Source organism: Nostocoides sp. HKS02, assembly GCF_009707485.1.
Classification (GTDB): Bacteria; Actinomycetota; Actinomycetes; order Actinomycetales; family Dermatophilaceae; genus Pedococcus.
The window spans coordinates 1,709,038-1,766,708 of record NZ_CP046121.1 but is presented as its reverse complement, the minus strand read 5'-3'; the positions used below and the strand labels follow the sequence as shown (position 1 = coordinate 1,766,708).

Annotated in this window: 48 protein-coding genes, 2 tRNA genes and 4 pseudogenes (1 of these 54 running past the window's edge); 41 read left to right on the top strand and 13 right to left on the bottom strand. The window is 70.9% G+C overall.

Going from position 1 to position 57,671, the window contains the following annotated elements; genetic code table 11:
* Window positions 1-793 carry the 3' portion of an Asp-tRNA(Asn)/Glu-tRNA(Gln) amidotransferase subunit GatB gene (gene gatB, locus GKE56_RS08375; protein WP_154685694.1) on the top strand. It extends 731 nt beyond the left edge of the window, so only the last 793 of its 1,524 coding nucleotides appear in the window; its start codon lies beyond the left edge, outside the window; the stop codon is at window positions 791-793.
* 13 nt (window positions 794-806) lie between these two features.
* Here gatB and GKE56_RS08370 read toward each other — a convergent pair whose 3' ends face one another.
* On the bottom strand, window positions 807-1,913 hold the full coding sequence (locus GKE56_RS08370) for a sorbosone dehydrogenase family protein (protein WP_230208838.1): 1,107 nt from the start codon (window positions 1,911-1,913) through the stop codon (window positions 807-809).
* Between the two features lie 127 nt (window positions 1,914-2,040).
* Here GKE56_RS08370 and GKE56_RS08365 point away from each other — a divergent pair, with 127 nt between their 5' ends.
* The 3 genes from GKE56_RS08365 (at window position 2,041) to GKE56_RS08355 (ending at window position 4,426) form a co-directional block, all read left to right on the top strand.
* Window positions 2,041-2,958 (top strand): 2-hydroxyacid dehydrogenase, encoded by a 918-nt coding sequence (locus GKE56_RS08365; RefSeq protein ID WP_154684153.1) that lies wholly within the window; start codon window positions 2,041-2,043, stop codon window positions 2,956-2,958.
* Between the two features lie 101 nt (window positions 2,959-3,059).
* The gene (locus GKE56_RS08360) at window positions 3,060-4,145 is read left to right on the top strand and encodes a sialidase family protein (protein ID WP_154684152.1); all 1,086 of its coding nucleotides are present in this window, start codon (window positions 3,060-3,062) and stop codon (window positions 4,143-4,145) included.
* Entirely contained in the window at window positions 4,142-4,426 is a 285-nt protein-coding gene (locus tag GKE56_RS08355; protein ID WP_154684151.1) for a MoaD/ThiS family protein, read from the top strand. Before GKE56_RS08360 ends, GKE56_RS08355 begins: the two co-directional genes overlap by 4 nt.
* A 9-nt stretch (window positions 4,427-4,435) precedes the next feature.
* Here the strand turns inward: GKE56_RS08355 and GKE56_RS08350 are convergent, their stop codons facing one another.
* Window positions 4,436-5,545 carry a PLP-dependent cysteine synthase family protein gene (locus GKE56_RS08350; protein WP_154684150.1) on the bottom strand — a complete coding sequence of 370 codons (1,110 nt, stop codon included), beginning with the start codon at window positions 5,543-5,545 and terminating at the stop codon, window positions 4,436-4,438.
* 80 nt (window positions 5,546-5,625) lie between these two features.
* Window positions 5,626-6,294, bottom strand: a complete 669-nt coding sequence (locus GKE56_RS08345; protein ID WP_154684149.1) for a TetR/AcrR family transcriptional regulator — start codon at window positions 6,292-6,294, stop codon at window positions 5,626-5,628.
* A gap of 501 nt (window positions 6,295-6,795) precedes the next feature.
* On the opposite strand from GKE56_RS08345, the gene GKE56_RS08340 reads away from it, so the two are divergent.
* The 17 genes from GKE56_RS08340 to cimA all read left to right on the top strand — a co-directional run bounded on the left by GKE56_RS08340 (window position 6,796) and on the right by cimA (window position 28,720).
* A complete protein-coding gene (locus tag GKE56_RS08340; RefSeq protein WP_154684148.1) occupies window positions 6,796-6,996 on the top strand; it encodes a hypothetical protein in 201 nt (66 codons plus the stop codon).
* Window positions 6,993-9,056: a YhgE/Pip domain-containing protein gene (locus GKE56_RS08335; RefSeq protein WP_154684147.1), complete on the top strand. Its 2,064-nt coding sequence runs from the start codon at window positions 6,993-6,995 to the stop codon at window positions 9,054-9,056. The genes GKE56_RS08340 and GKE56_RS08335 overlap by 4 nt, the downstream gene beginning before the upstream one ends.
* Window positions 9,057-9,123: 67 nt before the next feature.
* Complete coding sequence (locus GKE56_RS08330; protein WP_154684146.1) at window positions 9,124-9,648, top strand: histidine phosphatase family protein; 525 nt, start codon at window positions 9,124-9,126, stop codon at window positions 9,646-9,648.
* A gap of 127 nt (window positions 9,649-9,775) precedes the next feature.
* Window positions 9,776-11,491: a dihydroxy-acid dehydratase gene (gene ilvD / locus GKE56_RS08325; protein WP_154684145.1), complete on the top strand. Its 1,716-nt coding sequence runs from the start codon at window positions 9,776-9,778 to the stop codon at window positions 11,489-11,491.
* A 286-nt stretch (window positions 11,492-11,777) separates the two neighbouring features.
* Window positions 11,778-13,565 carry an acetolactate synthase large subunit gene (locus GKE56_RS08320; RefSeq protein ID WP_230208837.1) on the top strand — a complete coding sequence of 596 codons (1,788 nt, stop codon included), beginning with the start codon at window positions 11,778-11,780 and terminating at the stop codon, window positions 13,563-13,565.
* A gap of 123 nt (window positions 13,566-13,688) precedes the next feature.
* Window positions 13,689-14,201 carry an acetolactate synthase small subunit gene (gene ilvN, locus GKE56_RS08315; protein ID WP_154684143.1) on the top strand — a complete coding sequence of 171 codons (513 nt, stop codon included), beginning with the start codon at window positions 13,689-13,691 and terminating at the stop codon, window positions 14,199-14,201.
* Window positions 14,202-14,301: 100 nt separating this feature from the next.
* Window positions 14,302-15,330, top strand: coding sequence for a ketol-acid reductoisomerase (gene ilvC / locus GKE56_RS08310; RefSeq protein ID WP_154685693.1), 1,029 nt, complete (start codon window positions 14,302-14,304; stop codon window positions 15,328-15,330).
* 170 nt (window positions 15,331-15,500) lie between these two features.
* Entirely contained in the window at window positions 15,501-17,087 is a 1,587-nt protein-coding gene (gene serA / locus GKE56_RS08305; protein ID WP_154684142.1) for a phosphoglycerate dehydrogenase, read from the top strand.
* Window positions 17,088-17,647: 560 nt separating this feature from the next.
* Window positions 17,648-18,709 (top strand): 3-isopropylmalate dehydrogenase, encoded by a 1,062-nt coding sequence (locus tag GKE56_RS08300; protein ID WP_154684141.1) that lies wholly within the window; start codon window positions 17,648-17,650, stop codon window positions 18,707-18,709.
* Window positions 18,710-18,798: 89 nt separating this feature from the next.
* The gene (locus tag GKE56_RS08295; RefSeq protein ID WP_154684140.1) at window positions 18,799-19,911 is read left to right on the top strand and encodes a branched-chain amino acid aminotransferase; all 1,113 of its coding nucleotides are present in this window, start codon (window positions 18,799-18,801) and stop codon (window positions 19,909-19,911) included.
* A 123-nt stretch (window positions 19,912-20,034) separates the two neighbouring features.
* On the top strand, window positions 20,035-21,612 hold the full coding sequence (locus GKE56_RS08290) for an amino acid permease (RefSeq protein WP_154684139.1): 1,578 nt from the start codon (window positions 20,035-20,037) through the stop codon (window positions 21,610-21,612).
* 77 nt (window positions 21,613-21,689) lie between these two features.
* Entirely contained in the window at window positions 21,690-22,406 is a 717-nt protein-coding gene (locus GKE56_RS08285) for a FadR/GntR family transcriptional regulator (RefSeq protein ID WP_230208836.1), read from the top strand.
* A 16-nt stretch (window positions 22,407-22,422) separates the two neighbouring features.
* Window positions 22,423-23,790 (top strand): glutamine synthetase family protein, encoded by a 1,368-nt coding sequence (locus GKE56_RS08280; RefSeq protein ID WP_154684137.1) that lies wholly within the window; start codon window positions 22,423-22,425, stop codon window positions 23,788-23,790.
* 107 nt (window positions 23,791-23,897) lie between these two features.
* The gene (locus tag GKE56_RS08275; protein ID WP_154684136.1) at window positions 23,898-25,283 is read left to right on the top strand and encodes an aldehyde dehydrogenase; all 1,386 of its coding nucleotides are present in this window, start codon (window positions 23,898-23,900) and stop codon (window positions 25,281-25,283) included.
* A gap of 12 nt (window positions 25,284-25,295) precedes the next feature.
* Entirely contained in the window at window positions 25,296-26,072 is a 777-nt protein-coding gene (locus tag GKE56_RS08270; RefSeq protein ID WP_154684135.1) for a 3-oxoacyl-ACP reductase, read from the top strand.
* A gap of 27 nt (window positions 26,073-26,099) precedes the next feature.
* Window positions 26,100-26,831, top strand: a complete 732-nt coding sequence (locus tag GKE56_RS08265; RefSeq protein WP_154685692.1) for a gamma-glutamyl-gamma-aminobutyrate hydrolase family protein — start codon at window positions 26,100-26,102, stop codon at window positions 26,829-26,831.
* Between the two features lie 308 nt (window positions 26,832-27,139).
* Complete coding sequence (cimA, locus tag GKE56_RS08260; RefSeq protein ID WP_154685691.1) at window positions 27,140-28,720, top strand: citramalate synthase; 1,581 nt, start codon at window positions 27,140-27,142, stop codon at window positions 28,718-28,720.
* Window positions 28,721-28,757: 37 nt separating this feature from the next.
* Here cimA and argG read toward each other — a convergent pair whose 3' ends face one another.
* The 3 genes and pseudogenes from argG to GKE56_RS08245 all read right to left on the bottom strand — a co-directional run bounded on the left by argG (window position 28,758) and on the right by GKE56_RS08245 (window position 31,363).
* Window positions 28,758-30,182, bottom strand: a complete 1,425-nt coding sequence (argG, locus tag GKE56_RS08255) for an argininosuccinate synthase (protein WP_154684134.1) — start codon at window positions 30,180-30,182, stop codon at window positions 28,758-28,760.
* A 6-nt stretch (window positions 30,183-30,188) separates the two neighbouring features.
* Window positions 30,189-31,080: pseudogene (locus GKE56_RS08250) on the bottom strand (3-methyladenine DNA glycosylase).
* A gap of 103 nt (window positions 31,081-31,183) precedes the next feature.
* Window positions 31,184-31,363 carry a hypothetical protein gene (locus tag GKE56_RS08245; protein ID WP_154684133.1) on the bottom strand — a complete coding sequence of 60 codons (180 nt, stop codon included), beginning with the start codon at window positions 31,361-31,363 and terminating at the stop codon, window positions 31,184-31,186.
* 82 nt (window positions 31,364-31,445) lie between these two features.
* On the opposite strand from GKE56_RS08245, the gene GKE56_RS08240 reads away from it, so the two are divergent.
* The 5 genes and pseudogenes from GKE56_RS08240 to GKE56_RS08220 all read left to right on the top strand — a co-directional run bounded on the left by GKE56_RS08240 (window position 31,446) and on the right by GKE56_RS08220 (window position 35,232).
* Window positions 31,446-32,399, top strand: coding sequence for a GlxA family transcriptional regulator (locus GKE56_RS08240; protein ID WP_154684132.1), 954 nt, complete (start codon window positions 31,446-31,448; stop codon window positions 32,397-32,399).
* Window positions 32,400-32,567: 168 nt separating this feature from the next.
* Window positions 32,568-33,347 carry a fumarylacetoacetate hydrolase family protein gene (locus tag GKE56_RS08235; RefSeq protein ID WP_154684131.1) on the top strand — a complete coding sequence of 260 codons (780 nt, stop codon included), beginning with the start codon at window positions 32,568-32,570 and terminating at the stop codon, window positions 33,345-33,347.
* 12 nt (window positions 33,348-33,359) lie between these two features.
* Window positions 33,360-34,918 (top strand): annotated as a pseudogene (gltX, locus tag GKE56_RS08230) (glutamate--tRNA ligase).
* Between the two features lie 59 nt (window positions 34,919-34,977).
* Window positions 34,978-35,049, top strand: a tRNA-Gln gene (locus tag GKE56_RS08225).
* Window positions 35,050-35,156: 107 nt separating this feature from the next.
* A tRNA-Glu gene (locus tag GKE56_RS08220) sits at window positions 35,157-35,232 on the top strand.
* Between the two features lie 244 nt (window positions 35,233-35,476).
* Here the strand turns inward: GKE56_RS08220 and GKE56_RS08215 are convergent.
* The gene (locus GKE56_RS08215) at window positions 35,477-36,220 is read right to left on the bottom strand and encodes an IclR family transcriptional regulator (protein ID WP_154684130.1); all 744 of its coding nucleotides are present in this window, start codon (window positions 36,218-36,220) and stop codon (window positions 35,477-35,479) included.
* A 120-nt stretch (window positions 36,221-36,340) separates the two neighbouring features.
* Between GKE56_RS08215 and leuC the strand changes: the two genes are divergently transcribed.
* From leuC to murA, 4 genes are all read left to right on the top strand, one after another.
* On the top strand, window positions 36,341-37,753 hold the full coding sequence (gene leuC, locus GKE56_RS08210) for a 3-isopropylmalate dehydratase large subunit (protein ID WP_195908283.1): 1,413 nt from the start codon (window positions 36,341-36,343) through the stop codon (window positions 37,751-37,753).
* Window positions 37,753-38,346, top strand: a complete 594-nt coding sequence (leuD, locus tag GKE56_RS08205; RefSeq protein ID WP_154684128.1) for a 3-isopropylmalate dehydratase small subunit — start codon at window positions 37,753-37,755, stop codon at window positions 38,344-38,346. Before leuC ends, leuD begins: the two co-directional genes overlap by 1 nt.
* Before the next feature lie 393 nt (window positions 38,347-38,739).
* Window positions 38,740-39,492: an HU family DNA-binding protein gene (locus GKE56_RS08200; protein ID WP_154684127.1), complete on the top strand. Its 753-nt coding sequence runs from the start codon at window positions 38,740-38,742 to the stop codon at window positions 39,490-39,492.
* Between the two features lie 78 nt (window positions 39,493-39,570).
* On the top strand, window positions 39,571-40,887 hold the full coding sequence (murA, locus tag GKE56_RS08195) for a UDP-N-acetylglucosamine 1-carboxyvinyltransferase (RefSeq protein ID WP_154684126.1): 1,317 nt from the start codon (window positions 39,571-39,573) through the stop codon (window positions 40,885-40,887).
* Between the two features lie 12 nt (window positions 40,888-40,899).
* Here the strand turns inward: murA and cofC are convergent, their stop codons facing one another.
* A complete protein-coding gene (gene cofC / locus GKE56_RS08190; protein WP_154684125.1) occupies window positions 40,900-41,826 on the bottom strand; it encodes a 2-phospho-L-lactate guanylyltransferase in 927 nt (308 codons plus the stop codon).
* 164 nt (window positions 41,827-41,990) lie between these two features.
* Here cofC and GKE56_RS17400 point away from each other — a divergent pair.
* Window positions 41,991-42,332: pseudogene (locus tag GKE56_RS17400) on the top strand (lysophospholipid acyltransferase family protein); the annotation flags it as partial.
* Window positions 42,333-42,752: 420 nt separating this feature from the next.
* Window positions 42,753-43,751, top strand: coding sequence for an NAD(P)H-dependent glycerol-3-phosphate dehydrogenase (locus GKE56_RS17395; protein WP_230209305.1), 999 nt, complete (start codon window positions 42,753-42,755; stop codon window positions 43,749-43,751).
* A 14-nt stretch (window positions 43,752-43,765) separates the two neighbouring features.
* Here the strand turns inward: GKE56_RS17395 and GKE56_RS08180 are convergent, their stop codons facing one another.
* Complete coding sequence (locus GKE56_RS08180) at window positions 43,766-44,839, bottom strand: PLP-dependent aspartate aminotransferase family protein (protein WP_154684123.1); 1,074 nt, start codon at window positions 44,837-44,839, stop codon at window positions 43,766-43,768.
* Between the two features lie 59 nt (window positions 44,840-44,898).
* Here GKE56_RS08180 and GKE56_RS08175 point away from each other — a divergent pair, with 59 nt between their 5' ends.
* The gene (locus GKE56_RS08175) at window positions 44,899-46,047 is read left to right on the top strand and encodes a D-alanine--D-alanine ligase family protein (RefSeq protein WP_195908302.1); all 1,149 of its coding nucleotides are present in this window, start codon (window positions 44,899-44,901) and stop codon (window positions 46,045-46,047) included.
* A gap of 130 nt (window positions 46,048-46,177) precedes the next feature.
* Here GKE56_RS08175 and GKE56_RS08170 read toward each other — a convergent pair whose 3' ends face one another.
* Both GKE56_RS08170 and GKE56_RS08165 read right to left on the bottom strand, forming a co-directional pair.
* On the bottom strand, window positions 46,178-46,657 hold the full coding sequence (locus tag GKE56_RS08170) for a DUF3515 family protein (protein WP_230209274.1): 480 nt from the start codon (window positions 46,655-46,657) through the stop codon (window positions 46,178-46,180).
* A 32-nt stretch (window positions 46,658-46,689) separates the two neighbouring features.
* Window positions 46,690-46,923, bottom strand: a complete 234-nt coding sequence (locus GKE56_RS08165) for an Lrp/AsnC family transcriptional regulator (protein WP_056884115.1) — start codon at window positions 46,921-46,923, stop codon at window positions 46,690-46,692.
* 143 nt (window positions 46,924-47,066) lie between these two features.
* Between GKE56_RS08165 and thiL the strand changes: the two genes are divergently transcribed.
* Window positions 47,067-48,032, top strand: coding sequence for a thiamine-phosphate kinase (gene thiL, locus GKE56_RS08160; RefSeq protein ID WP_154684121.1), 966 nt, complete (start codon window positions 47,067-47,069; stop codon window positions 48,030-48,032).
* A gap of 115 nt (window positions 48,033-48,147) precedes the next feature.
* Here the strand turns inward: thiL and rpmB are convergent, their stop codons facing one another.
* Window positions 48,148-48,342 (bottom strand): 50S ribosomal protein L28, encoded by a 195-nt coding sequence (gene rpmB, locus GKE56_RS08155; RefSeq protein ID WP_056922510.1) that lies wholly within the window; start codon window positions 48,340-48,342, stop codon window positions 48,148-48,150.
* A 192-nt stretch (window positions 48,343-48,534) separates the two neighbouring features.
* Here rpmB and GKE56_RS08150 point away from each other — a divergent pair, with 192 nt between their 5' ends.
* Genes GKE56_RS08150 through rsmD form a run of 4 tightly spaced genes read left to right on the top strand, consistent with a single transcriptional unit; the run spans window position 48,535 to window position 53,926 of the window.
* On the top strand, window positions 48,535-50,238 hold the full coding sequence (locus tag GKE56_RS08150; RefSeq protein ID WP_154684120.1) for a DAK2 domain-containing protein: 1,704 nt from the start codon (window positions 48,535-48,537) through the stop codon (window positions 50,236-50,238).
* Window positions 50,239-50,240: 2 nt separating this feature from the next.
* On the top strand, window positions 50,241-52,514 hold the full coding sequence (locus GKE56_RS08145; protein WP_154684119.1) for an ATP-dependent DNA helicase RecG: 2,274 nt from the start codon (window positions 50,241-50,243) through the stop codon (window positions 52,512-52,514).
* A 13-nt stretch (window positions 52,515-52,527) separates the two neighbouring features.
* Window positions 52,528-53,304, top strand: a complete 777-nt coding sequence (locus tag GKE56_RS08140; RefSeq protein ID WP_154684118.1) for an alpha/beta fold hydrolase — start codon at window positions 52,528-52,530, stop codon at window positions 53,302-53,304.
* A 46-nt stretch (window positions 53,305-53,350) separates the two neighbouring features.
* The gene (gene rsmD, locus GKE56_RS08135) at window positions 53,351-53,926 is read left to right on the top strand and encodes a 16S rRNA (guanine(966)-N(2))-methyltransferase RsmD (RefSeq protein WP_154684117.1); all 576 of its coding nucleotides are present in this window, start codon (window positions 53,351-53,353) and stop codon (window positions 53,924-53,926) included.
* Between the two features lie 73 nt (window positions 53,927-53,999).
* On the opposite strand, the gene GKE56_RS08130 is transcribed toward rsmD, so the two are convergent.
* A complete protein-coding gene (locus GKE56_RS08130; protein ID WP_154684116.1) occupies window positions 54,000-54,296 on the bottom strand; it encodes a Fe-S cluster assembly protein HesB in 297 nt (98 codons plus the stop codon).
* A 144-nt stretch (window positions 54,297-54,440) separates the two neighbouring features.
* On the opposite strand from GKE56_RS08130, the gene GKE56_RS08125 reads away from it, so the two are divergent.
* The 3 genes and pseudogenes from GKE56_RS08125 (at window position 54,441) to GKE56_RS08115 (ending at window position 57,631) form a co-directional block, all read left to right on the top strand.
* Window positions 54,441-55,001 (top strand): hemerythrin domain-containing protein, encoded by a 561-nt coding sequence (locus tag GKE56_RS08125; RefSeq protein WP_154684115.1) that lies wholly within the window; start codon window positions 54,441-54,443, stop codon window positions 54,999-55,001.
* A 41-nt stretch (window positions 55,002-55,042) separates the two neighbouring features.
* Complete coding sequence (coaD, locus tag GKE56_RS08120) at window positions 55,043-55,537, top strand: pantetheine-phosphate adenylyltransferase (protein WP_230209273.1); 495 nt, start codon at window positions 55,043-55,045, stop codon at window positions 55,535-55,537.
* Window positions 55,538-55,598: 61 nt separating this feature from the next.
* Window positions 55,599-57,631, top strand: a pseudogene (locus GKE56_RS08115) (acyltransferase family protein).
* Window positions 57,632-57,671 lie beyond the last annotated feature (40 nt).

Here is a 57,671-nt window from a genome sequence, read left to right as displayed (position 1 = left end):
CGAGACCAAGAACGTCAACTCGCTGCGCAGCGTCGAGCGCGCCGTGCGCTACGAGATCACGCGCCACGCCGCGGTTCTCGACCGGGGCGAGCGCATCACCCAGGAGACCCGTCACTGGCACGAGGACACCGGCGTGACCACCAGTGGTCGCGAGAAGTCCGACGCCGAGGACTACCGCTACTTCCCCGAGCCCGACCTCGTCCCCGTCGCCCCGACGCGTGAGGTCGTCGACGCGCTCGGCCAGACCCTCCCGGAGCCTCCTGGACTGCGTCGCCGGCGGCTCCAGACTGGGTGGGGCTTCAGCGATCTCGAGATGCGCGACGTCGTCAACGCGGGTGCGGTCGGGCTCATCGAGGAGACCGTGGCCGCCGGTGCGACTCCGGCCGCCGCACGTAAGTGGTGGAGCGGTGAGCTCGCCCGTCGCGCCAACGCCGAGGGCAAGGGTGTCGACGAGTTCGGGGTGAGCCCGGCCGACATCGCCGAGCTCGACGGCCTGGTCCGGGCCGGGCGGCTCAACGACTCGATGGCGCGCCAGGTCCTCGACGGCGTGATCGCCGGTGAAGGCTCGCCGACTGCCGTCGCCGATGCACGGGGCCTCGAGCTCGTCCAGGACGACGGTGCTCTCGAGGTGGCCGTCGACAGGGTCATCGAGGCCAACCCCGAGGTGGCACAGAAGGTTCGCGACGGCAAGGTGCAGGCCGCCGGTGCACTGATCGGCCAGGTCATGAAGGAGATGCGGGGGCAGGCCGACGCCGGCAAGGCGCGCGAGATCATCCTCGCCCGCCTGACCTGACGCCGGCCGGTCCTCAGCGCAGGTCGGCGAGGTCGAGCGCGACCACCCGGTCGTCCTGCGGACCGGGCGTGCCGCGGAACGTGTTGCTCGTGAGGATCCACAGGCGTCCGTCGGGCGCCGCGACCGCATCGCGGAGCCTGCCGTACGTCCCTGCGAGCAAACGACGTGGCGTACCAATCCCGTTGGAGGTCAACGGGATTCGCCACAGGGACTCGCCCCGCAACGCCGTCATCCAGATGGCTCCCGCAGCGACCGCGATGCCGCTCGGTGAGGCCTGCGAGGTCGGCCACTGGGCGACCGGGTCGACGAACCCGGGCTGACCACCCCTGCCCTCGACGACCGGCCACCCGTAGTTCCGGCCCGGCTGGATGAGGTTGAGCTCGTCCCACGTGTCCTGGCCGAACTCACTGGCGTACATCCGACCGTCTGGTGTCCAGGCGATGCCCTGCACGTTGCGGTGTCCGTAGCTCCACACGGGCGAGGCGCCGAACGGGTTGCCCGGGGCGGGTCTGCCGTCCTGGGTGATCCGGAGGATCTTGCCGTTGAGGGAACCGCGCTGCTGGGCCAGCGGTCGGTCGGTGGCATCGCCGGTGGTGACGTAGAGGTCGCCGTCGGGTCCGAACGCCAGCCGCCCACCGTTGTGGTTGCCCGCCTTGCGTATGCCGGTGAGGACCGGCACCGGGTCGGTCAACCGACCGTGCGCGAGCACCAGGCGGACCACCCGGTTGTCGGCTGCCGCAGTGAAGTAGACGAAGACCCGGTGGTCGCGGGCGAAGGTCGGGGACACCGCGATGCCGAGCAGGCCACCCTCGCTTAAGGGGTGCACGCCCGCGATCGTGGCGAGGACCAGCGGAGCTGCTCCAGCGCGCAGCTGCAGCACCTGCGCCTTGTTGCGCAAGGTGACCAGGGCTGAACCGTCGGGCAGGAACGCCACCGCCCACGGGACGTCGAGGTGCGACGCGAGCACCTGGGTGGGCAGCCGCGGCGCACTGCTGTGGGACGTCGGTGGTGGCCGGGACGCCGAGGTCCCAGCCGTCCCAGCCGTCGCGGTCTCGCTCGATGGTGCGGTGGTGGTCGTCGGCGTAGTGGTGGTCGTAGTGGTGGGCGTGGTGGTGGGCACGGTGGGCGAGGCGGCGCTGCACGCGGCAGCAAGAACGCACCCGGCCGCGACCGCCACGAGAGCGGCGCGGTGGCGGCGAAGCGGGCCATCCGGCATACCCCATTGTGCGGCGGTCTAGCGTTGGCGCATGACGCTCGTGACGCTTCCTGGCCAGGAATGGATCGACGCGGTGGGGGCGGTGCCGGGTCTGGAGCTCGCCGTCTGGGAACTCGACGGGGTGCCCGAGCGCGCCGAGGAGGTCCGGGTCGTCGTGCCGCCCTACGTCGGCGGCGGTGCACGGATCCCGGCGCTGCGTCACACCCCCGGGGTGGACCTCGTCCAGCTGCTCACCGCCGGGTACGAGGACGTGCAGAGCGCCCTGCCCGAGGGCGTGCGGCTGGCCAATGCGGCGGGGGTGCACGACGCCTCCACGGCCGAGCTCGCGCTCGCGCTGACACTGGCCTCGCTGCGCGACTTCCCCGAGTTCTTCGCGGCCCAGCGGGAGGGCCGATGGCTCCCGACGACGATCCATCCGGCCCTGGCCGACCGGCGCGTCCTCGTCCTCGGGTACGGCTCGATCGGTCGCGCGATCGCCGCCAGGCTCCTGCCGTTCGAGGTGCAGGTCACGGCGGTCGCCAGCCGGGCGCGCACGGGTGACGCACTGGTGCCGTCAGTCCACGGGGTCGAGGAGCTGCCCGACCTCCTCCCGCGGCACGACGTGGTCATCGTCGTGGTCCCGCTCAGCGAGCGCACCGCGCAGCTCGTCGACGAGGACTTTCTCGCGGCGATGCCCGACGGCGGCCTGCTCGTCAACGTCGCCCGCGGCGGCGTCGTCGACACCGCTGCCCTCGTCAGGCACACCGCCTCGGGGCGCCTTCGGGCTGCCCTCGACGTCACCGACCCCGAGCCGCTACCCGAGGACCATCCCCTCTGGGGTGCCCCTGGCGTGCTCATCACGCCCCATGTCGGTGGGGCGTCCACGGCGTTCATGCCCCGCGCCGCGCGCCTGCTCCGCGAGCAGCTCGGGGCGTATGCCGCGGGCCGGCCCTTGCGCAACCTGGTCTGAGCGGGTCCGGGCTGACCCGGCGCCTTGGCTTCCTGCGGCGGTCTCCCTGCGGCGCTGCCGGGCCGTGGTCCCTGTCGGTCATCGGTGCCATGCTGGGCCCCATGAGCGAAACCGTGGTGGGCATCGGGACGCGCAAGGGGCTCTGGCTGGCGCGGAGCACGGATCGGGTCTCGTGGCAGCTCGAGGGGCCCCATTTCCTGATGAGCGAGGTGCTCTCGCTCCTGTTCGACACCCGTCGCGGGTCGCCGCGGCTGCTGGTCGGGTTCCGGTCCTCGCACTGGGGCCCGTCGCTGCAGCACTCCGACGACCTCGGCGCCACCTGGGCGGAGCGCCCCGAGGGCTCGATCGCCTTCCCGGCCGACACCGACACGGCCCTCAAGGCGACCTGGCAGCTGGTGGCCGACCCGCATGACGACCAGGTCGTCTGGGCCGGCACCGAGCCGCAGGGACTGTGGCGCAGTGCCGATGGCGGCGAGACGTTCGAGCTCAACCGCGGGCTGTGGGAGCACCCGCACCGGCCCGAGTGGGGCGAGGGTTTCGGCGGAGGGGCCATCCACACGGTGCTGCCCAACCCGACCGACCCCCAGTCCATGCTCGTGGCGATGAGCACCGGCGGGGTCTACAACACCCGTGACGGTGGCGCCTCCTGGAGCCCGGGCAACACCGGCATCCGGGCGTACTTCATGCCGCACGACGAGTGGCCCGAGTTCGGGCAGTGCGTCCACAAGGTTGCTCGCGACACCGCCAAGCCGACGCAGCTCTACGCCCAGAACCACCGCGGTGTCTACCGCTCCGACGACGACGGGGTCACGTGGACCTCCATCGAGGAGGGGCTCCCGACCAACTTCGGCATGACCGCGGTCGCCCATCCGACGCAGGGCGACTCCCTCTGGCTGGTGCCGATCGCCTCCGACGGTGAGCGCATCCCGCCGGGTGCCCAGCTCCAGGTGCAGCGCAGCGACGACGCCGGCGCGACCTGGCGCACCCAGGCGCAGGGGCTGCCCTCGCCGAGCTACACCAACGTCCTGCGCGACGCCGCGGGCACCGACACCGACGACGAGCCGGGCTTGTACTTCGGCACCCGCAACGGCGAGGTCTACGCCTCGACCGATGGCGGCGAGTCCTTCACCCGCATTGCCGAGCAGCTCCCGGACGTCCTGTGCGTGCGGGCGGTCACCCTGTCATGACGGTGCGCGTGGTGCTGCCCGGCATGTTGCGCGACCTGGTCGGGGGCGTTGCCGAGCTTCCGGTGGAGCTGGACGCCAATGCCCCCCTCGGCCAGGTCCTCGACGCGGCATTCGAGCCGTGGCCGATCCTGGGCACGAGGGTGCGCGACGAGCGGGGCGAGATCCGCCGTCACGTCAACGTCTTCGTCGACGGCGAGGATGCCAAGCGGGCCGCCGGAGTGGGCACGCCGGTGACGCCGAGCTCGACCGTCCACGTCATCAACGCCGTTTCAGGCGGCTGAGCCGCGTCCTCAGCCGGTCCAGACGCCGCTGTCCCAGGCCCGGGTGAGGACGTCGTCATACGGCTCGAGGTCCCATCCACGCTCGGCGAGCCACGCGTCGTTGCGGTACGTCCCGGCATACCGCTCGGCCCCGTCACACAAGAGCGAGACGATGCTGCCGCCCTCGCCGCGTTCGGCGAGCTCGCAGGCCAGCCGCAGCGCACCGTAGAGGTTGGTGCCCGTCGACGCGCCCGGTCGCAGGCCCGTGCGCGCAGCCAGGAAGCGCATGCCGGCGACCGAGGCGGCATCGGGGACGAGCATCATCCGGTCGACCACGGCCGGCACGAAGCTCGGCTCGACCCGGGGCCTCCCGATGCCCTCGATGCGTGACCCACACGCCGTGGCCACGCCGCGCTCGTCGCCCTGGAATGCAGGCAGGAAGGCGGACCGCTCGGGGTCGACGACGCAGACCTCGCTGGCCAGCCCGCGGTAGCGCACGTAGCGCCCGATGGTCGCGCTGGTGCCGCCCGTCCCGGCTCCGACGACGACCCAGCGGGGCACCGGATGCCGCTCGAGGAGCATCTGGTCGAAGATCGACTCGGCGATGTTGTTGTTGCCCCGCCAGTCGGTCGCCCGCTCGGCGAAGGTGAACTGGTCGAGGTAGTGGCCGCCGAGGTCCTCGGCCAGCCGCCGCGCCACCTCGTACACCTCGCCGGCGTCGGCCACGAGGTGGCAGCGGCCACCCTCGCGCTCGATGAGGGCGATCTTCTCCGGACTCGTGGATGCGACCATGACGGCGATGAACGGCAGCCCGAGCATCCGGGCGAAGTAGGCCTCGCTGACGGCCGTGGAGCCGCTCGACGCCTCGATGACCGTCGTGCCCTCGCGCAGCTGACCGTTGCAGAGGGCGTAGAGGAACAGCGACCGCGCGAGCCGGTGCTTGAGGCTCCCGGTGGGATGGGTCGACTCGTCCTTGAGGTAGAGGTCGACGTCCGGCAGCCCCGGGATCGGCAGGTGGACCAGGTGGGTGTCGGCGCTGCGGTTGGCGTCGGCCTGGATGCGGCGCACCGCCTCGTCGAGCCAGCTCCGGTCGACCGGCTCGGATGCGTGCACGTCCACCAGGTGGGGCGCCTGCGTCATGGGGGTTCTCACCTCGCTGTCAGGACGGGTGTGCCGTCGGCCGGGTCGCGGCCGACTCACGCCGTCGTGGTGCCACGAGGTTAGCGGGGTGCTGCGTGGCCCTTTGGTTGCGTGCTCACGGCTGCGACGAGCAGCGGGAGGAACTCGCGCTCCAGCGAGCCGGCCGGGACGGTCTGTGGGTCGAGCAGGTGCTGGCCGAGCCCGCCCTGGAAGACGGCCGTGACGATCCGCACGAAGTCCTCGGTGGGGATCGTGGCGGCCACGCCATGGGCGACAGCGATCTGGTCCACCAGGGTGGCGAGCTCGCGGCGCACCTGACCCTGGACGGCGATCCACGCCTGGCGGACGTCCTGGTCGCGCAAGGCGTGCAGGGCGAACTCACCGGTCAGCAGGTACCAGCGCCTGCGCGCCTCGGGCTCGCCGGTCCAGACCTCGAACACCGCCTCGAAGACCTCGGCGAGCGGCAGCCCGGGGCGCGCCGCCACCTCGGCGATGGCGGCCTGCAGCCGAGTGACGTGCTGCTGGAAGAGCTCGAGCACCAGCTCGTCCTTGCTGGCGAAGTTGGAGTAGAACGCTCCGCGGGTGAACTCGGCGCGCTCGCAGATGTCCTCGACACTCGCCCCGTGGAACCCGCGCTCGGCGAAGACGTCCTCGGCCGCGGCGAGGATCCGCAGCCGGGTCGCCTCCCGGCGGGCGGTGCGCCGACGGGGGGTGGTGGGAGTCACCTCGGGCTCGGTGGCGAAGGACATGCGCCGAGAATACACTCCTGTATTGAATACAGATGTGTATCGACAGGCGCGCACGATCGCGGCGCCGGACAGGGGTGGACATGGAGCTTGTCGCCGACCAGGTGGGCGTCGCGGGGACGCACGACCCACTGCTGCTGCCGACCAGCCTCGCCGCAGCGCCGGGACAGGTGACCGTCGTGGCGGGGGACCCGGGTTACGGCCACGTGGCCCTCGCCCTGGCCCTGGGTGGGCGACTCGCCCTCTCGGCTGGGTCGGTCACGCTCGACGGCAGCGAGGATCCCGAGATGCGACGGCGGCACGTGGCCCTGGTGGACCTTCCGGAGGTCACCTCGCCCGAGCCGGCCCTGAAGGTCCGGGCGGTGGTCGCCGAGCAGCTTGCCCTCGCGGGTCGTCCGGCCCGGCGTGCGGCCACCCGAGCATTCCTCGCCGGGCGGGGGCAGGGGGGGGCTGGCCAGCTCCCGCTTCGAGACCGTCCCCGCGCACGAACGCACCGTGCTGCTCATGGACATCGCGGCCTCACGGGCGCAGACCCGGGTGCTCGTCCTCGCCGCGCCCGACCGCCTTGGTGGCGACCCCGGTCACTGGTGGCAGACCGCGCAAAGCCTGGCCGCCAGCGGGCTCACCGTCGTCGTCCAGTGCACGCATGCCACCGCCCGGCACCTCGGCCAGCCGGTTCACTACGAGCTGGGAGTCAGCGCGTGACCGCCATCCGCCTCGCCCTCACCGAGCTGCGCCGCGTCACCGCGGGACGGCTGCCACGAGCAGCCCTGGTCGCGCTCGTCCTGGTCCCGACCCTCTACGGCGGCCTCTACCTCTATGCCAACAAGGACCCGTATGCCGGTCTTTCGCGGGTGCCTGCAGCCGTCGTCGTGCAGGACGCCGGCACGACGCTGGCAACGGGGGAGCGGCTGGCCGTCGGTAACCAGGTGGCCAACGAGCTCGTGCGGTCGCGCAGCTTCGGGTGGCACCGCGTCTCGCGCGAGGCTGCGCACCAAGGGGTCCAGGACGGCACCTACGACTTCGCCCTCATCGTGCCGGCGGGGTTCTCGGCCGACCTCGCCTCGAGCGCAGACTTCCGGCCGCGACAGGCGCAGCTCGAGGTGGAGACCAATGACGCCAACAACTACCTCTCCCGGACCATCGCCAACCAGCTGGTCGCCCAGGTGACCAAGTCCGTTGCGGCGCAGGTGAGCTCGACGGCAGCGAGTCAGCTGCTGCTGGGGTTCAGCACCATCCACGACAAGGTCGGCACTGCAGCCGCAGGTGCGGCCAAGGTCGTCGATGGCCTGGGTGCGGCGGACGCCGGGTCGCACCGACTCCAGACCGGTGCGGGTCGGCTCGTGGCAGGAGAGCGGCAGCTCGTGGCGGGTAGCGACGCCCTGTCCAGCGGTGCCGACCAGGCCGCCACCGGTGCCGATCGGCTCGCGTCAGGTGCGCATCGGCTCCACGCCGGTCTGCAGACGCTCGATGCGGGCACCCAGACCATGCCGGCTGACACGCGGCGCCTGGCAGATGGCGCGCACCGGGTGGCCGAGGGCAACGCCCGGCTCGCGGCGGCCGGCAACCGGGTCGCTGTCGCCTCCGAGACATTCATGTCCACCGTGGTCTCGGCGCAGGGCCAGCTGGCCGGCCGGCTCCGCGCGGCCGGCTTCACCCAGGCGCAGGTCCAGCAGGTCCTGGCCACCACCTCCGGCCTGACGGGGCAGCTCGCGAGCGCCAACACCCAGCTCCAGACCTCGGCCAACCAGCTCGGTCAGCTCTCCGACGGCGCGGCCCAGGTGGCGGCTGGCGCCGACCGGTTGGCCGCGGCAGCGGGGCCGTTGCACTCCGGGATCCACCAGGCCGATGCGGGCAGCGGCCAGCTGGCGACGGGTGCCGACGACCTCGCTGCGGGCAACCACAGGCTCGCGGTCGGGGCTGCCCAGCTCGCGACGGGGCAGCGTGCCGCACTGGGCGGAGCCACCGCGCTGCAGCACGGAGCCTCCGACCTGACCGCCGGCCTCGACCGGCTCGAGGCCGGCGCGACCCAGCTGCGCGACGGGCTCACACAGGGCCTTCGGTCCATCCCTGACCCGAGTGCCGCGGCCCGCAAGGCGGTGGCCCAGACCCTCGGGGATCCCGTTGGGGTCAAAGGACTTTCCTTGGCGTCGGCGGCGAGCTATGGCGCGGGCCTGGCCCCGTTCTTCCTGAGCCTCGCGCTCTGGATCGGCGCCTACGTGCTCTTCCTGCTCATCAAGCCGCTCTCGTCCCGAGCCCTGGCCGCGGGCCAGCCGAGCTGGCGCACGGCTCTCGGCGGGTGGCTCGCGCCTGCTGCCCTCGGGCTGGGTCAGGTGCTCTTCGTGTATGCCGTGGTGCTGCGCGGGGTGGGCCTCTCGGCGCAGCACCCCGTCCTGCTCCTGGGCTTCCTGGCCGCGGTGTCGCTCACCTTCGTGATGATCATGCATGCGCTGTCGGCGCGGTTCGGCTCGCCGGGCAAGTTCCTCGGTCTGGTGTTGATGGTCCTGCAGCTCGTGAGCGCCGGGGGCACGTTCCCGTGGCAGACCCTCCCTGAGCCGTTGCATCCCGTCCACCGGGCCCTCCCCATGAGCTATGCCGTCGACGGCATACGCCGGCTGATGTATGGCGGATCGCTGGCCAACCTCGCCACCGACCTCGCCGTCCTCGGGCTCTACCTCGCAGGCGCCTTTGCCCTGTCGACCGTGGCCGCACGCAAGGCGGGCACATGGACTGCGTTGCGGATCAAGCCCGAGCTCGCCCTGTGACGTGCGACCGCGCCGCCAACCCCTGTCAAGACTGTTGGTTGCGGCAGCGGGGGTCCATGCTGGGGGCATGACCCTCGCCAGCGATGACAAGGTGCTCATCCTCTTTCGCCATGCCAAGGCAGAGCAGGTCGCCGGCAAGCCGGACCACGAGCGTGAGCTGACCGGGCGCGGCATCCGCGACGCCGAGGTCGCCGGGCAGTGGCTCCACGAGCACGCCCTCGGGGCCGAGCTCGTCCTCTGCTCACCCTCGGCTCGCACCCGTCAGACGTGGTCGGCTGCGGAGAAGGGCGGCGCGTGTGGCGAGAACATCGAGTACCCGCCCGAGCTGTACTCCGGTGGTGAACGGGGCGTGCTCGACTGCGTCCGCGAGTCGGCGGGCGAGGCGCAGGTGGTCCTCGTCGTCGGTCACAACCCGACGATGGCGATGCTGGCGAGCGGGCTGACGGAGGGCGACGGTTCGAGCCAGGCGCACGAGTGTCTCGCCGCGGGGTTCCCCACCTCGTCGTTGGCTGTGCTGCGGTACTCGGGGCCGTGGCAGCGGCTCGACTACGGCATGGCGCGGCTGGAGCGCTGCCACATCTGTCGCGGTTGACCAGTCCCCGCCGCCCGCCACGCCCGCGGGACCCGGCATCAGCCGGCCGCACCCGGCATACGGATAGGTCCTCTTGCGTGGTGAGACCGCCGTCCCACCCTGTGGACCCTCGTCCTAGACTGCGCGCATGACGACCACCGAGCCCACCCACGACGGCGTCGACATCAAGCCGCGCAGTCGCGACGTCACCGACGGCCTCGAGAAGACGGCCGCGCGCGGCATGCTCCGCGCGGTCGGCATGGGGGACGACGACTGGGTGAAGCCGCAGATCGGCGTGGCCAGCTCGTGGAACGAGATCACCCCCTGCAACCTCTCGCTCGACCGGCTCGCCAAGGCCGTCAAGGACGGCGTGCACGCCGCAGGCGGCTACCCCCTCGAGTTCGGCACCATCTCGGTCTCCGACGGCATCTCGATGGGCCACGAGGGCATGCACTTCTCGCTGGTGAGCCGCGAGATCATCGCGGACTCCGTCGAGACGGTCATGAACGCCGAGCGGCTGGACGGGTCGGTGCTGCTCGCCGGGTGCGACAAGTCGCTGCCGGGCATGCTCATGGCCGCGGCGCGGCTCGACCTCTCGAGCGTCTTCCTGTATGCCGGGTCGATCCTGCCGGGCATCGCGAAGCTCTCCGACGGCTCGGAGAAGACGGTGACCATCATCGACGCCTTCGAGGCGGTGGGTGCGTGCGCCGCCGGGCTGATGTCCCGCGCGGACGTCGACGCGATCGAACGGGCGATCTGCCCCGGCGAAGGTGCGTGTGGCGGCATGTACACCGCCAACACGATGGCCTCGGTCGCCGAGGCCATCGGCATGTCGCTCCCCGGATCGGCCGCCCCGCCGGCCACGGACCGGCGCCGCGACGGCTTCGCGCGCAAGTCCGGTGAGGCCGTCGTGGGGCTGTTGCGCCGCGGCATCACGGCCCGCGACATCATGACCAAGGAGGCGTTCGAGAACGCCATCGCCGTCGTCATGGCGTTCGGTGGCTCCACCAACGCGGTGCTGCACCTGCTGGCCATCGCCCACGAGGCCGAGGTCGACCTCACCCTCGACGACTTCGTGCGCGTCGGCGCCAAGGTCCCGCACCTGGCCGACGTCAAGCCGTTCGGGCAGTACGTCATGACCGACATCGACCGGGTCGGGGGAGTGCCGGTCGTCATGCGCGCACTGCTCGATGCGGGCCTGCTCCACGGCGACTGCCTGACCGTGACCGGCAAGACGATGGCCGAGAACCTCGCCGACATCGCGCCGCCTGACGTCGACGGCAAGGTCGTGCGGGCCATGCAGAAGCCGATCCACAAGACCGGCGGCATCACGATCCTCAAGGGCACCCTGGCGCCGGAAGGCGCGGTGGTGAAGTCGGCCGGGTTCGACTCCGACATCTTCGAGGGCACGGCTCGGGTCTTCGACGGCGAGCGGGCGGCGATGGATGCGGTCGGCGACGGCTCGATCAGCCCGGGCGACGTCGTCGTCATCCGGTACGAGGGTCCCAAGGGCGGCCCGGGCATGCGCGAGATGCTCGCCGTCACCGGTGCGATCAAGGGCGCAGGCCTGGGCAAGGAGGTCCTGCTCCTCACCGATGGCCGGTTCTCCGGTGGCACCACCGGCCTGTGCGTCGGCCACGTCGCGCCGGAGGCCGTCGACGCCGGGCCGATCGCGTTCGTCCGGGACGGCGACCAGATCACCCTCGACGTGGCTCGCGGGGTCCTCGACCTCCACGTCGAGCCTGAGGAGCTCGCGCGGCGCGCAGAGGGCTTCGAGCCGCCGCCGTCCAAGTACCCCAAGGGCGTGCTCGGCAAGTACCGCAAGCTGGTTGGCAGCGCGAGCCGCGGCGCGGTCTGCGACTGAGGCCACGGGCGGCGTTCTGTGACTGAGACGACAGGTCCGGATCGTGGGACCGGCTGTCTCGCCCGTTGACACCGAAGGGCCGGGAAGGGAGAGTGCTCGTGTGGCACGAATTCTCGTACTTCCTTAGCGCGCAGGCTCTCTGCCAGAGAGCAAGCGCGCTGCCCTCCGTCGTCCCGTGCCGGGACTGGAGGGTTTTTTTGTGGCCAGACACCAGCGAGAACCGAAAGCGGTAGAGACAGTGAGCGACGCGAAACCGGCCTCCACACCGGCGCCCAGTCCATCCCAGATGGCCCAGCAGGCGCGAGCCAAGGTTCCGGCCGTCGTGACTGGCGCCCAGAGCCTCGTCCTCAGCCTCGAGGCGATGGAGGTCGACACTGTCTTCGGCATCCCCGGGGGCGCGATCCTGCCGGCATACGACCCGCTCCTGGACTCGGTGAAGGTGCGCCACATCCTCGTCCGGCACGAGCAGGGGGCCGGGCACGCGGCCGAGGGGTATGCCGCCGCCACCGGCAGGGTCGGGGTCTGCATGGCCACCTCCGGCCCGGGCGCGACGAACCTCGTCACCGCGATCGCCGACGCCTACATGGACTCGATCCCGATCGTGGCCATCACCGGCCAGGTCAGCTCGGCCTCCATCGGCACTGACGCCTTCCAGGAGGCCGACATCCGCGGCATCACGATGCCGATCACCAAGCACAACTACCTGGTCACCGACGCGGACCAGATCCCACGCGTCATCGCCGAGGCCTTCCACATCGCCTCGACCGGGCGGCCGGGGCCCGTGCTGGTCGACATCTCGAAGGACGCCCTCCAGGCGAAGACGACGTTCAACTGGCCGCCCAAGTTCGACCTCCCGGGGTACCGTCCGGTGGCGCGCCCCCACGGCAAGCAGATCCGCGAGGCGGCCCGCCTGATCGCCGCGGCGAAGCGCCCGGTGTTCTACGTCGGAGGTGGGGTGGTGCGGGGCCGGGCCAGCGACGAGCTGCGCCGTTTCGTCGAGCTGACCCAGATCCCCGTCGTCACGACGCTCATGGCCCGGGGCGCGGTGGCCGACAGCCACCCCCTGCACCTCGGCATGCCGGGCATGCACGGCTCCGTGGCTGCGGTCACGGCGCTGCAGAAGTCCGACCTGCTGATCACCCTCGGCGCGCGCTTCGACGACCGGGTGACCGGCCAGCTGGCGAGCTTCGCGCCCGAGGCCAAGGTCATCCACGCCGACATCGACCCGGCCGAGATCTCCAAGAACCGCACCGCGGACGTGCCGATCGTGGGCGACGTGAAGGAGGTCATCGGCGACCTCATCGAGGCGGTGACGGCTGACCTCGAGGCGGGGCGCGCGGGCGACTACGACGCGTGGCGACTGCAGACCGCGGGCTGGAAGGCCACCTTCCCGCTCGGCTACACGACCCCCGAGGGCGGCGAGACGGTCGCCCCGCAACACGTCATCGAGCGGATCGGTGCCATCGCCGGGCCCGAGTCGGTGTACGTCGCCGGGGTGGGACAGCACCAGATGTGGGCGGCCCAGTTCGTGCAGTACGAGCGCCCGAACGCCTGGCTCAACTCCGGTGGGCTCGGCACCATGGGGTATGCCGTGCCGGCGGCGATGGGCGCGAAGGTCGCCCAGCCGGAGCGCACGGTCTGGGCGATCGACGGGGACGGCTGCTTCCAGATGACCAACCAGGAGCTCGCCACCTGCGTCATCAACAACATCCCGATCAAGGTCGCGATCATCAACAACAGCAGCCTCGGCATGGTTCGCCAGTGGCAGTCGCTGTTCTACAACGAGCGCTACTCCAACACCGACCTGCACACCTCCGTGGGCAGCCGGATCCCCGACTTCGTCAAGCTGGCCGAGGCCTACGGCTGCGTCGGCCTGCGCTGCGAGCGGCCCGAGGACATCGACGCGACCATCCACAAGGCGATGGAGATCAACGACGTCCCGGTGGTCGTCGACTTCGTCGTCCACCGGGACGCGATGGTCTGGCCGATGGTGCCCGCTGGCGTGAGCAACGACGCGATCCAGGTGGCCAAGGACACGGCTCCCCAGTGGGACCGCGAGGAGGAGGGCGAGTGAGCATCGCAGCGAGCGCCAGCGAGCGAGGAGCGGAGCTCGCCAGCTCCTCCGAGCAATCGAGCATCGAGGAGGAGGGCGAGTGAGCATCGCAGCGAGCGCCCGCCACGCAAAGGAGATCGGTCGATGAGCAAACACACCCTGTCGGTGCTGGTGGAGAACAAGCCTGGGGTCCTCGCGCGCATCGCCGCGCTGTTCTCGCGGCGCGGGTTCAACATCGACTCCCTCGCAGTGGGCCCCACCGAGCACGCCGAGATCTCGCGGATGACGGTGGTCGTCGATGTCGACGCGCTGCCGCTCGAGCAGGTGACCAAGCAGCTCAACAAGCTCGTCGAGGTGCTCAAGGTCGTCGAGCTCGACCCGACCGCGTCGGTGCAGCGCGAGATCCTCCTGGTCAAGGTGCGGGCCGACCTGCAGACCCGCAGCCACGTCCTCGAGACGGTCCAGCTGTTCCGTGCCAAGGTGGTCGACGTGGGCAGCGACGCCCTCACCATCGAGGTCACGGGCAACCGCGACAAGCTCGCGGCCTTCCTCGAGGTCCTCGAGCCGTTCGGGGTCAAGGAGCTCGTCCAGTCCGGGATGGTCGCCATCGGCCGCGGGACCCGCTCGATCACCGACCGGGCGCTCCGCTCGGCCTAGACCCCGCCGGACGCCCGACGCAGGGCAGCCCGCGGCATACGCACCACGCATGAGTTTCCCTGAACCACAACGCAAGACACAACCGAAGGAGTTGGCCGACGTGGCCGAGATGTTCTACGACGACGACGCAGACCTGAGCGTGATCCAGGGCACGAAGGTGGCCGTCATCGGCTACGGCAGCCAGGGCCACGCCCACGCGCTCAACCTGCGCGACTCCGGGGTGGACGTCCGCGTCGGCCTCGCCGAGGGCTCCAAGAGCCGGGTCAAGGCCGAGGCCGAGGGGCTGACCGTGCGGTCGGTCGCCGACGCCGTCAAGGAGGCCGACCTCGTCGTCATCCTCACCCCCGACCAGGTGCAGCGGACCGTCTACGCGAACGAGATCCAGCCGAACCTCCGCGACGGCGCCGGCCTGCTGTTCGGCCACGGCTTCAACATCCGCTTCGACTACATCAAGCCCGAAGCGGGCTCCGACGTGCTCATGGTGGCCCCCAAGGGTCCCGGACACCTCGTGCGCCGCGAGTATGTCGACGGTCGTGGCGTGCCCGTGCTTCTCGCGGTCGAGCAGGACGCATCCGGACGCGCCTGGGAGCTCGCGAAGTCGTACGCCAAGGCGATCGGCGGCCTGCGCGCCGGCGGCATCAAGACGACGTTCACCGAGGAGACCGAGACCGACCTGTTCGGTGAGCAGGCGGTCCTCTGCGGTGGCGCGAGCCAGCTCATCCAGTACGGCTTCGAGACGCTGGTCGAGGCGGGCTACCAGCCCGAGGTCGCCTACTTCGAGTGCCTCCACGAGCTCAAGCTCATCGTCGACCTCATGGTCGAGGGCGGCATCGCCAAGCAGCGCTGGTCGGTGTCCGACACGGCGGAGTACGGCGACTACGTGTCCGGCCCCCGGGTCATCGACCCGCGCGTCAAGGAGAACATGCAGGCCGTCCTCGCCGACATCAAGAACGGCGCGTTCGCCAAGCGGTTCATCGACGACCAGGACGCCGGCGGTCCCGAGTTCGCCGCCCTGCGCGAGAAGGGCGCCCAGCACCCGATCGAGGCGACGGGCAAGGACCTGCGCAAGCTCATGAGCTGGATCAAGGAGACCGACAGCGACTACGTCGAGGGGTCTGCCGCGCGCTGACCTGCACTCAGATCGACGCGGTGTGCCGGCCGTCCCCCCCGTCGCGGGGGACGGCCGGCGCTGTGTCACATGTCGAGCAGACCATCCACATGCTGAACTGAGCCGTATGCTGGCCGCGGGCACAGCGTGGTGCCGACCTCATCCGTGAACCCACCCCAAAGGACTGACACGTGAGCAAGCCGATCGTCCTCATCGCCGAGGAGCTCTCGCCGGCGACCATCGACGCCCTCGGGCCCGACTTCGAGATCCGCCAGATCGACGGGTCCAACCGCTCCGAACTGCTTCCCGCGCTCGCCGACGTGGACGCCGTGCTGATCCGGTCCGCCACGAAGATGGACGCCGAGGCGATCGGCGTCGCGAAGAACCTCAAGGTCATCGCCCGCGCCGGCGTCGGACTCGACAACGTCGACGTCAAGGCCGCCACCCAGGCTGGTGTCATGGTGGTCAACGCACCCACGTCGAACATCACCTCGGCCGCGGAGCTCGCGGTCGGGCTGCTCCTGTCCACCGCCCGCAACATCGCCCCCGCCAACCAGGCCCTCAAGGGCGGCGCGTGGAAGCGCAGCAAGTACGGCGGTGTCGAGCTGCTCGACAAGAAGGTCGGCGTCGTCGGGTTCGGCCGCATCGGCCAGCTCGTCGCGGAGCGGCTCAAGGGCTTCGGCATGGAGATCCTCGCCTACGACCCCTACGTCTCGGCCCAGCGGGCCGGCCAGCTCGGCGCGCAGCTCGTCACCCTCGACGAGCTCCTCGAGCAGAGCGACTTCATCACCGTGCACCTGCCCAAGAGCCCCGAGACCCTCGGCCTCATCGGCAAGGAGGCACTCACCAAGGTCAAGCCGACCGTGCGCGTGATCAACGCGGCCCGGGGTGGCATCGTCGACGAGGAGGCGCTGGCCGAGGCCCTGCGCGAGGGCCGGGTGGCTGGTGCCGGCATCGACGTCTTCGCCAGCGAGCCGACCACGGAGAGCCCGCTCTTCGAGTTCGAGTCGGTCGTCGTGACGCCCCACCTCGGAGCCTCCACCGACGAGGCCCAGGAGAAGGCCGGGGTGGCCGTCGCCAAGTCCGTTCGCCTCGCGCTCGGAGGCGACCTCGTCCCGGATGCCGTGAACGTGTCCGGCGGCGCCGTGCCGGAGGAGGTCCGACCCGGGATCGCGCTCGTCGAGAAGCTTGGCCGCATCTTTACCGCGCTGGCGGGGTCCGTGCCTGTCCAGCTCGACGTCGACGTCAAGGGTGAGATCGTCGAGCACGACGTCTCGATCTGGAAGCTCGCGGCCCTCAAGGGTCTGTTCACCGACGTGACCGAGGACCCGGTGACCTATGTCAACGCGCCCCTGCTGGCCGAGCAGCGCGGCTGCGAGGTGCGGCTGCTGACCGACCCGGCGACCCAGGACTTCCGCAACGTCACGACCTTGCGCGGCACGCTGGCCGACGGGAGCACGGTGTCCATCGCCGGCACGCTGACCGGTCCTCGCATGATCGAGAAGGTCGTCGGCGTCAACGGCTTCGACCTCGAGGTCCCGCTCTCCGAGCACCTTGCCTTCTTCACCTATGTCGACCGCCCCGGCGTCATCGGCACCGTGGGCCGGCTGCTCGGCGACGCCCAGGTCAACATCGACAGCATGCAGGTCGCGCGCAACGAGAAGGGCGGTCAGGCGCTCGTCGCCCTCACCGTCGACAGCGCCATCCCCGCTGACGTGCTCGCCGCCATCGCCTCCGAGGTCGGTGCCGAGGTGCGCGTCGTCGACCTCGCTGGCTGAGCCGCGTTTCGCCGGTGCCGCGCGTGGCACCCCAGGTATGCCGCCCACTCACCCGAGCGGGCGGCATACCTGTGTCTGGGGGGCTGCGCACCATGAGGCGCGGATCACGTCCAGAGGTGTCTCACGACGTGGGAAACGGGTATCAAATACTTGGACGTCCACGTAATCTCGAAGGCATGGCGCGGCAGCTCGTAATTCTTAGCCGCCGCGGCGAGTTCCGGTAGCCAGCCCACTCGCCGCGGAGATCCCGCGTGCGTGGCTGGCAGTGCACCCCGTCAACCGGCGAGTGCCCCCGAGAACCCCACCCCACTCACACCTGTTGCGACACAGGCGAAATCATCAAGGACTGAGGATCATGAGCGAAGAAGCAGAGAAGGCACGGCAGGCACTGCAGGAGTCGATGGACCTGCGCGAGCAGGGCCACTCCGACGACTGACCGGCGCGACAGCCGCCGCGTCAACGGCGACGCGAACCGAACGACCTCCAGCCACGCGACCGGGGGTCGTTCGGCATATGAGACGTTGATATCAGATCGCAAGACCCTCCCTAGGCTGGTGCGCATGGCCGCCGACTCTCTCAGTGACACCGTGAACCTCGCCGTCATCGGCGGTGACGGGATCGGTCCCGAGGTCGTCGCCGAGGGGCTCAAGGTCCTCGAGGCCGTGACGGCTGGAACGGGCAAGTTCCACACGACCGAGTACGACTTGGGGGCACGACGCTGGCACGCGACCGGCGAGACCCTGCCCGAGTCGGTGCTGGACGAGCTGCGGGGCCACGACGCCATCCTGCTCGGGGCCATCGGCGACCCCACCGTGCCCAGCGGTGTCCTCGAGCGGGGCGTGCTGCTGCCACTGCGTTTCGCGTTGCAGCAGTACGTCAACCTCCGACCGGCCAAGCTCTACCCTGGGGTCCAGAGCCCACTCGCCGTCGAGCGAGTGGCTCCGAACGGCATCGACTTCCTCGTCGTCCGCGAGGGCACCGAGGGGCCGTATGTCGGCAACGGCGGTTCCCTGCGCACCGGCACGCCCCAGGAGATCGCCACCGAGGTCAGCGTCAACACCCGGTTCGGGGTCGAGCGCGTCGTCCGCGACGCGTTCGCACGCGCCCAGGCGCGGCCGCGCAAGCACCTCACCCTGGTCCACAAGCACAACGTGCTCACCCACGCCGGCCACCTGTGGCGTCGCACCGTCGACGAGGTCGGACTGGAGTTCCCCGACGTCGAGACGGCCTACCAGCACGTCGACGCGGCCACGATCTTCCTCGCGACGGACCCCGGTCGCTTCGACGTCATCGTGACCGACAACCTGTTCGGCGACATCATCACGGACATCGCCGCGGCCATCGCCGGCGGCATCGGCCTCGCGGCCAGCGGCAACATCAACCCCGAGGGCGACTACCCCAGCATGTTCGAGCCGGTCCACGGCTCGGCCCCGGACATCGCGGGCCAGGCCAAGGCCGACCCGACCGCGACCATCCTCTCCGTGGCCCTGCTGCTCGACCACCTCGGTCGCCAGGACGAGGCCGCCAAGGTCGAAGCGGCCGTGGCGGCCGACCTCGCCGAGCGCGGTGGGTCCGTACGCTCGACGCCCGAGGTCGGCGACGCCATCGCCGCCCGCCTCTAACCCACCGGCTGCGCTCGAACTCTCCTGCCCGGGTCGCCAGCCGGGCAGGTAATCTCGGCAGGAGACCCGCACCGACGCAGGAGGACTCCATGACCCAGGCCCCGGCAGCACCGCTCACCTTCGAGGTCACCCGCCGCACCGACCCGCGGCCGGCCGTGGAGCGCGAGGCCGTGCTGGCCAACCCGGGGTTCGGCACCACGTTCACCGACCACATGCTCACGGCGACGTGGCGTCGAGGTCACGGATGGGGCGACGGCGCGGTCACGGCATACGGCCCGTTCTCGCTCATGCCTTCGGCGGCGGTCCTGCACTATGCCCAGGAGATCTTCGAGGGCATGAAGGCCTACCGGCACGAGGACGGCTCGATCTGGACCTTCCGCCCCGAGGCCAACGCCCAGCGGATGATCCGCAGCGCCCGCCGGATGGCCCTCCCCGAGCTGCCCGAGGAGGACTTCATCGCGTCGCTGCGCGCGTTCGTCGAGGTGGACCAGGCGTGGGTGCCCGCCTACGGCACGGGAGAGACCAGCCTCTACCTGCGGCCGTTCATGTTCGCCTCCGAGGCGTTCCTCGGCGTTCGCCCTGCGGCCGAGGTGACGTATGCCGTGATCGCCTCCCCGGCCGGGGCCTACTTCAGTGGCGGCATCAGGCCGGTGACGATCTGGCTCTCCCAGCACTACGCGCGGGCGGGCGAGGGGGGCACCGGGGCAGCCAAGACCGGTGGCAACTACGCCTCGAGCCTGGCCGGGCAGCTCGAGGGCATCGACAACGGCTGCGACCAGGCGGTGTTCCTCGACTCCTCGACGCACACGCACGTCGAGGAGCTCGGCGGCATGAACCTGTTCTTCGTCACCAAGGACAACCGGCTGGTCACCCCCGAGCTCACTGGGTCGATCCTCGAGGGAGTGACCCGCTCGTCGGTGCTGGAGCTCGCCAAGGAGCTGGGGCTGCAGCCCGAGGAGCGTCGGGTGCCGATCCAGGAGTGGAAGGACGGCGCGGCCAGCGGCGACATCGTCGAGATCTTCGCCTGCGGCACGGCCGCGGTCATCACGCCGGTGGGCGAGCTGCGATGGGACGGCGGCAGCTGCGACCACCGCCGTGGGGTCGACTACGGCGAGGTCACCCGCACCATCCGCGAGCGGCTCCTCGACATCCAGTACGGCCGTGTCGAGGACGCCCGTGGCTGGATGACCCGCTTGGTCTGACCGCGCGGGGGCGTCGCCTGTCAATGGTTTGGCATTGGACCATTGACACGGCGGGCGGCGGGGGTGAAACATTCGGCTCACTGTCGTTCTGCGTCATTGTCGTTCTGAGCCGAGGAGCCAGGCATGGCCAGTGTCACCGATCTGTCCGAAGACGAACGCCGCCTCGCGGAGCTCGGCTACAAGCAGGAGCTCGACCGGTCGTGGTCGGGGTTCTCGAACTTCGCCATCTCGTTCTCGATCATCTCGATCCTGGCGGGCTGCTTCACCACCTTCGGCGTCGGCTGGAACAACGGCGGTCCCGCGGCGATCGCCTGGGGCTGGCCGATCATCAGCCTGTTCATCCTCGCCATCGGGCTGTGCATGTCCGAGCTCGTGTCCGCATACCCGACCTCGGGCGGGATCTACTGGTGGGCGAGCAAGCTCGGCGGGATCAAGGCCGGGTACTACACCGGCTGGCTCAACCTCATCGGGCTGCTCGCCATCGACGCGTCCGTCGCCTACGGCTGTGCGACCTTCCTCGACCTGACCATCGGGTCGTTCGACAGCGGCTACACGCCGGGTGACCTCAACCGCGTGTTCCTGTACTTCATCGGCGTGCTCGTGCTCGTGTCGCTGATCAACATCTTCTCGGCGCACCTGCTCGCAGTGCTCAACAACATCTCGGTGTGGTGGCACGTCTTCGGCGCGCTGGCCGTGATCCTCATCCTGTGGTTCATCCCCGCCCACCACGCGAGTGTCTCGTCGGTGTTCACCCACACCGTGAACAACACCGGCTTCATCGGGGGGAGCACGCACGGCCTCGGCTTCCTGCTCTACGTCCTGCCGATCTCCGCCATCCTCACGCAGTACACCATCACCGGGTACGACGCCTCGGCCCACCTATCAGAGGAGACCCACGGCGCGGCCAACACTGCGGCCAAAGGGATCTGGCAGTCGATCGCCTACTCCGCGATCGGCGGTTGGGTGCTCCTGTTGACCTTCCTGTTCGCGGTCCAGGACGAGGCCGGGGTCACCAAGGGCGGCGGCGCTGTGGCCACCATCTTCAGCCAGGCGCTCTCGAGCAAGTGGGCCGGCACCATCCTGCTCATCTCGACGGCGGGCCAGTTCTTCTGCACCACCGCGTGCATGACCTCGACCACGCGCATGCTCTTCGCCTTCAGCCGCGACGGTGCGGTCCCGGGGTCCCGGCTGTGGTCCAAGCTCAGCGCCAAGCGGGTGCCGGTGAACGGCGTGATCCTGTCCGCGCTCGTCGCCGTGCTGATCACCCTTCCGGCCCTGGTCAAGGTCAACATCGGCACCGACGCCGCCCCCATCTACGTCCCCATCGCCTTCTTCGCGGTGGTGTCGATCGGGGTCGTCGGGCTCTACGTCGCCTTCGCGATCCCGATCTACTACCGCTGGCGCGCGGGCGACGCCTTCCAGCAGGGCTCGTGGAACCTGGGCCGCAAGTGGCGCTGGCTCGCGCCGCTGGCCGTCATCGAGATCATCGTGACCTCGGTCGTCGCGATGCTGCCCACGGTGAACACCGGCAACCCGTTCGACAAGGACTTCGCCTGGAAGTTCGTGAACTACACGCCGATCGTGGTGCTCGGAGCCATGGCCCTGCTGTGGGCGTTCTGGCACCTGTCGGCGAAGAAGTGGTTCACCGGGCCCAAGCACCAGGTCGAGGTGGACGTCGACGTCGCCGACACGTTCCGCTGACCATTTCGTCATCAATGGTTCTAATCCAGACCATTGACGCGGCCAACCGCCGGGTATTGGATCGGAAGGTGAACGCCGTGGACCGCCTGACCTCGCTGTCCGACGTGGTGCTGAGGCCCACGTCGGGCAACGCGTTCGAGGCGACCGTGGAGCAGCTGGCGACGGCCATCCGGCTGGGCGTCTTCACCGACGGACAGCAGCTCCCGCCCGAGCGGGAGCTGGCCGAGCGCCTCGCCGTGAGCCGCAACACCTTGCGCGAGGCCATCGCGGCGCTGCGTGACTCGGGTCTGGTCGCGACGCGGCGGGGCCGCGGTGGCGGGACGATCGTCACCTATGCCGGGCTCGAGCCGGGGACGGGTGACGCCCCGGTGCGTACCGGCCCGGCGCTGGCCGACGCGATGGACTTTCGGCGGGTCGTCGAGCCTGGGGCGGCGGCGCTCGCGGCGACGCGCTCGCTGGCGGCCGACCAACGGGCGTGGCTGCTGGAGAGCGCGCAGGCAGCACGTGAGGCGCCGGACAATGCCGCCCACCGCCTCGCCGACAGCCGGTTCCACCTCGCGGTGGCGACCATGTCGGGCTCGCCGATGCTGATCGAGGCGGTCACCCGCGCCCAGGCAGCAGTCCACGAGCTGCTCAGCGCCATCCCCGTGCTGCGCCGCAACATCGAGCACTCCAACGACCAGCACGACGCCATCGTCAGGGCCATCCTGGCGGGCGACCCCGAGGCGGCCCGGGCCGCCATGGAAGAGCACTGTGACGCCACCTCGGCGTTGCTCCGTGGACTGCTCGGATGAGCCACAAGGAGACGACATGACGACACCACCGCAGCTGACCGTCGAGGAGCTGCGCTCCGAGATCGAGTCGGGTGCCATCGACACGGTCATCGTCGCGTTCACCGACATGCAGGGCCGCCTGCAGGGCAAGCGCATCCACGGCCGGTTCTTCCTCGACTCCGTGCTGGGTCATGGGACCGAGGGCTGCAATTACCTGCTGGCCGTCGACGTCGACATGAACACCGTGGACGGGTACGCCATCAGCTCGTGGGAGCGCGGTTACGGCGACATGATGTTCGACCTCGACCTCGCGACGCTGCGCCGCACGCCCGGGCAGCCCTACTCGGCGACGGTCCAGTGCGACCTGTCCTGGCTCGACGGCAGCGGTCCGGTGCGCCCCTCGCCCCGCGCGGTGCTCAAGGCGCAGGTCGACGCCGCCGCGGAGCTCGGCTTCGTGGCGCTGGCCGGCACCGAGCTGGAGTTCATCGTCTTCGAGGAGACCTTCGAGCAGGCCTGGGACCGCAGGTACTCCGGGCTGACGGGGGCCAACCGCTACAACGTGGACTACTCCATCCTCGGCGGCACCAAGGTCGAGCCCCTGCTGCGCGACATCCGCAACGAGATGTATGCCGGTGGGGTCACCGTCGAGAGCGCGAAGGGGGAGTGCAACCTGGGGCAGCACGAGATCGCCTTCCTCTACGACTCGGTGCTGCGGACCTGCGACAACCACGTCATCTACAAGAACGCCGCCAAGGAGATCGCCGCGAACCACGGGCAGTCGCTGACCTTCATGGCGAAGTTCGACGAGCGCGAGGGCAACTCCTGCCACATCCACCTCTCCCTGCGCGGGACCGACGGCCAGATCGTCTTCGCCGACGATGACCGCGAGGGTGGCCGCAGCACGGTGTTCGAGCACTTCGTCGCCGGTGTCCAGGCCACGATGCGCGAGTTCACGCTCCTCTACGCGCCGAACGTCAACTCCTACAAGCGGTTCCAGCCCGGCTCGTTCGCGCCCACGGCGATCGCCTGGGGAACCGACAACCGCACCTGCGCGCTGCGCGTCGTCGGCCACGGCGCTGGCCTGCGGGTCGAGAACCGCGTGCCGGGCGGCGATGTGAACCCCTACCTCGCGGTGGCAGGCATGCTCGCCGGCGGGCTCCACGGCATACGCGAGGAGCTGCCGCTGGAGCCAGCGTTCGGTGGCAACGCCTATGCCTCGGACAAGGCGCGGGTGCCCTCGCTGCTCAGCCAGGGACGTGACCTGTTCGCCGGGTCCGCGGTGGCCCGGGCGGCGTTCGGTGACGATGTGGTCGACCACTACGCGCATGCGGCCCAGGTGGAGCTCAACGCCTTCAACGCAGCCGTGACCGACTGGGAGCGGATCAGGGGGTTCGAGCGACTGTGAAGGTTCCGGGCGTAGCAGGAGATTCAATGCCGTCGGGCGTAGCAGGAGATTCAATGCCGTCGGGCGTAGCAGGAGATTCAATGCCGTCGGGCGTAGCAGGAGATTCAATGCTGCACGAAGTCATCAACCCCGCGACCGAGACGGTCGTCGCCCAGGTCGCGCTGGCCGGGCTCGACGAGACCGACGCCGCGATCGCCGCGGCGGAAGCCGCGGGACCGGCGTGGCGTGCTGTCTCCCCGGCGGACCGCGGTCGCCTGCTGCGCCGCTTCGCGGACGAGGTGGATGCCCACCTCGAGGAGCTGGCCCGGCTCGAGGTCGCCAACGCGGGCCACACGATCGGGAACGCACGGTGGGAGGCCGGGAACGTCCGCGACGTGCTCACCTACTACGCAGCCGCCCCCGAACGCGCCTTCGGGCGCCAGATCCCGGTGGCCGGGGGACTCGACGTCACGTTCAAGGAACCGCTCGGCACGGTCGGGATCATCGTGCCGTGGAACTTCCCGATGCCGATCGCCGGATGGGGTTTCGCGCCTGCGCTGGCCGCCGGCAACACCGTCGTCCTCAAGCCGGCGGAGCTCACGCCGATGACGGCGATCCGCCTCGGCGAGCTGGCACTGGACGCCGGGCTCCCCGAGGGCGTCTTCACCGTCATCCCGGGCAAGGGGTCGGTCGTGGGCGAGCGGTTCGTGACCCATCCAGCCGTGCGCAAGGTGTGCTTCACCGGCTCGACGGCCGTCGGCCAGCGGATCATGCGCGGCGCCGCGGACCAGGTGAAGCGCGTGACGCTCGAGCTCGGGGGCAAGAGCGCCAACATCGTGTTCGCCGACAGCGACCTCGAGCGCGCTGCGGCGAGCGCGCCGTACGGCGTCTTCGACAACGCTGGCCAGGACTGCTGTGCCCGCAGCCGAATCCTGGTGCAGCGCAGTGTGTTCGACCGCTTCATGGAGCTGCTCGAGCCAGCTGTCAAGGGTGTGGTCGTGGCCGACCCGTCGCAGGAGTCGACCGAGATGGGTCCGCTGATCAGCGCCGGCCAACGCGAGACGGTGCGGTCGTTCGTCGACGAGTCGTCGGAGCCGGTCGATGTGGCGTTCCGCGGTGAGGCGCCGGGTGGGGACGGCTACTGGTACCCCGCGACGGTCGTGCTGCCGCGCTCGACCGGTGACCGCGTCTGGCAGGAGGAGATCTTCGGCCCCGTGGTCGCGGTGATGCCGTTCGACGACGAGGCCGACGCGGTCACCAAGGCGAACGACACGGCATACGGGCTGTCGGGTTCGATCTGGACGCGCGACGTGGGCCGGGCCATCCGGGTGGCTCGCGGCGTCGAGGCCGGCAACCTGTCCGTCAACTCCCACAGCAGCGTCCGGTACTCGACGCCGTTCGGTGGCTTCAAGCAGTCCGGTCTCGGCCGCGAGCTCGGGCCCGACGCGCTCGACGCGTTCACCGAGCTCAAGAACGTGTTCATTTCGAGTGACAGCAGCTCCAGCGAATCCTGAGAGGACTCACACATGACAGGCAGGGCAGGCAGGCTCGATGGCAAAGTTGCCGTCGTCACGGGCGGGTGCAGCGGCATCGGGCTGGCGACGGTCCGCCGCTTCGCGCAGGAGGGCGCCACGGTCGTCATCGGCGACCTCGACGACACGGCCGGCGAGCAGGTCGCGCAGGAGGTCGCAGGTGCCTACGTGCACTGCGACGTCACTGACCCCGACGGCGTCGAACGCCTGTTCGCGACCGCCAACGACAGGTTCGGCAGCGTCGACATCGCGTTCAACAACGCCGGCATCTCCCCGCCCGAGGACGACTCGATCCTCACGACCGACCTGGACGCGTGGCGCAAGGTGCAGGAGGTCAACCTCACCAGCGTCTACCTGTGCTGCAAGGCGGCGCTGCCCTACATGCTCGAGCAGAAGCGCGGGTCGATCATCAACACCGCGTCGTTCGTCGCCGTGATGGGTGCCGCGACGAGCCAGATCTCCTACACGGCCAGCAAGGGCGGCGTGCTGTCGATGTCGCGCGAGCTCGGTGTGCAGTTCGCGCGCGAGGGGGTCCGCGTGAACGCGCTGTGCCCGGGCCCGGTCAACACCCCGCTGCTGCAGGAGCTCTTCGCCAAGGACCCCGAGCGGGCCGCCCGACGGATGGTCCACATCCCCGTCGGCCGGTTCGCCGAGCCCGACGAGATCGCGAACGCCGTGCTGTTCCTCGCGAGCGACGAGTCGAGCTTCATCACCGCGTCCCAGTTCCTCGTCGACGGCGGGATCTCCGGCGCGTACGTCACTCCACTGTGATGGCTGGCTTGTGATGGGCGGCTCGTGATGGGCGGTTCGGCTCGCCCGGTCATCGGGATCACGTGCTACGTCGAGCCGGCGTCGCGCCACGGCTGGCCCGACGTCTCGAGCGCGCTCGTGCCGCACGCCTACGTGGCCAAGGTCGAGGCCGCGGGCGGCCTCGCTCTGGTCGTTCCGCCCCGCGTCGATGCGGACGACGAGGTCGCCGAGGCGGTGCTGCGCCGGCTCGATGGGCTGATCATCGCCGGGGGTGCCGACGTCGACCCTGAGCGGTATGCCGCGGCGCGTCACCCCGAGTCCCAGGCGCCTCGAGCGGACCGGGACACGATGGAGCTCTCGCTCGCGACCGCGACCAGACGCCTGGAGGTGCCCACGCTGGGCATCTGCCGCGGCATGCAGGTGATGGCCGTCGCGGATGGCGGGACGCTCGAGCAGCACGTCCCCGACCGGGTGGGCACGGTGGACCACTCGCCGGGCGTCGCCGTCTACGGTCAGCACCCCGTGACGATGGTCCCCGGGACCGTGCTGTGCAGGCTGCTGGGCGAGTCGAGCGAGGTGCCGTCGTACCACCACCAGTCGGTGCTGACCCACCCCGGCTACGACGCGGCCGCCTGGGCACCGGACGGGACCTTGGAGGCGATGGAGGACGCGCGGGCGCCGTTCCGGGTCGGGGTGCAGTGGCACCCGGAGGTCGGCGACGACCTGCGGCTGTTCACCGCGCTTGTCGAGGCGGCGGCCCGGCATACCTCGGCAGGGTGACCACGATGCGGACCAAGGGTTCAGCCCCTGGACCTTGCGTGCCACAGTGAGCGCGTGACTTCCTGGCACATGGCTACCACCATGGTGATTATCGACTAGCGCGACGAGACCCTCCTCGTCGCGCAGACCTCCCACACCCGGGGGTCTTTCGTGTTTTAGACACTGCGTTCGTGCAGCGCTGCCGGCCCACACCCTCCGGCCCGGCAGCGGGCGTGACGGCGGAGGACAATCACCACCAGGACGACCACGAGGACGACCACGAGGACGACCACAAGACCGGCGAGACCGAGTGTGATGAGGACCAGCTGATGAGCGACCTGCACGTCTACGACACCACCCTGCGCGACGGCGCGCAGCAGGAGGGGCTCAACCTCTCCGTGTCGGACAAGCTGGCGATCGCGATGCACCTCGACGAGCTCGGCGTGGGCTTCATCGAGGGCGGCTGGCCGGGCGCCAACCCGAAGGACACCGAGTTCTTCGCCCGGGCCCGCAGCGAGCTGCGGCTGCAGAACGCCACCCTCGCTGCCTTCGGCGCGACCAGGCGGGCCGGCGGCAATGCGGCCGACGACCCCCTGGTGCGAGCCCTCGTCGACTCGGGCGCCCCCGTGGTGACCATCGTCGCGAAGTCGCACGTCCGTCACGTCGAGTCCGCGCTGCGCACGACCCTCGCCGAGAACCTCGAGATGGTGCGTGACACCGTCGCGTTCCTCAGCGGTGAGGGGCGACGGGTGTTCCTGGACGCGGAACACTTCTTCGACGGGTATGCCGCGGACCGCGCCTATGCCCTCGAGGTGATCCGCGCCGCGGTCGAGTCCGGTGCCGAGGTGGTGGCGCTGTGTGACACCAACGGCGGGATGCTGCCCGGTCAGATCGGTGACGTGGTCGCCGACGCGGTGGCCGCCACGTCGGCCCGCCTCGGCATCCACTGCCACAACGACACGGGCTGCGCGGTCGCCAACTCCATGGCCGCGGTCGACGCCGGGGCGTCCCACGTCCAGGGCACCATCAACGGGTACGGCGAGCGCACGGGCAACGCCGACCTGCTCACCGTGGTGAGCAACCTGCAGATCAAGCAGGGGGTGCCCCTGCTCGAGACGGCTCGGTTGCGTGAGGCGACCCGCATCGCCCACGCCATCAGCGAGATCACCAACGTGCCGCCGTACTCGCGCCAGCCCTACGTCGGCGCCAGCGCCTTCGCACACAAGGCGGGCTTGCACGCCAGCGCGATCAAGGTCGACCCCGACCTCTACCAGCACACCGACCCCCAGCACGTCGGCAACGACATGCGCATGCTGGTGTCCGACATGGCTGGCCGCGCCAGCATCGAGCTCAAGGGTCGCGAGCTCGGGTACGACCTGGCCGGTGACGACGAGACCCTGTCGCGGGTGCTGGCCCGGGTCAAGGAGCTCGAACTGCGGGGTTACACCTTCGACGCAGCCGACGCGTCGTTCGAGCTGCTGCTGCGCCGCGAGGTCGAGGGCCGGGGCCATGACTTCTTCGACGTGGAGTCCTGGCGCGTCATCACCGACTCCCGCGGCGACGGCGACGCCTTGTCCGAGGCGACCGTCAAGGTGTTCGCCGGCGGCGAGCGCGTCCTCGCGACAGGCGAGGGGAACGGCCCGGTCAACGCCCTCGACCACGCCTTGCGGCAGGCGTTGGCCCCGGCCTACCCCGAGCTCGACAAGCTCGAGCTCATCGACTTCCGGGTGCGCATCCTCGACGCGGCGCACGGCACCGACGCCGTGACGCGGGTGCTCATCGAGACCTCCGACGGCTCGACCTCGTGGGAAACCATCGGGGTGGCCGGCAACATCATCGAGGCCTCGTGGCAGGCGCTGGTCGACGGAGTGACGTACGGGCTGGTCCGGGCTGGGGTGCCCGTCCGCTAGACCTGGGGCTTCGGCTGCTCAGTCGGTGCCGGGCCGCTCAGTCGGTGCCGGACTCCATGGCCGCGCGGTCGAGCGCGTCGTCGTCGGACTCGGCCCCAGCGGCGCGGGGGTTCGAGGAGATCTCCTTGGCGCCGCCGGGCTCGAGGTCTCCCACGAGGTCCTGGTGACGGGCGACGAGCTGGCCCTGCGCGGCATACAGCTCGAGCTTGGCGCGCGAGTCGGCGATGTCGAGGTTGCGCATGGTGAGCTGGCCGATCCGGTCGACGGGACCGAAGGCCGCGTCCTCGGTGCGCTCCATGGAGAGCTTCTCGGGGTGGTAGCTGAAGGCCGGCCCGGTCGTGTCGACGATGGAGTAGTCGTCACCGCGGCGCAGCCGCACGGTCACCTCACCGGTGACGACCGAGGCCACCCAGCGCTGGAGCGACTCGCGCAGCATCAGCGACTGCGGGTCGAGCCAGCGGCCTTCGTAGAGCAGGCGGCCGAGGCGCCGTCCCTCAGCGTGGTAGTTCGCGATGGTGTCCTCGTTGTGGATCGCGTTGAGCAGCCGCTCGTAGGTCAGGTGCAGCAGCGCCAGCCCGGGTGCCTCGTAGATACCGCGCGACTTGGCCTCGATGATGCGGTTCTCGATCTGGTCGGACATGCCCAGGCCATGGCGTCCGCCGATGCGGTTGGCCTCGTCGACGAGGGCAACGGCGTCCGGGAAGGTCTGTCCGTTGATGGCCACGGGACGACCCTGCTCGAAGCGGACCCTGACGTCTTCGGTCGCGATCTGGACCGACTCGTCCCAGAACGCCACGCCCATGATGGGCTCGACGACCTCCATGCTCTCGTTCAGGAACTCCAGGGTCTTGGCCTCGTGCGTCGCGCCCCAGATGTTGGCGTCGGTCGAGTAGGCCTTCTCCGTGCTGGAGCGGTAGGGCAGGTCCCGGGCCTGCAACCACTCGGACATCTCCTTGCGGCCGCCGAGCTCACTGACGAAGTCGGCGTCGAGCCAGGGCTTGTAGATGCGCAGGGCCGGGTTGGCCAGCAGGCCGTAGCGGTAGAAGCGCTCGATGTCGTTGCCCTTGAAGGTGGACCCGTCGCCCCAGATGCCGACACCGTCCTCCTTCATGGCCCGCACCAGGAGCGTGCCGGTCACGGCGCGGCCCAGGGGAGTGGTGTTGAAGTAGGTCTTGCCGCCGCTGCGAATGTGGAACGCCCCGCACGCCACGGCGGACAGGCCCTCCTCGACCAGGGCGGCGCGGCAGTCGACCAGCCGGGCGAGCTCCGCGCCGTACTGGCCGGCCCGGTCGGGGACGGTGTCGATCTCGGGCTCGTCGTACTGGCCGAGGTTGGCCGTGTAGGTGCAGGGGATCGCCCCCTTCTCGCGCATCCAGGCAACGGCGACCGAGGTGTCCAGACCGCCCGAGAAGGCGATCCCGACACGCTCACCAACAGGCAGGGACGTCAGAACTTTCGACACGGTAGGTCAGCCTACGGCCCCTGCAGCCCGCTCGCGCAGGGCGTCCAGCGTCGCAACGAGCCGCTCGCGCAGGGCCTGGCCGCGCGCGGCGAAGTCGCGCTGCGCGGCGGCATACTCCGCGCGGCCGGTGGGCGTCTCGATGGGGACGGGTTGGTAGCCGAGGGCCCGCAGGTCGTACGGCGAGGCGCGCATGTCGAGCTCGCGGATCTCGCGGGCCAGGTCGAAGCAGTCCATGGTCAGCTCGCTCGGAACCGCTGGGGTGAGCTTCATGGCCCACTTGTAGAGGTCCATCCCGGCGTGGAGGCAGCCAGGCTGCTCGAGGGCCACCTGGTCCTCACGGGTGGGCTGCACGAGGTTCAGCGACCGCGCGGGCGGGGTGTAGAAGCGGAAGGCGTCGTAGTGGGTGCAGGTGATCTGCATGCTCTCGACGAGCGCGTCGGTGCCGGACCCACCCAGCCGCAGCGGCCAGCCGCGGTGGCGGACCTCCTCCGGCGTCAGGCGGTAGACCATCGCCCACTCGTGCAGCCCGAAACAAGCCGAGCCGCGCCGGTCGCGACGCCGTGGCTGACACCAGCCGACGGACGAAGTCGACCGTCCCCCCACGGCTCTCCAGGTATGCCGCGGGGTCCAGCTCCACGCCACCGTCGACCGCGCGGTAGTGGCGCCACTGCGCTCGGGGAAGCTCGGCCGCATCGGCGAGCCGCACCCCCGCGCCCGGGTGCCAGCGACGCAGCTGGGCCGGTCGAAACGGGTAGTAGGTGAACAGGAAGTCCTCGACCGGGTGGGCCTGACCGCTCTGGCGCCGGTCGCGGTGGGCTGCGGTCGCGGCGTCGACCCGAGCCTCGTGGAGGGCCTCGCGGTCGCGCCACTCCGCCCGCTCCAAGACCTGTTCGACCACCGGGTGAGGATAACGGTGGCCGAGGGTGTCCGCTGCGCTGTTACGTCACTGCTCACCCAGGGCGAGCAGTGACGTAACAGCGCAGCCGGGCCTCGCCGGTGGGTCAGGCGTGGCGGGCGTTCGCGTCGTGGATGACGCGGTCCCAGTCGTGGTCGAGGTCGGTGAAGGCGATGGAGGAGTCGGCGCCATGGGGAGCGCGCGGCAGGCCCCAGGTGCGACGGTGGTGCCGCTCGAGGGCGACCACGAGAGCGGAGACGAGAGCCAGGAGCAGGATGATGGTCATGTCTGAAATCATGCGCCCAGCGCGAATCAGCCACGAGTGGCAGAACTGACGCACTCGGCATCTTTTCTGCCATACTCGCTCCATGGCCCTGTCCACCATCGCTGCCATCGCGACCAGTCCGATGGCCATGTTCGAGATGTCCGTCGCCTGCGAGGTGTTCGGGATCGACCGCACCGACGACGGCGTGCCGCCGTTCGCCTTCATCACCTGCGGCCAGTCGGCGGGCGAGGCCATCCCGACGACCAGTGGCGGCCAGTTCGTGCCGACGCATTCCTGGCAGGACGCGGTCGGCGCCGACCTGGTCGTCATCCCTGCTGGAGGCATCAGGGACCACTACCCCGACGAGCTGCTCGAGACCATCCGCGAGGCGCACCGCCGGGGTGCGACGATCCTGTCCATCTGCACGGGGGCGTTCGTCCTGGCCGAGACGGGCCTGCTCGACGGTCTCAGCGCGGTGACCCACTGGCGGTATGCCGAGCAGTTCGCCGCCCGCTTCCCGCGCACCGAGGTGTCCATGGACGTCCTCTACATCGACAACGGGTCGATCATCACCGGTGCAGGCACGGCGGCCGGCATCGACGCGTGCCTCCACCTCGTGCGACGCGAGCTCGGCGCCGGGGTCGCGACCCGCATCGCCCGCCGCATGGTGGTTCCGCCGCAGCGCGACGGCGGTCAGCGCCAGTACGTCGAGGCGCCGGTGCCCGAGACCGACTGCGAGAGCATCCAACCGGTGCTCAACCACATCACCGAGAACCTCGACGCCGTGCACGCGGTGCCCGAGCTCGCCAAGCTGGCGATGATGTCCGAGCGGACCTTTGCCCGACGCTTCGTGGCCGAGACCGGCACGACCCCACACAAGTGGATCGTCCAGCAGCGGGTGCTCCGCGCTCGCGAGCTGCTCGAGCAGACCGACCTGCCGGTCGAGTCTGTGGCGACCCACAGCGGGTTCGGTTCGGCGGCCCTCCTGCGGACCCATTTCCAGAGCGTCGTCGGCACGTCGCCGCAGCGCTACCGCCGGGAGTTCTCGGCTCGCTGACGTGCTGTCGTCACGTCTGGCGTCCCCATGCGTCTCACCGGTGACCGGTGGACCGAGGGGGACCGCCGGCCAGCTGGGCGGCAGGTTCCGAACCCGAGCAGAACCTGCCGTCCAGCCCATGGCGCCACGCCCGGTGGGGCCTCGCCAGTCCCCCGATAGGCTCCCTTCGTGCGCATCGCGAGATACACCACAGGTGAGGACCCGGCATACGGCATCGTCGAGGGAGAGCCCGGCAAGGAGTTCATCGCCCAGATCCAGGGCGACCCGCTCTACCAGCCCATCGTCCTCACGGGCGAGCGCGTGATGCTCGAGGATGTCCGGCTGCTGGCGCCGGTGATCCCGCGCAGCAAGGTGATCGGCGTCGGCAAGAACTACGCCGACCATGCCCGCGAGATGGGCGGCGAGCCACCCACGGAGCCCCTCCTCTTCCTGGTGCCCAACACCGCGGTGATCGGGCCGGGTGACCCTGTCGTGATGCCGTCGATCACCAGCGAGGTGTCCTACGAGGGTGAGCTCGCGGTCGTGATCGGCCGCATCGCCAAGGACGTCCCGCGCGAGCGGGTCAAGGAGGTCGTCTACGGCTACACCTGCGCCAACGACGTCACCGCGCGCGACCTCCAGCGCCGCGACGGCCAGTGGGCGCGGGCCAAGGGCTTCGACACCTCCTGCCCGCTCGGCCCGTGGATCGTCACCGACCTGGACGTCTCCAACCTCGCCATCCGCACCCGGCACGACGGCGAGCTCGTCCAGGACGGGTCGACCGCGGACATGATCCACGACGTCGAGACGCTGGTGTCGCACATCTCCCAGGCGTTCACCCTGCTGCCGGGTGACGTGATCCTCACCGGCACCCCGGCGGGCGTCGGGCTGGTCGAGTCGGGCTCCTCCGTCGAGGTCGAGATCGAGGGGATCGGGACCCTCACCAACCCGTTCGTCCGCCGTTCCTAGAATCGGGGCACCATGACTGACCAGCCCGCACCCTTGCACCCCAACCCGCGCCTGCGTGTCGCGCCGTCGCCCACCGGCGACCCCCACGTGGGCACCGCGTACATGTCGCTGTTCAACCTCGCCTTCGCCCGCCAGCAGGGGGCAGCTTCGTGCTGCGCATCGAGGACACCGACCGCGCCCGGTTCCGCGAGGACAGCGAGCAGCAGGTCTTCGACACGCTGCACTGGCTGGGCCTGCAGTGGGACGAGGGGCCGGACGTCGGTGGGCCGTACGCGCCCTACCGCCAGTCCGAGCGGCTCGGGACCTACCGCCCGTACGTCGAGCGGTTGCTCGCCGAGGGCCACGCGTACCAGTGCTGGTGCTCCACGGAGCGCCTCGCGCAGATGCGTGAGCTGCAGCAGAAGACCAAGCAGCCCACCGGCTACGACCGCCTCTGCCACGGCAAGACCCGTGAGGAGCGGGCCACCCTGCCCGGCTTCAGCGAGACGCCGGTCGTGCGGATGCTGATCCCGGCTGACGTGGAGCTGCAGTTCGAGGACCTCATCCGTGGCCGGGTCTCGGCTCCTCGCCCGGACGACCAGGTGATCCTCAAGGCGGACGGCTTTCCGACGTACCACCTCGCCGTCGTCGTCGACGACCACGAGATGGGCATCACCCACGTCGTCCGCGGCGAGGAGTGGATCTCCAGCACCCCCAAGCACAACCTGCTCTACCGCTGGCTCGGGCTCGAGCCGCCACAGTGGGCGCACATGCCATTGCTGCGCAACGTCGACAAGTCGAAGATCTCCAAGCGCAAGAACCCCGCAGCCCGGCTGACCTGGTTCCAGGAGCAGGGCTACCTGCCCGAGGCGCTGGTGAACTTCCTTGCGCTGCTTGCCTACCCGCCGAAGACGGGGCCTGACGGCGAGGATGTCGAGGTCTTCACGTTCGAGGAGTTCAGCGCCGACTTCGACTGGAAGAAGGTCAACCCGGTCGGGCCGATCTTCGACCTGAAGAAGCTGGAATGGCTCAACGGCGTCTACATCCGCGAGCTCGAGACCGGACAGCTCGCTTCGCGTCTCCTGCCGTACCTCGAACGCGACGGGGTGCTGCCGGTCAACCCGAGCTTGGGACAGCTCGCCCGCCTCGGCAAGGTCACCGAGCTGATCCAGACCCGCATGGCACTGCTCGGCGAGGCCACGGCCCTGGTGCGCCCGTTCTTCATCGACGACGACCAGCTCGAGTTCGCCGACGACGCCTTGGCGCAGCTGAAGGACGACTCGGGCGACGTCCTCGCGGCGGCGGTCGCGGCGCTCGACGCGCTCGACGACTCGGGCACCGGTGTCCTGGGTTCGCAGACCGGGTGGACCGCACCCGTGATCGAGGCCGCGCTGCGCAGCGCGATCGTCGAGGGGCTGGGCATCAAGCCCAAGTTCGCCTTCGGACCGCTGCGCACCGCGGTCTCGGGGGCCCGGATCAGTCCTCCGCTGTTCGAGTCGATGGAGATCCTCGGCAAGCCCTCGACCCTCGCCCGGCTGGGGCGGCTGCGTGCCCAGCTCGCCGATTTGGGAACGCGCTCGCAGGCCCGGTAGTATCTGCTCTCGGTTCACCCCCTGAAGGCTTTCGGGCGCGCAGGGGGAGTGATACCCCTTGGGGTATGGTGTAATTGGCAACACTACGGTTTCTGGTACCGTCATTCTAGGTTCGAGTCCTGGTACCCCAGCTCAGGCGCAAGTCCTTGTGACAGACGCCGATTCGGAGATTCCCACCACCTTTCGGTATGGTTCTCTCCGCTGCCCACGGCGCCACCACGCCAGGGCAACCAGCTAGGGCCCCGTTGTGTAGCGGCCTAGCACGCCGCCCTCTCAAGGCGGTAGCGCGGGTTCGAATCCCGTCGGGGCTACCAGTCGAAGGCCCTCGTCCCCGGACGAGGGCCTTTCGCACGCACGGTGCGGGTCTTGCCCACCGAAACCCGCTTGCAGCCGAGATGACGGCTGTCCGAGGATGACTCGTGGGGACACCATGGCGGTGCGCATGTCGGGGCGAGTGGACGTAGTCGGGGGATCGCGTCCGGCCCAGGCGGCATGCGCATCGCCACCCCGCCACCGCCCGCGCCGGCCAGCGGGCCAGTGCGGCAGGTCAGCGTCAGGTCAGGCGTGGTTCTGCTGCTGCTGCTGCGCGTGGTGGCGGGCGAGCACCTCGGTGAGCTTGTTGGCCCCGGCCACGACCGTCGCGGCGTGCAGCCGACCGGGCTGGCGTGACAGCCGCTCGATGGGACCAGAGATGGAGACCGCAGCCACGACGCGCCCCGAGGGCCCCCGAACCGGTGCAGACACCGAGGCCACCCCGGCCTCGCGCTCGCCGACGCTCTGGGCCCACCCGCGCCGACGCACGCCCGACAGGCTGGTGGCCGTGAACTTGGCGCCGTGCAGCCCCCGGTGCAGCCGGTCCGGTTCCTCCCATGCGAGCAACACCTGCGCGGCGGAGCCGGCCAGCATCGACAGGGTGGCGCCGATCGGGATGGAGTCGCGCAGGCCGACCGGCCGTTCGGCAGCCGAGACGCAGATGCGCTGGTCGCCCTGTCGCCGGAAGAGCTGGGCGCTCTCGTTCGTGTGGTCGCGCAGGGCGCCCAGGACGGGGCCGGCAGCGGCCAGCAGGCGGTCCTCGCCCGCGGCTGCGGCGAGCTCGGCCAACCGCGGACCCAGGACGAACCGCCCCTGCAGGTCCCGGGTCACGAGGCGGTGATGTTCGAGTGCGACGGCCAGCCGATGGGCGGTCGGGCGGGCCAGCCCGGTCGCCGTGACGAGCTGGGCAAGGGTCGACGGCCCGGCCTCCAGGGCGCCCAGCACGATGGCCGCCTTGTCGAGAACGCCGACTCCACTGGTGTTGTCCATGAGATGATATTGCCGTCTCATTGCCTGAGACGCAAATTCGTGGGCGTGTCACGCGTGCGAACCTCGGGAGGACGGCACGATGCGGTGTCGGTAGCTGGACGTGGCGAAGGAGTGGAAGACGTGTCGGGAACGTTGGCCGAGAAGGTGTGGGACGCGCACGTGGTGCGCCGCAGGGACGGCGAGCCGGACCTGCTGTACATCGACCTCCACCTCATCCACGAGGTGACCTCGCCGCAGGCGTTCGACGGTCTGAGGCTCGCCGGGCGCAAGGTGCGCCGACCGGACCTGACCCTGGCCACGGAGGACCACAACGTCCCCACGACGCCGGGTCCCATCACCGATCTCGTGAGCAAGACCCAGGTCGAGACCCTCCGTCGCAACTGCGAGGAGTTCGGTGTCCGGCTCTTTCCCATGGGCGACGCCGAGCAGGGGATCGTCCACGTCGTCGGGCCCCAGCTGGGCCTGAGCCAGCCCGGCATGACGATCGTGTGCGGCGACTCGCACACCTCCACCCACGGCGCCTTCGGGGCGCTGGCCTTCGGCATCGGCACCTCCGAGGTCGAACACGTCCTTGCCACCCAGACGCTTCCGCTCAAGCCCTTCAAGACCATGGCCATCACCATCGACGGCCAGCTCCAGCCCGGGGTCACGGCCAAGGACATCGTCCTGGCCGTCATCGCCAAGATCGGCACCGGCGGCGGCCAGGGCTATGTCCTCGAGTTCCGGGGCAGTGCCATCCGCGCCCTGTCGATGGAAGCCCGCATGACCGTGTGCAACATGTCGATCGAGGCTGGGGCGCGGGCCGGCATGATCGCCCCGGACGAGACCACCTTCGCCTATCTCCAGGGCCGCGACCACGCACCCACCGGCGCCGAGTGGGACGCGGCCGTCCGCGACTGGAGCCTGCTGCGCACCGATGACGACGCCGTCTTCGATGCCGAGGTGCACCTCGACGCCGACACCCTCGCTCCGTTCGTCACGTGGGGGACCAACCCCGGTCAGGGTCTGCCGCTCAGCGAGTCGGTGCCCGACCCCGACACGATGGCCGACACCGAGAAGGCCGCTGCGCGCCACGCCCTGGAGTACATGGGGCTGACCGCCGGCACGCCGCTGCGCGAGATCAAGGTCGACACCGTGTTCGTCGGTTCGTGCACCAACGGGCGCATCGAGGACCTCCGGGCCGCCGCCGAGGTCGTCAAGGGCCGTCAGGTGGCGCAGGGCGTCCGCATGCTCGTGGTCCCCGGCTCGGCTCGCGTCCGCGTGCAGGCCGAGCAGGAGGGGCTCGACAAGGTCTTCACCGCAGCCGGCGCCGAGTGGCGACTCCCCGGCTGTTCGATGTGCCTGGGCATGAATCCCGACCAGCTCGCGCCGGGGGAGCGCAGCGCCTCGACGTCCAACCGCAACTTCGAGGGTCGTCAGGGCAAGGGCGGGCGCACCCACCTGGTCAGCCCTCTCGTGGCTGCCGCCACCGCACTGCGCGGGACGTTGTCCAGTCCCGCAGACCTCGTCGACGCCCCGGAGGGAGGCAAGTGATGGACAGCTTCACCACCCACACCGGCATCGGGGTTCCGCTGCGTCGCAGCAACGTCGACACCGACCAGATCATCCCCGCGGTCTACCTCAAGCGCGTCACGCGGACCGGTTTCGAGGACGGCCTGTTCGCGGCCTGGCGCAAGGACGACACGTTCATCCTCAACAACCCGTCGTATGCCGCGGGCTCGGTCCTCGTCGCGGGATCGGACTTCGGGACGGGTTCGTCCCGCGAGCACGCCGTCTGGGCGTTGATGAACTACGGGTTCCGCGTCGTGCTGTCGTCCCGGTTCGCGGACATCTTCCGGGGCAACAGTGGCAAGCAGGGGCTCCTGACCGCCCAGCTGGCCCAGCAGGACATCGAGCTCATCTGGAAGTACCTCGAGAACGAGCCCGGGGCCTCCGTCACCGTCGACCTCGTCTCCCGCACGGTCACCGCCGGGGACATCGTCGCCCCGTTCGAGGTGGACGACTACACCCGGTGGCGTCTGCTCGAGGGCCTCGACGACATCAGCCTGACGCTGCGTCATGAGCAGGATGTGACCGACTTCGAGAGCCGGCGGCCGTCGTACAAGCCGTCGACGGGTGCCGCCTGACCCGCGCGGCACGCCGACCCGACGCGAGATTTTCGTCGAGATCGACTGGTCCGGCCACGAGGGGCCCTCGGAGCGCTGCTCCGAGGGCCCCTTCGTCGTTCGGCGCTCGCATGCACCTCGTCGTCACTTCGCCCAATCCATTGGCGCACAACGAGTTTCACGTCGGTCGTCAAGGGTCCCCGGTCTGGCACGGCGAACCGGAGCAGCGTGCCGAAGCGATCGAGAGCAGTCGCGCAGGGACCTGATTCCGTTGCGACACAAAGGATCAGGGCCCGGGGATGGTGGACTCGCGCGCACAACAGCCCTAACGTCAGGTCCAAGTCGAGCACTGGCTCGGCCGCACACCTCGTCGGACCGACGGTCCGACGTCACCAACCCTGTGGAGGGGAAGACGTGAACAAGGCTGAACTGATCAAGGAGCTCGAGTCGCGCCTGGGGAGCCGCAAGGCTGCCAGCGATGCACTGACGGCGGTTGTCGACGTGGTCATCCGCGAGGTCGCCAAGGGCGGCAGCGTGGCCATCACCGGCTTCGGGACGTTCGAGCAGGCGGCTCGCGCGGCCCGCACCGGGCGCAACCCGCGCACGGGCGCGAGCGTGAAGATCAAGAAGACGGTCGTTCCGAAGTTCCGTGCCGGCTCCGCCTTCAAGGACGTCGTGAAGAACCCGCGGTCCCTGCCCAAGGCTGCCGTGGCTGGCGCCCGTGCAGCCGCCGGCACCGCCACGAAGACCGCCGCCGCGGGCGCGAAGAAGGCCGCTCCCGCCAAGGCTGCAGCCAAGAAGGTGACGCCGGCCAAGAAGGCCGCACCCGCCAAGAAGGCGGCACCCGCCAAGAAGGCAGCGCCCGTGAAGGCAGCGCCCGTGAAGGTGGCTGCCAAGAAGGTGGCGCCGGCCAAGAAGGCGGCCCCCGTGAAGGTGGCCGCCAAGAAGGCGGCACCCGTGAAGGCCGCCACGAAGAAGACGACGCCGGCGAAGAAGGCGGCTCCCGCCAAGAAGGCAGCACCGGCCAAGAAGGCGGCGCCCGTGCGGGCCGCTGCAACGAAGTCGGCGCCGGCCACGAAGGCAGCGGCAAAGCGGACGACCGCCAAGGCCGCCACCAAGACGGCGGCGAAGAAGACCGCCGTGAAGCGCACGGCCAAGAAGGCCTGAGCACGCGGCATACCCTCCAGCGGAGGCCGGCACCCCTCGGGGTGTCGGCCTCCGCTGCGGTTTGCGATGCTTACCCCCATGGCGAACATCCTCACGGTGAACGGCGGAGCCCCTCTGGTCGGAGACCTCGAGGTCCGCGGGGCGAAGAACCTCGTGTCCAAGGCGATGGTGGCTGCCCTGCTCGCCGAGGCGCCCTGTCGACTCCGAGGGGTTCCCGAGATCTCCGACGTCAAGATCGTGTCGGGTCTGCTGGAGCTCCACGGCGTCAAGATCGACTCGACTGACCGCGACGGCGAGCTGCTGCTCGACCCCACGAACGTCGAGCAGGCCCACGTCGCCGACATCGACGCGCACGCAGGCTCCTCCCGCGTCCCCGTGCTGCTGTGCGGCCCGCTCCTGCACCGTCTCGGTGAGGCCTTCATCCCCGACCTCGGCGGGTGCCGCATCGGCGAGCGCCCCATCAACTACCACCTCGACGTCCTGCGCCATTTCGGGGCCGACGTGCAGAAGCGGCCCGAGGGCCTTCGACTCACGGCACCGGGCGGCCTCCACGGCGCGAAGATCCACCTGCCATACCCGAGCGTCGGGGCCACCGAGCAGGTGCTCCTCACCGCCGTGCGCGCCCAGGGCGTGACCGAGCTGCGCAACGCCGCGGTCGAGCCCGAGATCCTCGACCTCATCGCCGTCCTGCAGAAGATGGGCGCCGTGATCAGCGTCGAGACCGACCGGGTCATCAAGATCGAGGGCGTCGACCGGCTCGGTGGCTACGACCACCTCGCCATCCCCGACCGCATCGAGGCGGGGTCGTGGGCCTGCGCGGCGCTGGCGACCAAGGGCGACATCTACGTGCGTGGGGCGCAGCAGCTGGCGATGATGCCGTTCCTCAACGTCTTCCGGAAGATCGGTGGCGCGTTCGACATCGACGACGAGGGCATCCGTTTCTGGCACGCCGGCGGCAACCTGAGCTCGCTCGTCCTCGAGACCGATGTGCACCCCGGCTTCATGACGGACTGGCAGCAGCCCCTGGTGGTGGCGCTCACCCAGACGTCCGGCCTGTCGATCGTGCACGAGACCGTCTACGAGAACCGGCTCGGGTTCACCGAGGCGCTGGCCGAGATGGGCGCCGTGATCCAGCTCTACCGCGAGTGCCTCGGGGGATCACCGTGTCGCTTCGGCCGGGCCAACTTCAGGCACAGCGCCGTCATCTCCGGCCCGACGCCGCTCAAGGGTGCCGAGATCACCGTCCCCGACCTGCGGGGCGGCTTCAGCTACCTCATCGCCGCCCTGGCCGCGGAGGGGCAGTCCAAGGTGCACGGCATCGAGCTCATCTACCGCGGCTACGAGCGGTTCTCCGAGAAGCTCGACGCGCTCGGGGCCGACTACGAGGTGGGCTGACCGGCTCGGTCCTCAGCCGATGGTCTGGTCGTCACCGATGCCGACGATCCACAGCTTCGTCACGCGTGGCGGCGCGCCCAGCTGGTCCTCGGCCCCGCGGGTGGGCGTGAGGTCGATGCTCAGGCGCTGACCGGTGCGAAGGTGGCGCAGGGCGCTGCCGGCGAAGACCTCGGCACTGAAGGCCACCTCGCGGCCGTCGTCGAGCAGCACCGAACCCGCACCGCTGGTCTCGTCGAAGGTGTGCACGCTCGCCTGCATGCTCCGCAGCGTAGTCACGTCGACCAGGTCGTCCACGCCGCCGCCCAGGACGCCGAGGACGGCTCGAGTGGCCGGGCCGACCCCGAGCGCCATCGCCATCGCGAGGCCGGCGTCGTCGTCGACGTCGCTGCGCAGGTGCGGCAGCGGGAGGTCGAGCGGCACATGGCCCAGGGCCGCGTGCCGGGCGGCCGATCCCTCGCCGAAGCTCGGCCGAAGGCGTGCGCCGTCGCGTGCCGTGATCAGCACGGTGCCCGTGCCCGCCGCATCCGGAACCACCGCTCGGTCGTATGCCGCGGCGGCCTCGAGAGCTGCCTGAAGGTCGCCCGGACGCAGGGCCGGCAGGTCACCGAGCAGGACGGCGAGCGGCGTCGGGGCGCCGGCGTGAGCCACGGCCTCGTCACGGCCCGCCGCGACGGCTGCGTCGAGCCCGTGGCCCGGGTCGTCGACCACCGTCGCGCCGAGCCCCCGGGCGAGGGCGGCCACGTGGGCGTCGGAGGTCACCACGAACAGGCGGCCGCGCGGCATACCGGCGGCACAGGCAGTGAGGCAGTCCTCGGCGAAGGCCAAGGCAAGGGCTTCGCGCGCAACGCCCGGCGGTGGGTGGAGCCGGGACTTCGCGGTAGGACCCCCCTTGACCGGCACGACGAGGCGCCAGGGCAGCGGTGGCTGTGGTGCGCTCATCGCCACGATCGTCGCAGCCGTGGCCGCGTTGCTCGACACCGACCCCGTGACCCGGGAGGATGCACACTCGAACCCGTCGAGAGTGAGCTTTCGTGACCGCCAGCGGAAAACCCTCCGTGCCCTTCGCCTACCGCTTCGTCGTGGCCATCGTGCGGCCGCTGCTCATGGTCCTGACGAAGCGCGACTGGCGCGGTGCGGAGAACCTTCCCCACAGCGGCGGCTTCGTCGTCGCGCCCAACCACCTGTCCCATCTCGACCCGTTGGTGTTCGGGCACTTCATGTACGACAACGGCTGGGCGCCGTTCTTCCTCGGCAAGGAGGAGGTCTTTCGCGTGCCCGTCGTCGGCGCGATCCTGCGCGGTGCGCAGCAGATTCCGGTCTACCGCAACACAGGTAAGGCTGCCGACGCGTTCCGTGCCGCCGTCGCGGCCATCCACGAGGGCAAGTGCGTCGGGGTCTACCCCGAGGGAACGCTCACCCGCGACCCCGACCTGTGGCCGATGGTCGGCAAGACCGGCGCCGCCCGCATCGCGTTGGCCACCAAGTGCCCGGTCATCCCCGTGGCGCAGTGGGGCCCGCAGGCGATCCTCGCTCCGTACACCAAGCGTCCCAAGCTGTTTCCCCGCAAGACCATGCACGTGAGCGCGGGGCCGCCGGTCGACCTCGCCGACCTCTACGACCAGCCGTTCACTGGGGCCGTCCTGCGTGAGGCGACGGACCGGATCATGGCCGCCATCACCGCCCAGCTGGAAGAGATCCGGGGTGAGCAGGCGCCCGCCGAGCGGTACGACTCGCGCAAGCACGGGCTGCCGGAGACCGGGAACTTCCGTCGGGCGCAGCAGACAGGCAAGTTCCGTCGGGCGCAGCAGACAGGCAAGTTCCGTCGGGCGCAGCGTCGGGCCGACCACGGCGACGAGGGGGGAGCGGTGACCACGGCCGCCGTGTTCGGCACGGGCAGCTGGGGCACCGCGTATGCCGCGGTGCTCGCCGACGGGGGCACGACGGTGCGGATGTGGGGCCGGCGCGACGCCGTCGTCTCCCAGATCAACGCAGGGAGCAACGAGGACTACCTGCCGGGGATCCAGCTCCCCGAGGGCATCTCGGCCACGACGGATCCCGCCGAGGCGGCTGACGGCGTCGACATCGTCGTGCTCGCCGTTCCGTCGCAGACGCTGCGCGAGAACCTCGGCGTGTGGGGGTCGGTGCTGCCGCCCGGTGCGGCTGTCGTCTCGTTGATGAAGGGCGTCGAGCTCGGCACCACCAAGCGGATGAGCGAGGTGATCGCCGAGGTCGCCGGCGTCGAGGACCGGCGCATCGTCGTCGTCTCGGGCCCGAACCTCGCCAAGGAGATCGCCAAAAGGCAACCTGCGGCGAGCGTCGTGGCGTGCATCGACGAGGACGTCGCCGAGATGGTCGCCCAGGCGTCCAACCCGCCGTACTTCCGGCCGTACACGAACACCGATGTCGTCGGCACCGAGCTTTGCGGCGCGGTGAAGAACGTCATCGCGCTCGCGGTGGGTATGGCGGAGGGCCTGGGCATGGGCGACAACTCCAAGGCGTCGATCATCACCCGGGGACTGGCCGAGACGACCCGGCTCGGCCTCGCTCTCGGGGCTGACCCGATGACCTTCGCCGGTCTCGCCGGCGTCGGCGACCTCATCGCCACGTGCATGTCGCCGTTGTCGCGCAACCGCACCTTCGGCGTGAACCTCGGCAAGGGCATGGGTGTCGACGAGGTCATCGCTGTCACCCGGCAGACCGCGGAGGGCGTGAAGTCCTGCGAGTCGATCCTGCAGCTGGCCGAGAAGCACGGCGTGCGGGTGCCGATCATCGAGCAGGTGGCGGCCGTGGTGCACGACGGCCGGGCCCCCGCCGAAGTGGTCGGCGCCCTCATGCTGCGGGCCCTGAAGAACGAGACCGGCTAGGGGCGCGCGCCGGATCAGCCGCGCAGCGCGCGGTCGAGGTCGGCCCAGAGGTCGTCGACGTCCTCGATGCCGACCGACAGCCGGAGCAGCTGGTCCGGAACGCTGGTGGGCTCCGCCGCGTGGCGCCGACGGCGCTCGAGCTGCGACTCGACCCCGCCGAGGCTGGTCGAGTGTGTCCACAGCTCGGTGGCCGCCGCGACCCGCTCGGCTCCGTCTGCGCCGCCCGGCACCTCGATCGACACGATGGCCCCGAAACCGGGATAGCGCACCGTGTCGACCGCGGGGTGGGTGCTCAGCCGGCTCGCCAGTTCGCGTGCGTTGGCCGTGGCGCGCTCGAGCCGGACGTGCAGGGTGCGCAGGCCGCGCAGGGCGAGCCAGGTCTCCATCGGCCCTGCGATCGCGCCCCCGAGCAGGCGGTGGTGCGCGAGGCGCTCACGCAGCGCGGCGCCACGCTCGGTCTGGCCCGTGACCGTCGCGCCGAGGATGAGGTCGCTGTGACCGCTCAAGTACTTGGTCACGGAGTGGACCACGACGTCGACCCCGAGCGCCAACGGCTGCTGCACGAGGGGAGTGGCGAAGGTGTTGTCGCACACCGAGATCACGTCATGCGCGCGCGCCGCGGCGGCGAGCGCGGGGAGGTCCGCCACCTCGAGCAGCGGGTTGCTCGGGGACTCGAACCAGACCAGGTCAGCGCCCTGGAGCGCGACGATCGTCGCAGCCGTGTCCGCGGTGTCCACCCAGCGCACCTCGAACCGGCCGTCGCGCTCCGCGTTGAGCAGGGTCGCCACCGTGCCGCTGTAGGCCGAACGCGGGGCGACGACGACGGCGCCATGGTCGACCAGCGAGAACGCCGCGGCGACGGCGGCCATGCCGGAGGCGAAGACGAGCGCGTCGCCACCCTCGAGCGACCCCAGGGCCTCCTCGAACGCGGACCACGTCGGGTTGCCGCCGCGGGCGTAGTTGACCGGGCCGTCGGCGACGTACGTCGAGGAGAACTCGAGGGGGGCGTTCACGCCGGCGCCCGGCATACGGTGCTGGCGCCCAAGGGCCACCACGCGGGTGGCGGGGGAGAGGTCTTCGTGGCTCACCGGGCCAGCCTAGGTGGGCGGGCGTGCGGGTCGCGGGTCGGGACCGGACCCTGGTCGGGATACGCTCACGGGCGATGACTACCGACCAGTCCGCACCCCGCAAACCGCGCGTCGCCATCGTGTTTGGCGGCCGTTCGTCCGAGCACGCGGTGTCGTGCGCGACCGCTGCCGGCGTCATGCAGGCCATCGACCGCGACGCCTACGACATCGTGCCGATCGGCATCTCCCGCGACGGCCACTGGGTGCTCACCGACGGCAACCCGGCCCCCCTCGAGCTCACCGCGACGCAGACGCCGGAGGTCGCCGCAGACGGAGCCGGAGTGGTCGTCCCGCTGTCCACCACGGACCGCTCCCTCACCGTGCTCGAGGCGGGCGAGGTGCCCCGCTCACTGGGCGAGGTCGACGTCGTGTTCCCGTTGCTGCACGGGCCGTTCGGGGAGGACGGCACCATCCAGGGCATGCTCGAGCTCGCCGACATCCGCTACGTCGGGTCGGGGGTCCTGGCCTCCGCAGCGGGCATGGACAAGCACTACATGAAGGTCGTGTTCGCGAGCGCCGGCATCCCCGTCGGGCCGTATGCCGTGATCACCGACGCGCAGTGGCAGCGCGACAAGGCGGCGGCGATGGATGCCGTGGGTGCGTTGAGCTTCCCGGTGTTCGTCAAGCCGGCGCGGGCCGGTTCGAGCATGGGGATCTCGAAGGTGTCCTCCCCGGAGGCGCTCGAGGCGGCGATCGAGGTCGCACGGCAGCACGACCGCAAGGTCATCGTCGAACAGGGCATCGTCGGGCGTGAGATCGAGTGCGCGGTGTTGCAGGGCCGCGGGACCGACGAACCGCGGACGTCGCAGGTCGGGGAGATCGTCGTCGAGGCCGGTGGCGGCCACGAGTTCTACGACTTCGAGGCGAAGTACCTCGACGAGCAGGGCGTCGTGCTCAGCTGTCCGGCGCAGGTGCCCGACCGGGTCTCGGCGGAGGTCCGGCGGCTGGCGGGGGCGGCCTTCGACGCGCTCGGCTGTGAGGGCCTGGCCCGGGTCGACTGCTTCTACACCGAGACCGGCGACGTGCTGGTCAACGAGATCAACACGATGCCGGGCTTCACGCCCCACTCGATGTACCCGCAGATGTGGGCCGCGACCGGGCTCGCCTACCCCGAGCTGATCGACGAGCTCCTCCAGCTGGCGCTGACCCGGCCCGTCGGCCTGCGCTGACCGTCGACGTCCGGCGGCAGCAACCTCTGCTTGCACAGGTTGCTGCCGCTGGGGCAGGTTGCACCATGGGCTGGCGGCACAAGCGTCTGCAAGCAGAGGTTGCTGCCCTGCAGCGGCGCCTGCGCAAGGGTCAGCTGCAGGTGCGGCCGGTGGCGGGCAGCGCCCTGGCGGCCGGGCCGAAGGCGGGCAGGACGAGGGGCTCCGGAGCGTAGGCCTTCGGCACGAGCACCTCGAGTGCCGGGCTGCGCCCGAAGGTGCGGAACTGCACGCCATCACTGAGCGGGTGGGCGACCCAGTCGACGCCGTCGATGTCGAGGCACTGGTCGCTGGTCGGGCCCGGTTCGGGCCAGCCGCAGGTGGCGATGACCGCGGGGTCGCCCCAGGCTGCTGCGGACGGGTCCTGCGGGGTGACCGCGCGCCGCGTCCGGGTCGCCACCGAGGATGGCCACCGCGCCGCCGCCCGGGCGCAGTCGGGCGACGCGTGGGAGGGTGCGGCGGCGACCTCGACGGCTGACGAGCACCCGGAGAGCAGACCACCGGCCACCCCGAGGACGAGGAGGCCGGTGGTAGCGGTCTGGACGGGGCGCCTGGCCGTGCGCCCGGCGCTCACGGGCCGGGACGGACGGATCGGGCGTGGACGGTTCAGACGTGGACGACCGTGCAGGTGAGCGTGCGGGTGATGCCCGGCACGTCCTGGATCTTGGCGATGACGAGCTTGCCCAGCTCGTCGACGGTGTTGGCCTCGACGCGGGCAATGACGTCGTAGGGGCCGGTCACATCCTCGGCCAGGACCACACCGGCGATGCCGGCGATCGCCTCGGCCACGGACGCCGCCTTGCCGACTTCAGTCTGGATCAGGATGTAGGCCTGGACCACCACGTGACACCTCATTCTCGTTCGGTTGGCCGGGACCTGGTGCCCCGAGAGAACCAGGCCGCGGTGGGCACCGCGACCACGCCAGACGCTACCGTGCCGGTGTCCCGCCCGTCTCCCCCGGTCGGTCACCAGGAGGTCAAGTCATGGTTACAGCCAGCACGCTGGCGGAGGTGTCCGAGTCGGCCCTGCTGGCGCGGATCCTGCCCTTCTTCGCCGGCGGCGAGTCGCTCACCGTGGGGCCGGGCGACGATGGTGCCGTCCTCGTGACGGGTCCGACGACGGTCGTGACCACCGACTCCATGGTGCGCGGCCGGGACTGGCTCGACGCCTGGTCGACGCCGGGTGACGTGGCGACCAAGCTGTTGACCCAGAACCTCGCCGACATCGCGGCGATGGGCGCCGAGTCCACCGCGGTCGTGATCGCCTTGGTGGCCGACCCGCAGACGCCGACGAGCTGGGCGATCGAGTTCGCCCGCACACTGGGGGACCAGGCAGCGCGGGCTGGAGTGGTCGTGGCCGGAGGCGACCTGTCCTCCGCCCCGGAGGGCGTGCTTATGGTCTCGCTCACCGCGCTCGGAGACCTGCGCGGGGTTGCCCCCGTGCTGCGCAGTGGCGCGCGGCCTGGTGACACGGTCGCCGTGTGCGGGACGCTCGGGCGGTCCGCGGCGGGCCTGGCCCTCCTGCAGGCCGGTGCCGACCCCTCAGAGCAGGTCGGCGGCATACGGCAGGCGTGCCTGGACCATCACCGCAGGCCCACCGCGCCGTTGCTCGCGGGCCCGGCAGCCGCGCGAGCCGGCGCGACGTCGATGATCGACGTGTCCGACGGCTTGCTGCGCGATGGAGCGCGGGTGGCGGCCGCCAGTGGGGTACGGCTGGCCCTGGAGTCTCGGTTGCTCGACCCCGACCTCGCTGTGGTGCGCGAGGCCGTGGGTGACGCCGCCCTCGAGTGCGTGCTGGCCGGTGGTGAGGAGCACTGCCTGGTGGCGACGTTCGCCGGGGACCTGCCGGACGGGTGGCGGCCGCTCGGCCGGGTCGAGGAGGGGGCCGGGATCACCCTCGACGGACAGGCCCAGACCGCGCGGGGGTGGGACCACTTCGCCAGTGAGTGAGCCTGTGAATGAGCCTGTGAGTGAGCCGACCAGCGAGCGTGGGAGATGAGCGAAGCCGACCTCCCCGTGGGGAGATCGGCTTCGAAGGTATGCCGGTGAGCCGACGGTCAGCGCGTCAGCGCTTGACCTTGCCGGCCTTGAGGCACGAGGTGCAGACGTTGAGACGCTTCGGGGTCACGCCCGCGTCGCCGACCAGAGCCTTGACCCGCTGGATGTTGGGGTTCCAGCGACGCTTGGTGCGGCGGTGCGAGTGCGAAATGTTGTGACCGAAGCCCGGTCCCTTGCCGCAGACGTCGCAGTTGGCAGCCACGGGTGTACTCCTGAAATCGATGCGTAGACACTGAGGGTGGTCCTGCTTGCTCTGGCGCCGGGCACGGGGCAGCGGCACCAGAGGTTCACGGGAACCGGTCAAGAGTAGCCGAGCGGGGCCGCAACGGCCAAAACGAGGCGCGTACGCGCCCAGGACGCCGCCCCTGACGCCGACGGGCACTAGCCTGCCAGCGTGCTCGAAGCCCTGTCCGCCGCCGATGCCCGGCGCTGGGCCGTGCTCACCCGAGCCGCCTTCGCCGCCCGGCGAGCCGAGATCGACGCGCTCAACGTCTACCCGGTCCCCGACGGTGACACGGGCACGAACCTCTACCTCAGCCTCGACGCGGCCCTCGACGCGGTGCGGACCGAGCAGGAGAAGGCCGGCATCCTCGGAGCAGCCACGCTCGCGCAGGAGTGTTCCGCCCTGGCGCGGTCCCTGCTGCTCACCGCCCGGGGCAACTCGGGTGTCATCTTCAGCCAGCTGGTGCGCGGGTTCGCCGAGGCGATCGCCGAGTCGGGCGCCGAGGTCGCCGACGCGCGCACCATCGCCGACGGCATGGCCAAGGCCAGCGACCGGGCCTACCGCAGCGTGACCCGACCCGCCGAGGGGACCATCCTCACGGTCGCGCGGGCCGCCGCCGAGGCAGGAGCCGCCGTCGTCGACGCGGGGCTGGTCGCCGTGACCGAGCGGGCGCTCGATGCGGCGACCGAGGCTCTCCGGGCCACGACCGGCCAGCTGCCCGCGCTCGAGCGCGCCGGAGTCGTCGACGCTGGCGCTGCCGGGTACCTGCTGCTTCTCGAGGCGCTCGCCCGCGTCGTGCACCAGGACGAGGCCCACGTCGGGGAGCGGATGGAGCCGTTTGCCCACGAGGACTCGATGCGCCGGCGCGACGACTGGAGCCAGGTCGGGGGCGTGGTCGAGCCGACCGGCGCGACGGGGGGCGCCCCGGCCGGGGCAGATCTCGACCCTGGCGGTCCGGCCTACGAGGTGATGTACCTCCTGCGGGACAGCGACGACGAGCGGGCCGGCACCCTGCGGGACACCCTCGACGAGCTCGGCGACTCGCTGCTGGTCGTCGGCGGCCCCGACCTGTGGAACATCCACGTGCACGTCGACGACGTCGGGGCGGCGATCGAGGCCGGGCTCGAGGCCGGTCGGCCCTACCGCATCCGCGTCACGCATTTCGTCGACCAGCTCGGCCAGCACCAGCGGGCTGGCGGAGTGGGCGCCGGCGGCGGTGTCGGCGTCGTCGCCTGTGCGGCCGGCCCCGGCCTGGCCGAGGTCTTCCGGGCGGCGGGCGCGGTCGTGGTGGCCAGCGGCCCGGGGCGGCGGGCGTCGGCCGGCCAGCTCCTCGACGCGGCGCGCTCGACGCGGGCCGACGAGGTCGTCGTGCTGCCCAACGACGCCGACACCGTGATGGCGGCCGAGGCGGCCGCCAGCGCTGCGGCACAGGACGGCCTCACGCTGCACGTCGTCGGGTCGCGCACCGCGGTGCAGGGGCTCGCTGCCCTCGCCGTCTTCGACGCGGCCGCCTCCGGGGCCCGCAACGGCGCGGCCATGGGCGCCGCCGCAGCGGCCACCCGGCACGGGGCCGTGGCCGTGGCCAGCAAGGAGGCGCTGACCAGCGCCGGTCGGTGCCAGGCCGGCGACGTGCTGGGCGCCGTGGCCGGCGATGTGGTCGTGATCGGCCACGACCTGGCGGACGTGGCCCTCGACGTCGTGGCCCGGCTGCTCTCCAGTGGAGGCGAGCTGGTGACGCTGGTCATGGGCGCCGACGCCGACGAGGAGCTCGCAGATGCCTTGGCCGAACGGGTGAGCCACGCGCACCGTGAGGTCGAGGTGAGCGTCATCCAGGGCGGCCAGCCGCACTACCCCGTGCTGGTCGGAGTGGAGTAGCCGTGGTCGACGAGAGCACCAAGCTCGACAAGCTGCTCGGAGTCCGGACGGCCGGGCACCTGGCCAAGCACCGCGACCTCGTCACGGTCGGCGACCTCCTCGAGTTCTGGCCCCGGCGCTACCTCGAGCACACGTCCGACCTGTCGGACCTCCACGTGGGCAAGTACGTCGTCGCGGTCGCCGAGGTCAAGACCGCGGTGACGAGGCGGATGCAGAAGCGCCGCGGCGAGATGCTCAACATCACGATCACCGACGGCAGCCACGAGGTCGACCTCGCATTCTTCAAGGCCTGGGGCCACAAGGACGCGCTGGTGCCCGGAGCCCGAGCGGTGTTCGCGGGCGAGGTCGGGATCTACCACGGTCGCTGGCAGCTCACCCACCCGGCATACCAGCTGGTCCAGGGCGACCTCGGCGATGCGGCGACCGGGCGCGGACCGATCCCGGTCTACCTCCAGGTCAAGGGACTGCAGAACTGGACGGTCGCCGAGTGCGTGCGCATCGTGTTCGACCACCTCGAGGACGTGCCCGAGCCACTGGATGCGACCCTGCGCGCCCGGCACGGGCTGCCCGGCCGACTCGAGGCCCTGCGCGGCATCCATGTGCCCGCTGCGTTCCCCGAGGTGCAGCGGGCGCGCCAGCGGCTGCGCTACGAGGAGGCGCTGGTCTTCCAGACCCTGCTGGCCCAGCGCCGGGCGCGGCAGGCAGCCCAGCGCACCACCGGGCGCATCCCGCGCTCGGGAGGCCTCCTCGCCGCCTTCGACGCGCGGCTGCCGTTCGAGCTGACCGACGGGCAGAAGGCGGTCGGCCGCACGCTCGCCGAGGACATGGCCAAGGACGTCCCCATGAACCGGCTCCTGCAGGGCGAGGTCGGTTCCGGCAAGACCGTCATCGCCCTGCGCGCGATGCTCGCGGCGATCGACGCCGGGGGACAGGCGGCACTGCTCGCCCCCACCGAGGTCCTCGCCGCGCAGCACCACCGATCCATCACCACGATGCTGGGCGACCTCGCCGAGGGCGGCCTGCTCGGCGGCAGCGAGATCGGCACGCGGGTGGCCCTGCTCACCGGCAGCCAGGGCACCGCTGCCCGACGCGAGAACCTCCTGCAGGCGGCCAGCGGTGACGCCGGGATCGTCATCGGCACCCACGCGCTGATCCAGGACACGGTGCAGTTCCAGGACCTCGCCCTGGCCATCGTCGACGAGCAGCACCGGTTCGGTGTCGAGCAGCGAGATGCCCTGCGAGACAAGGGGACCCAGCCGCCACATGTCCTGGTCATGACTGCGACCCCGATCCCGCGCACGGTGACGATGACGGTCTTCGGCGACATGGAGACCTCCACGCTCACGGAGCTGCCGCGCGGCCGGTCGCCGATCGCGACCCACGTCGTGCCCGCCGACCGAGCGGCCTGGGTGCAGCGCACCTGGGAGCGCGTCGCCGAGGAGGTTCGCTCCGGGCGTCAGGCCTACGTCGTGTGCCCGCGGATCGGCGACGGTGAGGGGAGCTCGGGCACCAACGCGTCTCCCGACGACGAGGAGATCTCGACGCTCGCCGCGACCGCCGACACCGACCACCACACCGACGAGGACACCGACGAGGACACCGACGAGGACACCGGCGCGGGCGACGACGTCGCCCCACGCGAGCTGGCGAGTGTGTATGCCGTGGAGGCAGCCCTGCGGGCCAACCCGGCGCTCGAGGGCCTGTCCATCGCGATCCTCCACGGCCGGATGCCCCCCGAGGACAAGGACGCCGTCATGAGCGCCTTCACCGCGGGCCGCATCGACGTCCTCGTGTCGACGACGGTGATCGAGGTCGGGGTCGACGTGCCGAACGCCACCGTCATGGTCGTGGTCGATGCCGACAGGTTCGGCGTCTCGCAGCTGCACCAGCTTCGTGGGCGCGTCGGTCGCGGCCAGCATGCGGGTCTGTGCCTGCTCATCACCTCCTCAGAGGCGGAGAGCGCGGTCGAACGCCTCGAGGCCGTGGCCGCCACGAACGACGGGTTCGAGCTGGCCCGGCTCGACCTCGAGCTGCGTGGCACCGGCGACGTCCTCAGCGGGCGGCAGAGCGGGGGAGGGAAGTCCGGGCGGGCGATGGGGCGCGGCAGCTTCCGGTTCCTGTCGCTGGTCCGCGACGAGGAGATCATTCTGCGAGCCCGGGAGGACGCCGCCGAGCTCATCGCGGCCGACCCGGAGCTCACGGCGCACCCCGAGCTCGCCACCGCGGTGGCCGAGCGGGTCGGCGAGGAGCAGGCGGCGTTCCTCGACCGCGGGTGACTACTCTCGAACCATGCTGCTCGCGCATGACGACGAGGGGTCGGGTCCCGCGGTCGTGCTGCTCCACGCCGGGGTCGCCGACCGCCGGATGTGGGATGCCATCACGCCGGCGCTGGCACACACCTTCCGGGTGATCCGACCGGACCTGCGCGGGTTCGGAGAGACGCCGATGCCGGCCGAGGAGTATGCCGACGCCGACGACGTGGACGCACTGCTCGCGTCGCTCGGGGTCACCGATGCCGCCGTGGTCGGGTCGTCGTTCGGGGGGCGGGTGGCGATGGAGCTGGCCATGCTGCACCCGGCTCGCGTCTCGTCGCTCGTGCTGCTCTGTGCCGCCTACCGTGGACTGGAGCCCACCGAGTCGGTGCGGACCTTCGGTGCTGAGGAAGACCGGCTCCTCGAGGCCGGCGACGTCGGCGGTGCGGTCGACCTCAACGTCCGCACCTTCCTTGGCCCCGAGGCCGGGGTCGCGGCGCGCGAGCTCCTGACCCAGATGCAGCGCCGGGCGTTCGACGTGCAGATCGCCGCCGACCAGGCCGTTCCAGGCCCCGCGCCGCGCCGCGTCGAGGTCGACCCCACCGCCATCGCCGTGCCCACGCTCACGGTGTCCGGGGCGCATGACCTCGACCACTTCCGCTCGGTCGCGAGACACCTGGCCGAGCAGATCCCCGGCGCGGAGCACGTCGAGCTCGAGTGGGCCGGCCACCTCCCGGCCATGGAGCGCCCCGACGCGGTGCTGGCCCTGCTGCTCGACGTGCTGCGCGACGACCCGACGGTGCACGCCCCCTGAGCGGCACGCGCCCTGAGCAGCGTTGGGCTGCTGCTACCTTGCCGCCGTGACGCGGATCATCAGTGGGCGGGCCGGCGGCATGCGACTGTCCACCCCGGCCGGGTCCGGCACGAGGCCGACCAGCGACCGGGTCCGCGAAGCGCTGTTCTCCCGGCTGGAGCACCTCGAGGTGCTCCTCGGCGCACGCGTCGTCGACCTGTATGCCGGGTCCGGTGCCCTGGGACTCGAGGCTGCCAGCCGCGGGGCCGCGACCGTCCTGCTCGTGGAGTCGGACAAGGCAGCCGCCAAGGTGACCCGCCAGAACGCCGAGGCACTCGGCATACCGGGGACTACGGTGCGGCACGCGACCGTCCAGCGGGTCCTGGCCACCACGCCCGCACAGCCGCAGACGCTGGTGTTCCTCGACCCGCCGTACGAGCTCACGGAGGAGGCGCTCGCCGCGGACCTGGCCGCGCTGGTCGACCACGAGTGGCTGGCACCCGAGGCGCTGGTCGTGGTCGAACGGTCGTCGCGGTCGCCGGAGCCGGCCTGGCCGGAGGCGCTGGAGCTGGAGGGGGAGCGCCGCTACGGCGAGACGAAGGTCTGGTTCGCCGGGCCGCGCATGCCCGACGTCGTGGCCTGACGGGGCATGGCCTGACCCGGACGTGCCTGACCCGCCCCCGGTGGGGAGCGGGTCAGGGAGCGTGGGGCCGCGCTCAGGCGGTGGGGGCCACCGCGGGGGTGATGCTGAACTGCACGGAGCCGGTGTCATCGACGTCGGCGTCGAGGATCTGGTCACCCAGGGCGACGGCGGCCGTCTCGTCGAGGAAGACCTTGGCGCCGGCCTGCTCGACGACCTGGTCGCCGGGCAGCGCCTGCTCGGCGGTCTCGACGGTGAGGGCGCTCTCCTGTCCGTCGAGCTGGCTGAACCGGAGTCCGGCGTCCTGCGTCGGCAGGTTCTGCTCGACCAGGGTCTTGACGATCGTGCTGGCGTTCTCGGTGAGGGTGAGCATGAGCTCTCCTTCCGATGGAGGTCAGGACGTCTCCACCGTTTCGCACCTGCACCCGCAGGACAAACCGGGCGTCCGATGGGTGGGACCGCCCACGGTCCGCCAGCCCGAGATGTGGCATCGCCGCAGGTGAGAGAGGGTGGTGCCATGACCACCTATGACATTCCCAGGCCCACCGAGGGTGACGTCGTCGAGCTCATCCTCGACGACCACCGGCTGTTCGAGTCCCTGTTGCGCGACTTGCGCGACGCCACGGCCGACCGCGAGGCGGCCCGCGAGGCCCTGGCCACCGTCCTCATCGCGCATGGCGAGGCCGAGGAGGCCAAGGTCTACGCCCAGCTCAACCGCAAGCGGGCCATCACCAAGGGCGAGGCCGAGCACGGGGAGGAGGAGCACGCCGAGGGCAACGAGAAGCTCCTCGCGCTCCTGGAGTGCAAGGGCACCGACACGCAGAAGTTCGACGACGCGGTGGAGGAGCTGGCCACCGCCCTCAACCACCACATCGGCGAGGAGGAGCAGACCATCCTCAACCCCGCCAAGACCGAGGTGTCCGAGCAGGTCCGCCAGGAGCTCGGGGCCGCGTGGGCCACCATGCGCAACCAGCTCCTCGACGAGGGCGCCGGGTCGATCAGCAACGTCCGCGGGATCGTCGCGAAGGCCCACCGAGAGGGCCTGCTGCCCGCGGACGACGAGGGCGAAGAGAAGTAACGAAGCGGGGGTCGGGACACGCGCGCTGCTAGCGTGCCGCTGTGACCAGACGGTGCGTGTGTCCCGGCTCCTACGACCCCGTGACGCTTGGCCATGCCGATGTCATCCGGCGGGCTGCGGCGCTCTACGACGAGGTCGTCGTCGCCGTGCTCCACAACCCGGCCAAGCACGGCACCTTCACCCCCGACGAGCGCCGTGACCTGATCCTCGACGGGTGTGGCGACCTCGCCAACGTCCGGGTCGAGCTGTTCGCCGACCGCCTCCTCGTCGACGTATGCCGCGACGTCGAGGCGAGCGCGATCGTCAAGGGCCTGCGTGGCGGGACCGACTTCGCCTACGAGCTGCCGATGGCCCTGATGAACCGGCACCTCACCGGCGTCGAGACGGTCTTCCTGCCCGGCGACCCCCGGTTCGAGCACATCTCCAGCTCGCTGGTGAAGGAGGTCGCCCGCTACGGCGGCGACACCTCCGGGCTGGTCAGCGACCGGGTGCGAGACGCCCTCGCGGAGCGCCTCCACCGCGCGCGGGAGCGTTGACCTGACCTCCGGCCAACCCCGGACCCACCACTTCCGGCCCGACATCGAGGGCCTGCGGGCCGTGGCGGTGCTCGTGGTCCTCGCCTACCACGCGGGTCTGCCGCTGACGCACGGCTTCCTTGGGGTCGACGTCTTCTTCGTCATCTCCGGCTTCCTCATCTCCGGTCTGCTCGTCCGCGAGCTGACGGAGACGGGCACGATCGCCTGGGCTCGGTTCATCGGGCGGCGCATCCGCCGCCTGCTGCCTGCGGCGATCCTCGTCCTGGGGGTGACGTCGCTCGTCAGCTGGTTCGTGGTGCCCGGCCTGCGTCGGCTCGAGATCGGCACGGATGTCGCGGGTGCCGCTGGCTACGTCGTCAACTGGGTGCTGGCGGCCCGAGCCGTCGACTACCTGTCCAGCGACTCGCTGCCGTCGCCGGTCCAGCACTTCTGGTCGCTGGCCGTCGAGGAGCAGTTCTACGTCGTGTGGCCCCTGCTGCTGCTCGCGCTCGGCTTCGCCTGTCGTCGGCTGCGCAGGCGCCCACGGCCGGCCGCCGTGGCGGTCCTGCTCGCGCTCCTGGCCGTTCCGTCGTTCGGGTATGCCGTGTGGCTCGGCGGCATCGACCCCGCGCGGGCGTACTTCGTCACCACCGCCCGCGCCTGGGAGCTCGGCGTGGGCGCGGCGCTCGCGGTCTGGTGCGCGGGTCGCGCGGCGCAGCCACGGCATACCGCCGGGTGGCGGAGTGTGGCGACCGCGGTGGGCGGCTGGCTGGGTCTGGCCGCGGTCGTCGCGAGCTGTGCCTGGCTGCCGGCGGACGCTGTCACCCCCGGTCCGTGGACCTTGGCGCCGACGCTGGGGGCCGCCGCCGTGCTGTATGCCGGGTGGGCCGGGGCGCCGGGTGGGCCGGGGCGGGTGCTGGCCATCGCCCCCCTGGTCTGGGTGGGTGGCCTGTCCTACTCGCTCTACCTGTGGCACTGGCCGGTCCTGGTCCTGTCCCAGTGGGCCTTTCCCGGACTCACCGGCGCGCAGAAGGTCGCCGTCGTCGCCGCCTCGGTCGTCCCCGCGTGGGCCTGCCACCGCTTCCTCGAGAGTCCCATCCACCACAGCCGTGCACTCGCGACCCGAACCCGACCGGTGCTGGCCCTCGGCCTCGCGCTGTCGGCTGCCGGTGCCCTCAGTGCGGTGCCCCTCGTGCAGGCCCCGTCGCCGTTCCGCACCTCCCCGCTGGTGGGGGCGCGCCCGGCCCTGAGCAGCCTGGGCGCCGCGACCCTCACCTCACCGCCGAGCACGGACCCGGCTGTGTATGCCGTGGACGACTGGCAGTGGCTCACCCCCGACCCGCAGCTGGCGGGCAAGGACCGACCGGCGGCCGATGTCGACCGATGCCAGGTCGACCGCCTCGCCGAGGAACCCGTGGCATGCCGCTTCGGGGTGCCCGGGGCGGCCACCACGGTGGCCCTCGTGGGCGACTCCAAGGCCATGCAGTGGCTCCCTGCGCTCCAGGCGCTGGCACCGAGCCGAGGGTGGCAGGTCGTGACCTACGGCAAGTCCTCGTGCGCGTTCGCGGCCGGTCACGCGCAGAACGCGGGCAAGGCCTACCCCCAGTGCGACGTGTGGAACGACCGGGTCGTCCAGCGGCTCACGCTCGACCCCCTGACCTGGTGATCACCTCGGGCTACGCATCGTCCGCCTGGGACGGAGCGCGCGCGAGCCGTGCTGCGCTGGTGAGCGGTCTCGCCCAGCGGTGGAGCCAGCTGCGGGGACTGGGCATCCCCGTGGCCGCCGTGGCCGACAGCCCGCTGTCCCCGAACGACCTGGACGTCTGCACGGCGCGGGCTCCCCATCGGCTCAGCACCTGCGCGTTCGACCGGGCTCCCGCGGTGGCCGGGAGCGGGCAGCCCGAGCAGCGACTGGCCGCGGCCCAGTCGGGCACGCCGCTGATCGACCTCACGCCGTGGATCTGCCCGGTCGACCGGTGTCCCGTGGCAATCGGCCACGTGACGGTCCACCGGTCCGGCGACCACCTCACGGCGACGTACGTCCGGACCCTGGCCGCCGTGCTCGGCGAGGCCCTGGACCGCGCGCATTTGGGCCAGAGGGCGCCGCTCCGGTAATCTCGTGCGTCGGTCTACGTCTCGTCGTGGCGCAAGGCCA

Coding starts and splice junctions, on each gene's coding strand:
- GKE56_RS08365 (WP_154684153.1), top strand. CDS start 2,041: ATGACGCTCGTGACGCTTCCTGGCCAGGAATGGATCGACGCGGTGGGG.
- GKE56_RS08360 (WP_154684152.1), top strand. CDS start 3,060: ATGAGCGAAACCGTGGTGGGCATCGGGACGCGCAAGGGGCTCTGGCTG.
- GKE56_RS08355 (WP_154684151.1), top strand. CDS start 4,142: ATGACGGTGCGCGTGGTGCTGCCCGGCATGTTGCGCGACCTGGTCGGG.
- GKE56_RS08350 (WP_154684150.1), bottom strand. CDS start 5,545: ATGACGCAGGCGCCCCACCTGGTGGACGTGCACGCATCCGAGCCGGTC.
- GKE56_RS08345 (WP_154684149.1), bottom strand. CDS start 6,294: ATGTCCTTCGCCACCGAGCCCGAGGTGACTCCCACCACCCCCCGTCGG.
- GKE56_RS08340 (WP_154684148.1), top strand. CDS start 6,796: ATGGACATCGCGGCCTCACGGGCGCAGACCCGGGTGCTCGTCCTCGCC.
- GKE56_RS08330 (WP_154684146.1), top strand. CDS start 9,124: ATGACCCTCGCCAGCGATGACAAGGTGCTCATCCTCTTTCGCCATGCC.
- ilvD (WP_154684145.1), top strand. CDS start 9,776: ATGACGACCACCGAGCCCACCCACGACGGCGTCGACATCAAGCCGCGC.
- GKE56_RS08320 (WP_230208837.1), top strand. CDS start 11,778: ATGGCCCAGCAGGCGCGAGCCAAGGTTCCGGCCGTCGTGACTGGCGCC.
- ilvN (WP_154684143.1), top strand. CDS start 13,689: ATGAGCAAACACACCCTGTCGGTGCTGGTGGAGAACAAGCCTGGGGTC.
- GKE56_RS08300 (WP_154684141.1), top strand. CDS start 17,648: ATGGCCGCCGACTCTCTCAGTGACACCGTGAACCTCGCCGTCATCGGC.
- GKE56_RS08295 (WP_154684140.1), top strand. CDS start 18,799: ATGACCCAGGCCCCGGCAGCACCGCTCACCTTCGAGGTCACCCGCCGC.
- GKE56_RS08290 (WP_154684139.1), top strand. CDS start 20,035: ATGGCCAGTGTCACCGATCTGTCCGAAGACGAACGCCGCCTCGCGGAG.
- GKE56_RS08280 (WP_154684137.1), top strand. CDS start 22,423: ATGACGACACCACCGCAGCTGACCGTCGAGGAGCTGCGCTCCGAGATC.
- GKE56_RS08275 (WP_154684136.1), top strand. CDS start 23,898: ATGCTGCACGAAGTCATCAACCCCGCGACCGAGACGGTCGTCGCCCAG.
- GKE56_RS08270 (WP_154684135.1), top strand. CDS start 25,296: ATGACAGGCAGGGCAGGCAGGCTCGATGGCAAAGTTGCCGTCGTCACG.
- GKE56_RS08265 (WP_154685692.1), top strand. CDS start 26,100: ATGGGCGGTTCGGCTCGCCCGGTCATCGGGATCACGTGCTACGTCGAG.
- cimA (WP_154685691.1), top strand. CDS start 27,140: ATGAGCGACCTGCACGTCTACGACACCACCCTGCGCGACGGCGCGCAG.
- GKE56_RS08245 (WP_154684133.1), bottom strand. CDS start 31,363: ATGACCATCATCCTGCTCCTGGCTCTCGTCTCCGCTCTCGTGGTCGCC.
- GKE56_RS08240 (WP_154684132.1), top strand. CDS start 31,446: ATGGCCCTGTCCACCATCGCTGCCATCGCGACCAGTCCGATGGCCATG.
- GKE56_RS08215 (WP_154684130.1), bottom strand. CDS start 36,220: ATGGACAACACCAGTGGAGTCGGCGTTCTCGACAAGGCGGCCATCGTG.
- leuD (WP_154684128.1), top strand. CDS start 37,753: ATGGACAGCTTCACCACCCACACCGGCATCGGGGTTCCGCTGCGTCGC.
- murA (WP_154684126.1), top strand. CDS start 39,571: ATGGCGAACATCCTCACGGTGAACGGCGGAGCCCCTCTGGTCGGAGAC.
- cofC (WP_154684125.1), bottom strand. CDS start 41,826: ATGAGCGCACCACAGCCACCGCTGCCCTGGCGCCTCGTCGTGCCGGTC.
- thiL (WP_154684121.1), top strand. CDS start 47,067: ATGGTTACAGCCAGCACGCTGGCGGAGGTGTCCGAGTCGGCCCTGCTG.
- GKE56_RS08140 (WP_154684118.1), top strand. CDS start 52,528: ATGCTGCTCGCGCATGACGACGAGGGGTCGGGTCCCGCGGTCGTGCTG.
- GKE56_RS08130 (WP_154684116.1), bottom strand. CDS start 54,296: ATGCTCACCCTCACCGAGAACGCCAGCACGATCGTCAAGACCCTGGTC.
- GKE56_RS08125 (WP_154684115.1), top strand. CDS start 54,441: ATGACCACCTATGACATTCCCAGGCCCACCGAGGGTGACGTCGTCGAG.